Consider the following 55,887-nt stretch of genomic DNA (forward strand, 5'->3'; position numbering starts at 1 on the left):
GGGCGAGCCAGAGCGCGCAGAGGACGCCGAAGAAGATCAGCAGGCGAAGGACGGTGTAGCGCGCCATCACATACCCGAGTACGAGTGCTGACCGACGATGAACACGTTGACGATGCCGTAGTTGATCAGCACGCAGGCGAACCCGGCGAGCGCGACGTAGATCGACTTGCGGCCGCTCCAACCGGCGGTCATGCGGGCGTGCAGGTAGGCGGCGTAGAGCACCCAGATGATGAGCGTCCAGACCTCCTTGGGGTCCCAGGCCCAGTAGCGGCCCCAGGCCTCCTGCGCCCAGATCGCACCGGCGATGAGGGTGAACGTCCACAGCGGGAAGGCGATGATCAGGACGCCGTACGCCAGGCGGTCGAGCGTGTCCTTGCCGGGGACGGCGTCCATGAAGGCCAGTTTGCCCGGCTGACGTTCACGCCAGGACTGCATGAACCACAGCGCGTGCAGCACGAACGCGACGGTGAACAGCGCGACGGACAGGGTCGCCACGGAGACGTGGATCGAGAGCCAGTAGCTGCGCAGCGACGGCATCAACTGGCTGGCCTCGGTGAAGAACACCATCGCGGCGAGCATCTCGAACAGCACGACCGTGCCGGTGACGAATGCACCGAGCCAACGGACGTCGTGGCGCAGCGCCCACAGCAGGTAGCAGAGCATCACGAATGCCGAGCCGACGATCGCGAACTCGTACATGTTGCCCAGCGGCGGACGGTGCACCGAGAACGCACGTGCGGCGACGGACCCGACGAGCAGCAACGTGCCGAGCCAGGCCAGCGAGATGCCGATGCCGCCCCACTGGCGCTTCTCGGGCGCGCCAGGCGTGTCGACCTCGGTCAGGACGGCGGTGTCGCCGGCCTCCTCGATCTGCTCGTGGGTGCGCGCCGTGCGACGGGCCTGCGCCCGGGCGACGCGTCCGGGGTGCCCGGCGAGGTCGAGCGTGAAAGAGAGCATCGCGAGGGTCAGCACCAGCGCGGACGACCACAGCAGGTCGACGCCGATCTCAGCGAGGGACTCGTTCACCTCGCTCGCTACGAAGGACGTGATCATCGTGCACCTGCTTTCTTCACCTGTTCAGGGTACGTGGCGTCGGTGGCGCCACCTCGAAGCGTCTGCATCAGCTCGTCGACCGCGAGCTGCAGGCGTGGGTCGTCACCCTTGGCCAGGGCACCGACCTGGACGCGGTTGGTGCCCTCCCCGTCCGGTGTGACCCGCACGAAGATGCGGCGGCGGCGAAGCACCATCGACATGACCAGGCCGATGAGACCCAAGGTGGCGCCGATCAGCGCCGGCAGCTTGCCGGGGTCGGAGCGCACCGACAGTCCGGCCCAGCGCGGCACCGATTCCAGGGTGATCGAACCGCGGCCGCCGGGCAGCTGGATGGTCTCACCGGGGCGGATCATCATCCGCAGCGGTTCACCGTTCTGCGCCTTCACCTGGGTCATCTCGCGGGTGTCGAGCGAGAAGACCGACTGCGGGCGTCCGCCCGGGAAGAGATTGCCCTCGTAGAGACCAAGGACGAGCGCGGGCTTTCGCAGGTCGGGGAAGGTGGAGTACGGGCCCTGCTTGTCGTCGAAGTCGACCGACGGGAGGAAGAGCCCGAAGAAACCCAGCTGCTTGGGCGCGGAACCGGTCACCTTGATGGCGCCCACCGAGCGGTAGTTGTTGTCCTGCGGCAGGAACGGCGTGGCGTCCTCGTACAGGACGTTGCCTCGGGCGTCTCGCACGACGACCTTCGGTGCGTACCCGTTGCCGAGCAGGAAGACGTCCGAACCGCCGATGCTGAGCGGATGGTTGACCGAGATCTGCGACTTCTGCGGCGACCCGCCTTCGCCGTCCTGGGTGGTGACGGACGCGGTGAAGCTGCGCGGCTGCCCGAACTGCGGGGAGTCCTGCGGCACGTTCTCCTCGAACGCGACATCGAGTTTGTCCATAGTCAGCGACCACGGGGCCAGCTTCTCCAGGTCGACCCACGGGCCCGGGTCGATCGTGTCGTAACGGGTCATGGTCGAGGAGAACTCGCTCTTCTCCGGCACGATGATATCGCCGCGCCAACCGAGCAGCGAACCCATCGCGACCGCCACGATGACGATCACCAGCGACAGGTGGAACAGCAGGTTGCCGGTCTCGCGCATCCGGCCGCCCTCTGCCGCGAGTTCGTGGGTGTCCTGGGTGCGGGCGTCGTCGCCGGAGTCTTCCCTCAGGCGATAGTGCTTGCGCCCCAACACTTCTCGCGCGGTGGCGATGATCTTCGCAGGGTCACCCGCAACCCTTTCGTCGGCGCTCGCCTGCAGGCGTCCCAGACGCGCGGGCACCTGCGGAATGGGTGAGCGCAGCGAGTTGTAGTGGATGCGCATCCGTGGGATGACACAGCCGAGCAGCGAGATCACCAGCAGGATGTAGATGGCCGCGAACCAGGGGCTGGAGAAGACGTCGAAGAAGCCGAACCGGTCGAGCCAGGGCCCGGTGGTCTTGTGCTGGTCGAGGTACTCGGTCACCCGCTGGGCGTTGATCGAGCGCTGCGGGAAGATCGAGCCCGGCACCGCCGCCACCGACAGCATCAACAGCAGGAACAGCGCCGTGCGCATCGAGGTCAGCTGGCGCCACAACCAGCGCAGGGTGCCGACGAGACCGAGTTTGGGTTGTGCGGTCCGCGTGCTCGTACCCATCAGATCACCGTCCGGAATCCGTCGACGCCGACAAGGTTCGTCTGCATCCAGACAATGAACTGCTCCCAAACTCCGAGGACCATCAGGACTCCGACCAACAGCATCAGCCCGCCACCGACCCACTGGATCGGACGGTGGTGATCACGCAACCAGCGCGAGGCACGCTCGGCCCGCGCCCACCCGGCGGCGATGAGTACGAACGGGATCCCGAGCCCGATCGCGTAACAGATCGCGAGCACGACGCCGCGTCCGACGATGCCGCCGTCGCCGGCCAGCGGCGCGTTGACGGTCAGGATCGCCCCGTAGACCGGGCCGATGCACGGGACCATCCCTAGCCCGAACGCGACGCCGAGCAGGGGTGCTCCGGCCAGCCCCGCGGTCGGCCGCCAGTGCACCGGCAAGCCGCGTTGCCCGATGAAACCGAGGTAGACCAGCGCCAGCAGGATGACCACGACGCCGGCGACCCGGGTGATCGCGGCACGGTGCAATTGCGTTGCCTCCAGGGCGAATCCGAGCGCCACCGCAACCGACACGAGTACGGCGCCGAAACCGAGCACGAACAACAACGCGCCGGTGACCAGGCGGGTCCTTCGTTGCTCGTCGGTGAGGCCGGTGACGTAGGCGAGGAAGCCGGGCACGAGCGGTAACACGCACGGCGAGGCGAATGAGACGACGCCGGCGAGCAGGGCCAACGCGATCGCCGCCGGCAGACTGCCGGAGACGACCATCGAGCCGACGTCTGCGAGCACTAGGACGACTTCAGGACGTCGTCGACCAGACCGTTGAGCGTGCTCTCGGTGACCTGGCCGGAGACCCGCGCGGCGATGCGGTGCTGCTTGTCCAGGACGAGCGTGGTCGGGTAGGCGCGCACCATGCCCTGCAGCGACAACAGCGCCCGGCCGCCGTCCTCGGCGAGCGAGGGGTAGCTGATCGCGAACTTGTCGAGGGTGGCCTGCGCCCGCTGCACGGAGTCACGCTGGTTGATACCGAGCATCACCACCGGCTTGCCGGAGTCCTGCCAACCGGTCCACGCCTTCTGCAGGTGCGGAAGTTCCTCCTGGCACGGCGGGCACCAGGCTCCCCACACGTTGAGGACGACGACCTTGCCGGTCGCCTGGTCACTGCTCCACTGCGTGCCGTCGAGCAGCTTGCCGGACAGGCTCACCGGCTTGCCCCGCTCACCCGAACCGATCTGTTCGATGGTGCCGTCACCGGCGACGTACCCCTTGGAATCGCCCTTGTTCGCCTGCGCGCCGATCGAATTGGGGTCGTCCGAACAGGCAGCCAACGACCCGGCCAACAGAACGGCAACAGCACCTGCGGTCAGACGACGAAACACTCGGGTCATGCTCCGGGCACCTTGGACGCGCGCGCCAGCAACTCACCGGCCGGCTCGGAGTACTGGATGCTCAACAGTTCGTCACCGGCGAACGTGAGGCTGGTGACGGACGCGAGCGCACACTCGCGCTGACGCGGGTCGTGCCACAGGCGGCGTCCCTCGAAGGACAACCGCGCCGTCCAGACCGGCAACTGGTGACTGACGATCACGGCTTCGTGACCGGAGGCGGCCACCCGGGCGTCATGGATCGCAGCGCGCATCCGGGTCGCGATCTGCTCGTAGGGCTCGCCCCAGGACGGCTGGATGGGGTTGACCAGTTTGGGCCACAGGCGCGGGTTGAGCAGCTGTTTGGGGTTCGAACCGACGGTCATGCCCTCGAAGTCGTTGGCCGCCTCGACGACGCGATCGTCGAGGGTGACCTCCTGGCGCAGCGTCTCGGCCAGCGGCTCCATCGTCTCCTGGGCGCGCTCCAGTGGAGAGCTCACCAGGTGGGTCACGTCGTGCGACTGGAGGTACTCCCCCACCCGTACGGCCATCTCGCGACCGAGCTGCGAGAGATGGAAGTCGGGCATCCGTCCGTACAGCAGCGCCTCGGGGTTCTCGACCTCGCCGTGACGGACCAGGTGAACGACGGTACGAGCAGCCATCAGCGGCTTCCTTCCGTGACGGCGCGGACCGCGCCCGGCAACGCCTCGATCACCTTGGACACTGCGGCGTCGTCGTGGGACGCGCTGACGAACCAGGCCTCGTACGCGCTCGGCGGCAGGTGGACGCCCTGGTCGAGCATCCCGTGGAAGAACCGTCCGAACGCCTCGGTGTCCTGGGCCTTGGCGTCGTCATAGTTGCGCACCGGGCGGTCGCGGAAGAAGACGCTGAACATCGACCCGGCCCACTGCACGACGTGCGGCACTCCGGCCTTGTCGAGTTCCTCGCTCGCGGCTGCGGCGATCGCGCGGGCGGCCACCTCCAGACGTCCGTAGACGTCGGGGGTGCAGCCCTGCAAAGTAGCCAGTCCGGCCGCCGTGGCAACAGGGTTACCCGACAAGGTGCCGGCCTGGTAGACGGGGCCGTCGGGAGCCAGGCGGCTCATGATGTCGGCGCGACCACCGAACGCGGCGGCCGGGAAGCCACCGCCCATCACCTTGCCGAACGTGAACAGGTCGGGCACGCCGTCGCCCTGCGGACCTTCCAGGCCGAACCAGCCCGCCTGCGAACAACGGAAACCGGTCATGACCTCGTCGCTGATCAGCAGCGCCCCGTGGTCGCGGGTGACGCGACGCAGCGCGGCGGTGAAGCCCTCGGCCGGCGGGACGAGGCCCATGTTTCCCGGGCTCGCCTCGGTGATGACGCAGGCGATCTCGTCACCGTGCTCGACGAACGCAGCCTGGAGCGCAGGAATGTCGTTGTAGGGCAACACGATCGTGTCGTGCGCATTCGATTCGGGGACACCCGCGGAGTCGGGCAGCGCGAACGTCGCGACACCGGAACCGGCCTGGGCGAGCAGAGCGTCGACGTGTCCGTGGTAGCAACCGGCGAACTTCACGACCTTCGTCCGGCCGGTGAATCCGCGCGCCAGCCGCAGTGCGCTCATCGTCGCCTCGGTGCCGCTGCTGACCAGGCGCACCTGCTCGACGGGCTCGACCCGGCGGACGATCTCCTCGGCGAGCGCGACCTCGTTCTCGCTCGGCGTGCCGAAGGAGAAGCCCTTCGCCGCAGCCTCGCTCACCGCACGCTCTACGTCGGGGTGGGCGTGGCCGAGGATCATCGGGCCCCAGGAGCAGATGAGATCGACGTATTCGTTGCCGTCGACATCGGTCAGCCACGGACCCTTCGCCGAGGCGATGAAGCGGGGCGTGCCACCGACGCCGCGGAACGCGCGGACCGGGGAGTTCACACCACCGGGCGTGACCCGGCGGGCTCGGTCGAGCAGGGCAGCGGAAGCCGACGTCGAAGCGGTGGACATGAGGCCAGTGTCCCACGTGGGAGCGGTCAACCGAAATCCGCGCCCACGACGTCAGCCCGGGTTCACAGTCGATTCACAGTGACGCGCGAACCTTCATCATCGCGGCACCGAGCTCCACCAACTCCAGGCGCTCCAGCACGTCGACCAGATGCCGGCGAACACTCATCACGTGCACCTGGGCGGCGACCACGACGGCCTCCATCCCGGCTTCGGTGAGGACCAGCTCGACGCCGCGGCCGTCGTCGGCGGCAGCACGCCGTTCGACCCAGCCCCGGCGTGCCAGACGGTTGGCGGTGTGCGTGACCCGGCTGCGTGATTGGACGATGAGTTCGGCGAGGGTGCTCATCCGCAGCACCCGGTCAGGTGCCTCCGACAGCATCGAAAGCAATTCGAACTCCGACAGCGACATGCCTGCCTCGGTCTGTACCTCGTTGTCGAGCACAGTCTCCAGCGCGCGTGAACCGCGGATGTAGTGCCGCCACGCGAGCTGTTGTTCGTCATCAAGCCACTCGACCCCAGAGCCACTCATGCAGATAACTTACGCGCAGGCCGGCCCTCAACGGTCTCGGTCGTACAACGATCAACTGGCCATCGGTGCAGGTCAGGCCACGGGTCGGGGGTAGTCGGCTGCATCGTCGAGGTCGAACGCTTCCTCGAGGGTGGCGGTGTCGGAGTCCTGCAGGTAGGTCGCCAACCAGCGTCCGACGTAGCGCAGGTGCCACGGTTCGTACCGGTAGCCGGTGACCTCGTCGCTGCCACGGGTGTACCGGACGATGAAACCGTGCTCGGCCGCGTACTTGGAGGCCCAGCGTCCGGCCGCGGTCTCGGCGAAACAGCGTTCGAGATTGCAGACGCCGTTCGCGATATCGATCACCAGGCCGGTCTGGTGCTCGCTGTGGCCAGGACGGGCCGAGTAGGTATCCGCCTTCTCGGCGCCGTCGCGCCGGACGTAACCCTCGTACAGCTGCTTCTGTCGCTCCGCGGAGCGGTAGCTGCTCGCCACCCAGAAACCGGATCCGTCCTTGTCGGCGGCCTTCGCCATCGGCCGATAGGCATCGAGAGCACGAACCTCGAGACGCCCACCCTCGAACTCCTTCAGCTTCTTGGGCACGTACCTGGCGGCGCCGTGTCGCTTGTTGACCACGAACCACGGGCTGCGCTTCAGGTCGTCGGTGTCGAGGTCGATCGTGACGGTCCTGCGGTGGTCGCCGACCACGACGGCGATCGAGCGGGGCGCGGATTCTGCTCGAAGCGTGTGCTGGATCGGCACAACGGCCTTCCCCTTCGCGACTTCGCCGGTGCCGACCAACCGTCCGCGGTCGTACGCCTTCACCGCCGTGTCATCGGCGGCGTGCTTCACCTCCACACCGAGCGCGACGCGATCAGCGGTGACGGGCACAGGGACGACGCGGGTCAGCTTCGGCGCCGCCTCAGGAGCAGCCACGGCGGAGCCGGCAACTGTGAGCATGCTTGCTGCCGCGGTGGCACCGGCGGCGATGGAGAGCAGTCTCATCGGGTGGCCTCCCAATCGAAGGTTCGAGCGGACTCTTCCAGGTCGAGGGTACGCGGGTCAGCCCAGACGGCGCGCGACCTCGGCGGCGTAGTAGGTCAGGATGATCTGCGCACCCGCACGCTTGATCGCGGTCAACTGCTCGGTCACCATCCGGTCGCGGTCGATCCACCCGTTCGCGGCAGCGGCCTCGATCATCGCCATCTCGCCACTGACGTGGTACGCGGCGACCGGCACGTCGGACGTCTGCTTCACCGCGGCGATGACGTCGAGGTAGAGAGTCGCCGGCTTCACCATCACGATATCGGCGCCCTGTTCGATGTCGAGGCGCACTTCGCGCAACGACTCGGTGAGATTGCCCGGGTCCTGCTGGTAGGTCGCACGGTCACCCTGCAGCGCGGAGTCGACGGCCTCGCGGAAGGGTCCGTAGGCGGCGGACGCGTACTTGGCGGCGTACGCCAGCACAATCACGTCGGTGAAGCCCGCGTCGTCGAGTGCGGCCCGCACGACCTCGACCTGGCCGTCCATCATGCCGCTCGGGCCGACGACGTGAGCGCCGGCTCGTGCCTGCGCCACCGCCATCCGTCCGTAGATCTCCAGCGTCGCGTCGTTGTCGACGGCACCGGTCTCGGTGAGCACACCGCAGTGTCCGTGCGAGGTGAACTCGTCCAGGCACAGGTCGGCCATGAGCACCGTCGACGCACCGAATTCGTCCCGCAAGCGACGCAGCGCGACATTGAGAATGCCGTCCGGATCCGTTGCGCCCGAACCGATCTCGTCACGCTCGGCCGGAACGCCGAACACCATCAGGCCACCGACGCCGGCGTCGATCGCCTCGCGTGCGGCCTCCACCAGCGAGTCGAGCGTGTGCTGCACGACTCCCGGCATCGACGAGATCGGCGCCGGCTCGCTGATGCCCTCCTTCACGAAGAGCGGGAGCACCAGGTCAGCCGGGTGCAGACGCGTCTGCGACACCCACCGGCGCACAGCCGGACTCTGCCGCAGACGGCGCGGACGGACGATCGGGTTCACGGCTTCTCCTTGCTCTGTCGGACAAACGCCGAGTGGCCGGGCTATGAACGGGTGGCCGGGCCATAGCTCGGCCACTGGTTCATAGCCCGGCCACTCGGTGAAGGTTTCGGATCAGGCCTTGGCCTTGCGGCGCGAGGTGGTGCGCCGCTCGCTCGGGCGACGGACCGCCTCACCGGCCTCGGCGGCCGACAGGGCGAGGCTTCGACCGAAGTCGGCCAGCGCGTCCACCAGTGCTTCGGCGGACGGCTCCGGCGACATGACGTCGACGCGCAGGCCGTGCTCCTCGGCGGTCTTGGCGGTGGCCGGACCGATGCACGCGACGATGGTCGTGGCGTGCGGCTTGCCCGCGATGCCGACCAGGTTGCGCACGGTCGAGGACGAGGTGAAGCAGACCGCATCGAACTTGCCGGTCTTGATCGCCTCACGCACCTCGGGGGCCGGCGGCGCGGCGCGCACGGTGCGGTACGCGGTCACGTCGTCGACCTCCCAGCCGATCTCCTGCAGACCGGCCACAAGGGTGTCGGTCGCGATGTCGGCGCGCGGCAGGAAGACCCGGTTGATCGGGTCGAGCAACTCGTCGAACTCCGGCCATTCCTCCAGCAGGCCCTTGGCCGACTGCTCACCGGACGGGACCAGGTCGGGCTGAAGGCCCCACTCGCGCAACGCTTCTGCGGTCACGCCACCGACAGCGGCGATCTTCAGACCGGCGAACGCCCGGGCGTCGAGACCGAACTCATCGAACTTCTCGCGCACAGCCCGAACCGCGTTCTGGGAGGTGAAGCCGATCCACTCGTAGCGACCGGTCACCAAACCCTTGATCGCGCGCTCCATCTGCTGCGGGGTGCGCGGCGGCTCGACGCTGATCGTCGGAACGACGTCACTGGACGCCCCGAAGTCGCCGAGGCGCTCGGTCATCGAACCGGCCTGGTCCTTGGTGCGCGGCACCAGGACGTTCCATCCGAACAGCGGCTTGTTCTCCCACCACGACAACGTCTCGCGGTAGTCGACCGGTGAACCGACGACGGCGACCAGTTGGGCATCGTCGGCGAGCAACTTCAGGCCGGCGTCGACGGTGTCGAGGGTGAAGGTGTGCGTCTTCTGGTGGATGGTCGTGCCGTCGACGGTCACCGCGACCGCGGTCTCGGCGTCCCGTCCGGCTTCGAGGAGTCGGGCGAAGCTGGTGCGCAGGGTGTCCACGGTGCCGAACAGCACGACGGTCGTGTCAGCTGCGACCGACTTGGCGTAGTCGACCTTGGAGTCGCCCGGTGAGAGCAGGTGCACCGCGCGAGAACCGTTGTGTGTCAGCGGAATACCGGCGTATGTCGGCACTGCGGACGCAGCGCTGACACCGGGGACGATCTCGAACGGCACCGCAGCCTTGTGCAGCGCGGTCGCCTCCTCGGCGAGACCGTTGAAGGTGGCGGGGTCGCCGTCCATGAGGCGGACGACGAGAGCGTCCTTGCCCAGCTTGGCCGCGGCCTTGGCCGTCTTCACGACGAGCTTGGCCCGCGAGGCGGTGGTGAGAGCCTGGCCGGCCTCACCGTGGCCGGCGTCGACGATCTCGGTGTCCTCGCGGACGAACTTCGCGACGAAGTCCTCGCGAGCCACCCGGTCTAGGACGACGACGTCGGCGCGGCGCAGCAGGCTGGCGGCTCGCACGGTCAGCAGACCCGGGTCGCCGGGGCCGGAGCCCACGAAGGCGACTGCTGCAGGCGTCTTGGCGGTGGTGGTCACTTGTCACGCTCCATGGCGTCGGTGTTTGTTGTTCGGACTTTCGGGGCCGCCGGCCGAGCCGGCGTTGGTTGGTCGCCCGGGAGGGGGTTCGCACGCGTCGGCGACGATTTCGTACGCCCCGTGATGCTGCGCCTGTGCTTTCTGCCGGTGCTCCTCCTCGGTGCCGGCTCGCACGCTCCCCGCCACCGCATCGTCACCACCGGCGTCGGCGATGATCCGGTCCGCCCCGTCCTCCAGCAGCATCTGTGCCAGGTCGAGGCCCAGTTGTTCGGCCTTGTCGAACGGGCCGGTGATCGAGCGGCGCAGGTCATCGCTGCCGTCGGGTGCTCCGACGAACGCCCGAAGCGAGATCTCCAGGCTGCCGTCGACGTCCTCGACGACTTCGGCGAGCGCACCGACGGGTGCCGAGCACCCTGCCTTGAGTCCGAGCAGAACGGCTCGTTCGGCGGTCACGGCGGCGCGGGTGTCGGCGTCGTCGAGTGCGCCGACGATGTCGATCATCCGCCGGTCGTCCGCGCGCACCTCGATGGCGAGTGCACCCTGCCCCGGGGCCGGCAGCATCTGCAGCGGGTCGATCGCCTCGGTGATGCGGTCCTGCCGTCCGATCCGGCGAAGCCCGGAGCAGGCCAGGATGATCGCGTCCAGTTCGCCGTCGCTGACCCGCGCCAAGCGGGAGTCGACATTGCCGCGCAGCGGCCGCACCTCGAAGCCGAGGCCGAGCGCGTTCAACGCTGCGACGCGGCGCGGCGAGCCGGTGCCGATGCTCGAGCCGGGAGGAAGTTCGCCGAGGGTCAGTCCGTCGCGGGCTACCAAGGCGTCACGCGGGTCCTCTCGTCGCGGGATACCGGCGACCGTAAGGCCGGGGTGCCCCGCAGCAGGGAGGTCCTTGAGCGAGTGCACCGCGAGGTCGACCTCGCCCTGCAGCAGCGCTTCGCGCAGGGCGGCTGCGAAGACTCCCGTGCCACCGATCTGGGTCAGCGGGGCGCGGTTGGTGTCGCCCTCGGTGACGATCTCGACCAGTTCGACCTCGTGACCGAGCGCACGCAGCGCGTCGGCGACATGGCCGGACTGGGTCATCGCCAGGTGGGACCGGCGGGTGCCGAGCCGAAGTGCGCTCATGAGTCGCCTCCTACCTGTCGCGGGATGGACGACACCTTCGAGACGAAGGGGTCGATGTCGAAGAGCGTGCGCAGCAGGGAGGTGTACTCACTGCCGTCCTCGGAGCCCGCGAGTTGTTTCATCCGCACGGTCGGGGTGTGCAACAACTTCTCCACGATGCGGTGGACGCTGAGCTGCACCTGCGCGCGTTGGCGGTCGTCCAGTTCGACGCGGGAGTCCAGGCGTTCCAGTTCGGTCGCGACCACGTCGGCGGCGTACCGGCGGATCGCGGCGACGGTCGGGCCGACGGATGCGGCGCGCCGATTGAGCACGAACTCGGCGACCTCGGCGGTGACCATCTCCTCGACGGCGTGCACCTGCGAGCGCGAACCCTCGGACTCGGTGACCTCGCGCAGGTCCTCGAGCCAGAGCACGGTGACTGCGTCGAGGACGGCGACCGCGGGGTCGACGTCGCGGGGCAGGGCGAGGTCGAGGAAGACCTTCGGACGGTCGCCGCCGGTGACGTGCTCGATCTCGACGACATGTCCTACGGCTCCGGTGCAGGACACGACGAAGTCGGACTCGGCGATCGCGTCGGCACGCTCGTCCCACTCTCGCGCGGTGGCGCCGGTGGCCGCAGCCAGGCGGCGCGCGTTCTCCAGCGTCCGGCTGACGATCGTGATGTTCTCCACGCCCATCCGGCTGAGGGTGTGGGTGGCGAGCGCACTCATCGCACCCGAACCGATGACCGTCGCACGGGCCCGCTGGATCGGGCCGATCCGGTGTTCGGCGAGCGCAACTCCACGCTCGATCAGGCCCTTGCTGACCCGGTCGATCTCGGTCTCGGCGTGCACCTTCTTGCCGACGCGCAGCGCCTGCTGGGCGACGTTCTCCAGCGCACTCCCGAGGTGCCCGTGTTCGCGGCCGTCCTGCAGGGAACTGCGCAACTGACCGAGGATCTGGCTCTCGCCGATCGCGAGCGAGTCGAGCCCGGCGGCCACGGAGAACAAGTGCGCGATCGCCCGCTCCTCGTAGTGGGCGTACAGACTGTCGCCGAGCTCTTCGAGGCTGAGTCCCGTTACCGCGCAGAGCGATTCGCTGATCTGGGTGACGGCACCGTGGAAGGTGCCGACCTCGCCGTAGATCTCCACCCGGTTGCAGGTGGACACGATCATCCATTCCTCGACGTGGTCGCCGCCGCGCAGCACGGCGTCCAGCCGCGCGCCGCGCTCACCGGACAGGGCGGCGCGCTCGAGCAACTCGACGGGCGCCGAACGGTGCGACAACCCAACGACCAGGAGACTCACGAAGGAACCTCCACAAGGGGAGCAGGTTCGGGACGGGTGCGCTGATCGTGGAAGGCCAGGATCTGCAGTTCGGTGGCGAGGTCGACCTTGCGCACGGCGACCGATTCCGGCAGATCGAGCGGCTCGGAGGCGAAGTTCAGGATGGAGCGGACGCCGCGGGCCACGAGATCATCGGCGGCGGCCTGCGCAGCGTGCGGCGGCGTGGCGATCACCCCGATGACCGACTCGTCGGCGGCAGGGCGGAAGCCGTCGAAGTCGACGATCGCCAGAGCACCCACATGCATGCCGGTCAAGGCCGGGTCGTTGTCGATGAGCCAGCGCACCTCGAAGCCGCGAGTGGCGAATCCGCGGTAGTCGGCCAACGCGCGGCCGAGGTTGCCCATGCCGACGATGGCGACGGCGAAGTCGCTCTGTAGGCCCAGTTCGCGGGTGATCTCCTCCGACAGGCGCTCGACGTCGTAACCGACACCACGCACGCCGTAGGAGCCGAGGTAGGAGAGGTCCTTGCGCAGACCGGCGGAGCGAACGCCTGCGGCGTCAGCCAGTTCGTCCGAGGACACGACGTCGATCCCACGGCCGCTGAGGGCACGGAGCACCCGCAGGTACACCGGCAGCCGAGCGACGGTCGCATCCGGGATGTCCCGGCGCGACGCGGACGTGTTGGTCACAGGGAACGAATCTCCTCCCGATGAGATGGCGGCGTATACCAAACGCTCGTCATCCCTGGCACATGACCCCCCGAGAGTAAGTCCTCGTGAACGCAGGCACAAAGTCGCATGAACGCGCGAAACGTGCTACAAGGCCTCTGTGGTATAGCCACCCTCGGCCTTCGCGAACAGTTTCAGGCGGTGAGGGCAGTACGCAGTCGGGACTCGCTGACCCGCCAGTAGTCGTGCTGCTTGCCGTCGATGAGCGTGACCGGGATCAGTTCGCCGTACGTGTGCATCAGGTCGGCGTCGCCCTCGATCGAGAACTCCTCGTACTGCTCCCCCAGATCGGCGCAGACCCGCTGGATCACCGTGCGGGCGTCGTCGCACAGGTGGCAGCCGGGCTTGCCGTACAGGGTGATGCGCGCCATCAGAAGAAGACCGAACGTCGTTCCAGCAGTAGGGAGTACAGCGTCTGCTGGATGGTCTCGCGCACCTGGTCGGTGACGTCGAACAACACCATCGGGTCATCGGCGGCGGCAGAGCCGTGGTGCTCGGTCTCGATCGGCGTGCCGAACTCGATGATCCACTTGCTCGGCAACGGGATCGCACCGAGCAGGCCGAACAACGGGAACGTCGGGGTGATCGGGAAGTAGGGGAAACCGAGCAGCCTGGCCACGCTCTTGGCGTTGCCGATCATCGGGAAGATCTCCTCTGCTCCGACGATCGAACACGGGATGATCGGGGCGCCGGCACGGACGGCTGCGGACACGAAGCCACCGCGACCGAAGCGCTGCAGACGGTAGCGGTCGCTGAACGGCTTGCCGACGCCCTTGAACCCCTCGGGGAAGACGGCGACCAGTTCGTCCGATTCGAGCAAGCGCTCGGCGTCGGGGTTGGCCGCCAGCGTGGTGCCGGACTTACGGGACAACTCTCCGATGAACGGCGACTGGAAGACCAGGTCGGCTCCGAGCATCCGCACGAAACGGTGGTTCGGGTGCTCGTCATGGATCGCGACCTGGGTCATCAGTCCGTCGACCGGAACGGTGCCGGAGTGGTTCGCGACCACCAGGCCCCTGCCCTCGGCCGGGATGTTCTCGATGCCACGCACCTCGACCCGGAACCAACGCTTGTACAGCGGCCGCAGCAACGGGATCCAGATCTCGCGGGTGAACTCCTCGTCGAAACCGAAATCGTCGATCGCGTAGTCACCGTTGAGCCGTCGCCGCAGGAAGGCCAGCGCGGACGCGACCCGGCGTTCGAGGTCATCACCCGACAACCCGGCGGCAGTGCCTGCCGCGCGCAGCACCGAGATCAGCGTCTGGACGAAGATGGCCGGGTCGACCGGCAGTCCGAAGGGCAGCTTGTTCTCGAACGGATTGCCGGTGGCGGCGAACCCCTCGTCCTGATCGGGCGCCGGGTCGGGCACGACGTGCAGCGCCGGACGCGGCGACTTCGCCTTCGCCTGTACTGACGACCGGGTGGGCCGACGGGTCGTCTTCGAGCCGAGCGAGTCATCGGTTCGCGCGGCAGCACGCAGTGGCTTGGCCGCGGTCTTGCGCGGCGTCGACGCCTTGGTGGCGCGCTTGGACGCCGGTTTGGCCGATGGCGCCTGGTTCGCAGCGGATTTGGCAGCCGGCTTGCGGCCCTTGGGCTCAGCCATGCGCAGCTCCGACCAAGGCCGCGCGTCGTGATGGTGAAGCGAACACGTCGGCGAACGCCTCACGTGTGGTCAGTGCGGGCTCGAACCGGAGCTCAGTGCGCATTCGGCTGGTGTCCATTCCTCGCCCGTAACACAGGAAGTCCATCTGGGACGCCGCGAAGCCCTTGAGTCCGACCCGGCGAGTGAGCTGCTCGACCAGACCGCTTGTCTGAGGCACGACCGGGACGATCGGCTTGCCTGCGATCCGCGCAGCCTGACGGACAGTGAGCAGTCCGTCGGCCGCAATGTTGATCGTGCCGTCGAGATCGGACAATGTCGCGGCGCGCAACGCCTGCAGCGCGTCGTCGAAGTGCAGTAGTTGCATCCGTCCGTCGAACCCCATCGGTACCGGCATGATCGGCATCGAGAAGTAATCGGACAGCTGGCTACTGAAACCGCGTCCGACGACATTGGCCATGCGCAGGGTGGCGACCTGGACGTCGGGACGACGGCGCGCGAAGCCTCGCACGTAGTTCTCGACCTCCGCCGAGTCCTTGCCGAATCCACCGGCGGGCATCCGCCTGGCCTGGAGTTCTTCGGTGAACATCGCGGGGTCGCGCGGCGAGGAGCCGTAGACCGCGGACGACGACTTCACGACCAGCCGCTGCAGGGAGGACGCGCGCTGGCAGGCGGCCAACAACTGCATCGTCCCGATGACATTGATCTCCTTCTGGGAGGTGCGTCCACCGGCCTGTTTGGGGGTGAGGATCACGCCGAGGTGCAGCACTGTGTCGACGCCCTCATGGGCGATCACCTTGCCGACCATCGGGTTGCGGATGTCGGCGCGCACGAACTGGGCACGGCCCAGGCTGTGCGAGGGCGGTACCGCGTCGACCGCGATGACCTTCTCGATCTCGGGGTCACGGGACAGCAGTTCGGCGGTGCGACCACCGATCCGGCGCGAAACACCCGTGACGAGGACGATCCGTCCCATGCTCACCCCTTTCGACGCCCCGATCCTATGCGTTCGGGACCCTACGCAAGAGGCTCCGTCCGAATCGGACGGAGCCATCTTGTGGCGAAGAAGCCTTACTTCTTGTTACGGCGCTGGTGACGCGTCTTGCGCAACAACTTGCGGTGCTTCTTCTTGGCCATGCGCTTACGGCGCTTCTTGATCACGGAACCCATGCGTCAGCGGTGTCCTAACTGGTTATCGAGGAACAGAAAAGTCAGTGGGCGCGAGCCCTTCGGGCTACTTTACGCCATCGACGGCGAGGCCGGAAAATCAGGCGGTGCCCATGTAGGACTGCTTGAGGTAGTGGTGCACCGCGTCCTCGGGTACCCGGAACGACCGACCGACACGGACGGCCGGCAGTTCACCGGCGTGCACGAGGCGGTAGACCGTCATCTTGGAGACCCGCATGATCGCGGCCACCTCGGCGACCGTCATGAATGTGGTCTCGCCGATCTGACGCTCTTGCTCCATTTAGGATCCCAGCCCTCTCGTGGCGATGGAAGCCATGGCCCAGGGCGGTCTGCGCTGAACTCATGTGGTTGATGTTGCCTTGGAGCACCTTAGGGGCAGATGTGCTCCCTTGGAAAGTTCTGGGGGACTTTGTCCATCCGACACGCCGACAGTGGCCGAAACCGCTCGAAATACTGCCCGGCCGCTCCGCATCGGTGCCCTGTGGGGTGCGATCTCAATCGAACCAGATGTCCAGGCCATGGTGCGGGAAGACCGCTTCACGGGTGGCCATCACGGCGCGGTCGACCGGGTTGTCGGGGTCGCTGCCGGTGGCCCAGGAACGGAACCAGACATGCCCTCCCTCGGCCACGCCGTCGCCCATCCGCGGCGGGCCCGGGCGCCCGACGCGCTCTGTGACGTGGTCGCGCCACTCCTGCGGGACGGGCGTCTCAAGATCGATCGGCTTGTGCGCGGCGATCGCGGTGAGGTGCGTCCACGAGCGCGGGACGACGTCGACCAGTTCGTAGCCTCCTCCGCCGAGCGCGACCCAGCGTCCGTCACAGACCTCGTGAGCCAGGTCGTGGATGGTCTCGAACGCGGTGCGCTGAGCGTCGATGCTGATCGCCATGTGCGCGAGCGGGTCGGAGTAGTGGGAGTCGCAGCCCTGCTGGGTCACCAGGATCTGCGGCTTGAACGCGCGCACCAGCGACGGCACCACCGCGTGGATCGCCCGCAGCCAGGCAGCGTCCCCGGTGCCCGCCGGGAGTTCGAGGTTCGCAGCCGAGCCCTCGGCTTCCGGACCACCGATGTCACCGGGAAAACCGGTGCCGGGGAACAGGATTCGTCCGGTTTCGTGCACCGAGATGGTCAGCACTCGCGGGTCGTTCCAGAAGATCTGCTCGACGCCGTCGCCGTGGTGCACGTCGACGTCGATGTAGGCGACACGTTCGACGCCGTTGTCGAGCAGCCACCTGATGCCGAGAGCGGCATCGTTGTAGATGCAGAAGCCGGCGGCGCGGTCAGCCATCGCGTGGTGCATGCCGCCGCAGTAGTTGACGCCGTGGTCGATCTCGCCCTGCCAGACGGCCTTGCACAGGTCGCGGGTCGCGACGGCGATGCGGGCGGAGGTCTCATGGATGCCGACGAAAGCCGGGTCGTCCTCGGTGCCCAGCCCGAAGCGCTCGTCGGCATTCGCCGGATCCAGGGAGGCGGCCTTGACCGCATCGACGAAGTCGGGGCTGTGCACTCCCGTGAGAAAGGCGTCGAGATCGGGTTCGTCGTCGACACCGACCACTTCGACGCCGGGCAGGTCGAGCACGCCGAGCGCGCGTGCCAGCCGGGTGGTGAGGTCCAACCGGACCGGGTTCATCGGGTGCGTTTCCCCGAAGTCGTACTGGGTGAGTCGGTCATCCCAGACGACTCGGACCGACGGCGTTGTCGATGCCATGGGCGCCTGCGGCTTCTACGAGTAGGTGGTGTTCCTGCGCCGGCGACGAAGGATCAGTCGAGGACCGACGACGGCACCGAGGACGGGTCGTCGCCGAGGGGGTAGACCATCGCCATCTCATCGTCGTCCTGGGTGTCTTCAGTGGCACCCTTCATCGGACGACGCGAATCGGTGGGACGGAATCCGAAGCTGCTCGCGAAGGCGACGGCCCGACCGTTGTCGGTGCCGACCCAATAGAGCAGGAACTTGTAGCTCTCCTGTTTGGCCTTCTCGACGCCGGCCTCGACCAACTTCCAGGCCACACCCTGGCCACGCAGGCGCGGGGTGACCCATAGTCCGAACAGTTCGCCCACACGCGCCTCGTCGGTGCTGCGGTCTCCGACGGAGACCACTCCGACGATGTCGTCACCGTCCTGCGCGATCAACCGACGGGAGCGCTCCAGGCGAGTACGCCAGAAGTCCTCGTCGTAGTCCTTCTCCTGGGCTGCGGATGCGGCGAAGGCCTCGGGCGACTCCTCCAGCGAGCTCAGGCGAACGGAACGGTAGGTCTCCCACTCGTCCGTACCAAGCGCGCGAATCGTGATTTCGCTCATGCACTCCACCTTTCCATGCCAAGCATTTCCTCCCGGCTCCGGGCCGGAAGTCGCGGCTGCAGCCTATCCGGCACGACCGACGACACGCCCGGCCAGGTGGGCACGGTCAGCCCTGGGCCAGTTCGGCGGAGCGATGTGCGGCGGCTTCCATCGCGGTCAGGAAAGCCGCGCGCACCTTGTGGTCGTCCAGTTGCCGCAACGCCGCCATCGTCGTTCCCCCGGGTGAGGACACCTGCTCGCGCAGCACGGTCGGGTGCTCACCTGTCTCTTTGAGCATGGTGGCCGCGCCGACGACGGTCTGGACGACGAGCTCGGTCGAGGTGTTGCGCGGCAGCCCGAGCAGCACGCCGGCCTCGATCATCGCCTCGACCACGTAGAACAGGTACGCGGGGCCGCTGCCGCTGATCGCGGTGATCGCGTCCATGTGGTGCTCGGCGACCGTGACGACCTTGCCGCAGCCCTCGAGCAGACGGGTCGCCTCGGCGAGATCGTCGGCGCCGCAATGGGTTCCGGGGCTGACCGCGGCCATGCCCTGATCAACGAGCGCCGGGGTGTTGGGCATCGCGCGGGCGACCGGGGTCCCTTCGGGCAACCGCGCCTCCAGGTACGCCGTGGCGATTCCGGCGGCGATCGAAACCACCAGCGCTCCCGGTTCGAGCCGGTCGCGGATCTCGTCCAGCAGCGCACTCATGTCCTGTGGTTTCACCGCGAGCACCACTGTGTCGGCGCCTACGACGGCGTCCGCCGGGGACGCGGCCCGGACACCGTGCGTGGCGAGGATCTGATGCGCGCGGGCCTCGTGCCGGTCACCGACCACGACGTGATCAGCGGGCTGACCGCTGCGCAACAGACCGGCGAGCAGGGCCTCCCCCATCACGCCGACGCCGAGTACGGCCAGGCGACGCGGGGTGCCCGCGGGTGCCGAGGATTCTGACACTGGTACCTCCGGGATGGAACGGACGGGGTTCAGCTGCGGCTGCTCAGCGCACGCAGGAAGAACGCCGTGTTCGACGGTCGTTCGGCCATTCGACGCACCAGGTAGCCGTACCACTCGTCGCCGTACGGGACGTACACGCGCACCTGGTTTCCGGCGTCCGCGAGACGCTGCTGCTCGTTCGGGCGGATGCCATAGAGCATCTGGTACTCGAACGAGTCGGGGGCGCGGAGGTTTTTGGTCGCGAGCGAACCGGCGATCTCGACGATGCGCGGGTCGTGGCTGGCGATCATCGGGTAGCCCTCGCCCTCCATCAACACCCGCATGCACTTCACGTAGTTCATGTCGATCTCGCCCTTGTCGGCGAAGGCGACGGACGCCGGCTCGGCGTACGCACCCTTGCACAGGCGGACGCGGCTGCCTTCGTACGCGAGGTCGCTGCAGTCACCCTCGGTGCGGCGCAGGTAGGCCTGCAGCACGGCACCGGTGTCGGGGAAGTCCTTGCGCAGCTCGGCGAGGGTCTCCAGCGTCGCGTCGGTGGTGGTGTGATCCTCCATGTCGAGAGTCACCGTGGTGCCGGCGATTGCCGCGGCCTCGCAGATCGAGCGAGCGTGCTCCAGGGAGATCTTGCGACCGTCCTTGGGCAGGGCCTGGCCGAGTGCGCTGAGCTTCACGCTGACCTCGACACGTCCGCCGTCGGTGAGGCAGGCGTCGGCGAGCTCGGCGAGCAGATCGAGGTAGGCGTCGCGGGTGTGGATCGCCTGCGCACGGTCGAGGGTGTCCTCGCCGAGGAAGTCGATGGTGGCGAGCTTGCCCTCCACGTCGAGCTCACGGCTGACCCGCACGGCGTCCTCGGTGGAGGTGCCTGCGACGAACCGCTTGACGACGTCCTTGCTGACCGGCGCCTTCTCGACGACGTCACGCACCTTGGTGTTGCGGCTCAGGCCCATCAGTCCGCTGCGCAGCACAGCACTCGGGTCGACCATGACTCTCCTTCAGCTCGTTCGATGGTCAGGCCAGTCGGCTGATTTCCACCGTGACGGACATCTTGCTGCCGGGCGTCCCGGTGAAGATGCCCCGCAGTGGCGCGACGTCGGTGTGGTCGCGTCCGTGTGCGACCTCAATGTAGAAGTCGTCCGGCTCCCGCTGCATCGCAGGGTCGTACGCCATCCATGTGCCGTCCCACCATTCGATCCATGAGTGACCGTGACCGGTGATCACTTCGCCGATCGGCACCTCGCTGTCACGCAGCAGGTAACCAACGACGAAACGGGCCGGGATCCCGGCGGACCGAAGCGCGGTGATCATCATGTGCGCGAAATCGGTGGAGCCACCCTCCCCCGCGTCCCAGACCTTCGCGGCCTGGGGTGCGTGCGAGAAGCGCTCCGGGCGGTAGGTCACCTTCTCGTGCAGCGCGGCAACCACGGACTCGACGAACGTCGCCGGGGTGTCGGCGTCGTTCCGGATCCGCTGAATGGCCGCAGCGAACTCGCCGACCGCGCCGCAGTGGCCCGAACACTCCAACAACTCGCCGTACTCGTCGCTGACCGACTTCTCCTGCATCTGGTCCCAGCCGAGGTGCTCGCCCTCCTGCCGGGTGCGGTGGACGGTGACCGTGCTGATGGCGACGACCTTGAGTTCACCGTGCGGTTCGTGCAGCTCGAAGGTGGTGACATTACTGCCCCAGTAGTCGACCCAGGAGTCCTGCCACGGCGTCGGGGTGATCTCCATCCTGGTGTGCGAAACCGTTTGTGCCAGAGTCGATCTGGGCACCATGCGCGCCTCGTTGTACGACGCGACGGCGGGTCCGGAGTAGGTATAGCCGGCCCGGTGGACCAGGCGCAGGGTCACGCTCACGATTCACCTCGGATCCACTCGGGAGGGAGAGCTCCCTCGAAGTAACGCTTGGACACTGCCTCGGTCGCCTGTGCGCACACCCGCTGCAGCGACTCCATCTCCCTGGCGACGTCGCCGAGCAGGTCGCTGATCGAGCGGTACTCCAGCTGGGCGAGGGCCTGCCCCACGATGCGGCGCGCATCGCCGGAGAAGCCGGTGCGGTGCTGCTTGGGATTGAGTTCCTCGAGGCAGGTGGCCGCCTCGTTGAGTGAGTACCTGACAGATCGCGGGAACAACCGGTCCTGCAGCAGGAATTCGGCTGCGGAGCGGGGAGATTCGGACGCCCGGTAGATACGGGTGAACGCGTGTGCGGCACCGCAGGCGCGCAGGGTGACCTGCCAGGACGCTGCCGAACCGGTGCCGTACGTCGTCATCAGGATGACCCGGGCGGTCATGTCGACCCGCTCGATCATCCGGCCGAGGCGGATGAACTGCCACCCGTCGTCGTGGCTCTGGGTGTTGTCGGCGAGCGCTGCGATCATGTTCGCTCGCTCACGAACCAGACGGAACGCGTCCGCCGGGCGCATCGAGGCGAGCTGGCCGTCGGCGACCTGCAGGTGGGTGGTGTTGAGCGCCTCCCACAGTTCGGTCGAGACGATCTCGCGCGACCGACGCGCGTTGTCGCGGGCCATGGTGAGCGCGTACGCGATCGCGGACGGCTGCTGGGAATCGGTCAGCAGGGAGCGCAGCACCTCGTCCACGTCGGCCGGACCGTCGTGCCCGACGGCCATGGCCGCGAGCAGCGACTGGCAGGTGGCGTCACGGTCGAGCACCGGGTCCTCGACGAGCAACTGCAGGTGCACGTCGAGGATGCGGGCGGTGGCCTCGGCGCGCTCGATGTAGCGACCGATCCAGAAGAGGGATTCAGCGATTCGACTCAGCATGATCTAGAGCGCCCCCTCGTCCTCGACGTCCGGATCGAGTTCGATCTGGGGTTGCTCCTGGGGTCCGGCTTCGGCCGGCTCTTCCGACTGTGACGATTGCGACTGGGACTGGCTCTGCGAGCCACCACCGCTTTGCGACTGGCTCTGGGCCTGTCTCTGCATCCCGCCGTCCAGACCGGGGTGAGCCGGCTGCCGCGCCGAGCCCTGGGACTGGGACTGTGACTGGGCCTGTGACTGCGAGAAGCCAGGAGTGACGACCTCCGCCGTCTCTGCGGCTTCCTCCGCCGCCTCGCGTTCAGCGGCAGCGCGCGCCGTCCGCTGTGCGGGGTGCAGGACCGCCGACTCGTCGGCGGGCTCGGGGGTGACGATCGGGTCGCCGGGCTCGGGAGCCAGCACCCAGGTGTCCTTCGAGCCGCCACCCTGACTGGAGTTGACGATCAGCTCGCCCTCGGGCAGCGCGACGCGGGTCAGGCCGCCGGGCAGCACCCAGACCTTCTCCCCGTCGTTGATCGCGAACGGACGCAGGTCGACGTGACGCGGCGCCAACTCGCTGCCGATCAACGTCGGCACGGTGCTCAGCTGGACGACGGGCTGGGCGATCCAGCCGCGAGGGTCCTCCAGGAGGCGGGCGCGCAGTTCGTCGAGTTCTTGCATGGTGGCCCGCGGGCCGATCACGATGCCCTTGCCGCCGGCCCCGTCGACGGGCTTGACGACGAGTTCGTGCAGTCGGTCGAGCACCTCTTCGCGGTGGTCCTCGTCCTCCATCCGCCAGGTGTCGACGTTGGGCAGGATCGGCTCCTGCGCCAGGTAATAACGGATGAGATCGGGCATGTAGGTGTAGACGAGCTTGTCGTCGGCGACGCCGTTGCCGACCGCGTTGGCGATGGCGACATTGCCGCGACGGGCCGCGTTCAGCAGGCCGGGCACGCCGAGTACCGAATCCCGTTTGAAATGAACCGGATCGATGAAATCGTCGTCGACCCGGCGGTAGATCACGTGCACCGGTAGGAGGCCGTTGGTGGTGCGCACGCTGACCCGTCCGGCCTGTGCGACGAGGTCGCGCCCTTCGACGAGGCGGACCCCCATCAGACGAGCGAGCAAGGCGTGCTCGAAGTAGGCCGGGTTGTAGGAGCCAGGAGAAAGCACGACCACGCTCGGATCGCCGATACCGGACGGAGCACTGGCGCGCAGGGCGGCGAGCAACTTGCCGGGGTACTGCGTGACCGGGCGAATGCGGTGGTGCGCGAAGGCTTCCGGCAGACCGGCGGACATTGCGCGCCGGTTCGTCATGACGTAGGAGACACCGGAGGGAATGCGGACGTTGTCCTCCAGCACCCGGAAATCGCCCTTCGCGTCCCGGATGAGGTCGATGCCGGCGACGTGCACGCGCACGCCGGCAGGAGGGTTGATGCCCTTCGCGGCGCGCAGGAAGTGCGGGCTGCTGGTGACGACGCGACGCGGGATCACGCCGTCGTTGAAGACCTGGCCCTCTCCGTAGATGTCACCAAGGAATGCCTCGAGTGCGCGAACCCGTTGCGCCACACCGGCTTCGACGTGCGACCAGGCCTTGTTGTCGATCAGACGGGGAATGATGTCGACCGGGAACGGCCGCTCCTCGCCACCGATGTCGAACGTGACGCCCTGGTCGAGATACGTGTGCGAGAGGTAGTCGGCTCGCGTACGCATGTCGTCCGGGGTCAGCCGTTCGACCTGACGCCTGAGCTCGACATACGCCGGACGCGTGGTGGCGTCCTCGGCGTACATCTCGTCGTAGGTGTCGGCGCGGTTCCGGTACGCCTCGAAGATCCCTTTCACGCATGCGAACCTAGCGCGGTTTGGTTACCGCCATGTTTCTGCGCGACATTCGTCTTGCCACAGTGGCGCAGGGCCCGGCGGGGGTTCAGCCCGCAGGCGCCGCCAGGTGCAATCGGGCGAAGGCGAGCGCCTCGGCGAGGTCGAGTTCGCGATCGTCGTCGGTGCGCTTGCGAGTGCCGACCTCCACCACGACGTCGCCGGAGAATCCTTGGGCGGCAATGAGTTCCAGCACTTCCGCGCAGGGCTGGCCACCGCGTCCGGGCACGAGGTGTTCGTCCTTGAAGGACCCGAGGCCGTCAGCGAGATGGATGTGGCGCAGCCGCTCGTCGAGGTCGTGCACCATCTGCACGGCGTCCGACCCGGCAGTCGCGGTGTGCGACAGGTCGAGTGTCACATGGCGGTAGGACTCGCCGACCGGATCCCAGTGCGGCAGGTAGGCCTGCATCTCACGCCCACGGGCCCGCCAGGGGAACATGTTCTCCACCGCGATCGCGATGCCGGTCTCGTCCTCCCGCTGCGCGATGCCCTCGACGAACTCCGCGGCGTACTCCTTCTGCCACCGGAACGGCGGGTGCACGACGACCACCTCGGCGCCGACCTCCTGGGCCAGCTTCACCGAGTTGTCGACCTTGCCCCAGGGATCGGTGCCCCACACCCGCTGGGTGAGCAGCAACGTCGGAGCATGGATCGAGACGACCGGTAGTCCGTAGTGGTCGATGAGGCGCTTCAGTGCACCCGACTCCTGGCTGATCGGGTCGGTCCAGACCATGATCTCGATGCCGTCGTACCCGAGCCGGTCGGCGAGATCGAACGCACCGACGACCCCCAGCGGGTAGACCGACGAGGTCGACAACGCCACGCGAGAGTCCGGCACGTCAACGACCCCCACTCAGTCGTCCAACCAGTCCAGCCGACGCAGGATCACGCCCTCGCGCATCGCCCACGGGCACAACTCGAGTTCGGCGATGTCGAGCAGGTCCATCACGGCCTCGATGACCATGGCACCGGCAAGCACCTGGTGGGAGCGGCTCTCGGAGACACCGGGCAGCGAAGTTCGCTGTGCCGCAGTCATCGTCGACAACTTGGGCACCATCGTGCGCAGGTCATCGCGCGAGAGCGTGCGGCGGACGTACGGCCCCTCGTCCGAGGGCGCGGCGCCACACATGCGAGCCAGCGAGCGAATCGTCTTGCTGGTGCCGATGACCCGGTCGGGCAGACCGGCCTTGGTCAGCGGACGGATCTCGCGGGCGATGTCGGACCGGATCTGCTTGCGCAGCACCTTGAGTTCGGCGGCCGAGGGCGGGTCGCCGTGCATCGTGCGGGTCAGGCGTCCGGCGCCGAGCAGCAGACTCATGGCGACGTCGGGCTCCTCGTCCGTACCGGTGACCAGTTCGAGTGAGCCGCCGCCGATGTCGACCACGAGCAGGCGCCCGGCCGACCAGCCGAACCAGCGACGTACCGCCAGGAAGGTCAGGCGGGCTTCGTCCTCACCCGGCATCACCTGGATGTCGAGACCCGAACGCGAGCGCACCTGCTCGATCACGTAATCGCCGTTCGGCGCCTCACGGATCGCGCTCGTGGCGAACGGGAGGAGTTCCTCGATGCCGTGGTCGTCGGCGATCGCCTGGCACTCCCCGATGAACGTGACCAGTTCATCGATGCCCGCGTCGGCGATGTGTCCGCTGTCGTCGGTGTACTCCGACAGCCGCAGTTCGCGCTTGTGGGAGAACGCCGGCAACGGACGTGCGCCCTGGTGAGCGTCGACCACGAGAAGGTGCACGGTGTTCGATCCGACGTCGATCACACCCAGGCGCATGAGGCGAGGTTATCGGTAAGGGAGAATGCGCCGGTGACCGAGACACCCCTTCGTGCCCCGCGGGTCTGGGCCGAGTTCGACAACCCGGACGACGCGACCGAACGGTTCCGGGTCGACCTGACCTGGCTCACCTCGTCCTACATGTGCATCTTCGGCCAGGGCTGCCAGGGCATCTACGAGGACCGCCCGGACGACGGGTGCTGCACGCTCGGCGCCCACTTCAGCGACAAGGACGACCTGAAGAACGTCAAGCAGGCCGCGAAGAACCTCGGTCCGGACGAATGGCAGTACTACGACGAGGGCCGCTCCAAGAAGGGCTGGACGCAGAAGGAGGACGGCGCCACCAAGACCCGCGTGGTCGACGGCGCATGCATCTTCCTCAACCGGCCGGGCTTCCCCGCCGGCGCCGGATGCGCGCTCCATCAGCACGCGATGGCCGAAGGTATCGAGCCGCACACGATCAAGCCGGACGTCTGCTGGCAGCTGCCGATTCGGCGCGACTTCCGCACCGTCACGCACAACGACGAGTCGACGTACACCGAGGTGACGATCACCGAGTACGACCGTCGCGGCTGGGGTCCGGGTGGACACGACCTCGACTGGTACTGCTCGGCCAACCCCGAGGCGCACGTCGGCAAGAACCCGTTGTACGTCTCGAATGCCGGAGAGCTGAAACATCTGATGGGCGAGGCCGGGTATGCAGAACTGGTTCGGCGATGCGAGGCCCACCTGGCCGCGGTTGCGGTCGCGCGTCGTCCGGGCAACCGCAAGATGCTGCCCCTGCTCGTCCATCCTGCAACTCTCGCCGCGGAGAAGCAGAATCGTCGGAAGATCTGAACTTGCCTGATTATCAAGCGATTCCGTCACCGAACATCTGGGACCACCCCGACATCTACGAGATCGAGAACCGCGGGGTCGATCCCGACGGGCTGATCTGGGACGCGATGCGTTCGGTGCGTTCCTTCGACGGTGCCCGGGTGCTCGACGTCGGCTGCGGCACCGGCTTCCACCTGCCCGAGCTGGCCCGCACGGCAGAGTCCGTGATCGGGGTCGAGCCGCACGAACCGTTGGTGCGCACCGCGCAGGCACGGGTGCGCGGCATCCGGAATGTCGACGTCCGGCTCGGTGGGGCGGAGATGCTGCCGGTCGAGGAGCACTCGGTCGACGTGATGCACAACCGGTGGGCGTACTTCTTCGGCGGCGGCTGCGAGCCGGGGCTGGAAGAGCTCGACCGCGTCATGGCGCCGGACGGTGTCGCGTTCGTCGTCGACAACGACGCGTCCCGCTCGACCTTCGGGCGGTGGTTCCGCGAGGCGTGGCCGACCTACGACCTGGTGTCGGTCGAGCGGTTCTGGGAGCGTCAGGGTTGGTCGAACATCCCGGTGATGATGCGCTGGAAGTTCGAGACCCGCGCGGATTTCGAGGCGGTCGTAGGCATCGAGTTCGACAGGCACCACGCCGAGCAGATCCTTGCCTCGCACGAAGGCGCCGAGGTCGACTACGCGGTCTGGGTGCGCTGGAAAAGGTACTGACCGGCGTCAAGAACGCCGGCTGCGCAGGGCCCGCCAGACCCAGGTGGAGGGCACCTGGTTGCCGGTGACGATGTACTCCAGGGCAGCGGTGTGGAACAGGGTCTCCCGGATGTCTGCTATCCCGCGCCCGGTGCCGGCCAGCAGCACTTGATCATCCAGTTCCAACTGCGTGTCCGAAGCGGGAGCGATGATCTGACGTCCGCCGCGGACGATCATCAGCACCACCAGTTGGAGCGGGTCCTCCCGCGCCTGCGGGTGACGCAGCAGATCCCCGACGGTCAGTTGGCCGTCATGGAGCCAGGCGACGACCGCAGGCGCGTGCGCCCGGTCGAGGACGATGACGTCCCGTTCCGGAGCACGGCGTCCGCACCGTTCCACCAGTTCATCGCGCACCGACCGGGCGAACGCGTCGTCCTGCTGCAGCACCTGTTCGACGTACTGCCAGAAGACCGGGGTGAGTACGCGCGCAAGCACCTCCCGGGCGACGAGCTCGGTGGAGATGTAGACCGAGTCGATCTGCATGGCACTCATCAACGGGCGGTAGGCGTTGGTGCGCTGCCGCACGCACAGATAGACATCGGAGTTGGCGCCGAGCACCTGCTCGGCGAGCGCGAGGTTGGTCAGGTCGTTCGCGGAGGCGGCGACGAACCCGGCGACGTCGTCCAGGTCGGGCAGCGGATCGCTCTCACCGATGTGCTCCACCTCCAGCCCTGCACCACGCAGATCCTTGGTGACCATCTCCCCGAAGGAACAGTCGCCCGCCACTACCCACGTCCCGAGGTCAAGGTCGCGGGTCGGCTCGGGCAGGTTCTCCTCGTCGTTGTCCATCAACCACTGGATCAGCTGGTGGGTCACCGGCTGATGCAATTGCAGCGCCAGGTAGCCGCCGTAGCGGTCGTCGGGGTTGATGACGGCCGTCGGGGCGAACTCCTCGATGCGTGCCTGAATAGTCTTGTCGACACACCGGGCGATGACCGGCAGATCCGGACGCAGCAGCGATCCGCTCATCACGACCGCGAGGTTGGATTCGTCGTCGTCGGTCAGCGCGAGCACCGCGTCGCACAATCGGTGCCCTAGCCCGGCCAGGCCGAGCACGGACGGTTCCTTGCCGTCGCCGTTGAAGGCGGGGACGTCGGCGTGCAACTCGTCGGTCCAGACACGCTCCACCCGATCCTGGTCCTGCTCCACGACGACGAACCGGCGCCGCCGCTTGTCGAGTTCGTGCCCGACCGCCTGACCGGCCGCCCCGTAACCGACCACTACGGCGAACGGCTCACGCATTCCTTGCACCTTGCGCCGGAAGCGCTGCGTGCCGAGGGCTTGTTGGAACGCGCTGTCCTGCATGATCGAGAAGATGACGCCGATCGTGTAGGCCCAGCACAGCACCAACATGAAGATGCATGCGGTCATCCACATCCGCTGCGCATAGGTGAACGGGTGCGGCGCCTCCGTAAATCCGACAGTGGTGACGGTCATCGTCATCTGATAGAAGGCGTCGAACATCGTGAAGTGGTAGGGCTTGCCGTCCGCGGTACGACCGGGGATGAGAGTCATCCCGATCATCGCGACGGTGAACGTGAAAATCAGGACCACGAACGGCGCCCGCATCCGCCGCAGCAGCAGGAAGACTGCGTCCGTGCGCGGTACGCCGGTCGGGATCGGCACGACCTTGCGCCGGCCCATGGGCACCGTGCGGGTGCGCAGATTCAGCAGATGCAGCAGGTTGACCAAGGTGAACTCGTGCCTGCTCGGTCAGTGGCGACGGTAGGAGACGGTCTCTGCCACCAGCAACGTGACCGACACGATGTTGGCCAGCAGCGCACCACCGGACAGCGACACCATGCTGGAGGTCGCGTGCGCGTCGAGTCCGTTGGCGGAGACCTGGGTCGCCCACACCCAGACCGTCGCTGCCCCGATGAGCTGCAGCAGCGCCACCAGACTGGTGGCCAGGTGGACGGCACCGACCTGGGTGCGGTCACCGAACTTCAGCACGGTCGCGACGAGGTTCACGGCGATCGCCAAGAACAACTCGTAGACGTTGTGCACGTTCGGGTCGGCGATGTCGCCGAGGAAGAAGCCGAAATTGAGTGTGGCCGCCAACAGGACGAAGAATCCGAAGACCACCTTTTCGAGGTTCACCCAAGCAGCGTAGGCCCCACACCAGGTGAGGTCGGCCACTTAGGACGTCCGAAGTTGCTGTCGTACCCGTCTCGTACGGTTACCAACATGGCAGCGAAGAAGGGCTCGGCACCGGCGTACAGGTGCACCGAATGCGGGTGGACGGCGATCAAGTGGGTGGGCCGGTGCGGTGAATGTCAGGCCTGGGGCACGGTCGTCGAGGCGGGCACGGTCAAGCCGCGGACGGCTCCGGCGCGCACCGTCGAGCGGCCGGCTCTGCCGATCGCCGACGTCGATGCGAGCCTGGCCGAGGCTGCCCCGACCGGCGTGGGTGAGTTCGACCGGGTGCTCGGTGGCGGGCTCGTTCCGGGTGCTGTGGTTCTCGTCGCCGGCGAGCCGGGCATCGGCAAGTCCACGCTGCTGCTCGACGTCGCGGGGCGGGCGGCGCGCGGCGGTCGTGAGGTGTTGTACGTCAGCGGGGAAGAGTCCGCGGCTCAGGTGCGACTGCGCGGCGAGCGCATCGAGGCCATGGCCGACACCCTCTACCTCGCATCCGAGACCGACCTGTCCACCGTGCTCGCGCAGATCGAGCAGGTACAGCCGACCTTCCTGATCATCGACTCGGTGCAGACCATCGCGTCCGCCGACATCGAGGGCGCGCCCGGCAATGTCAGCCAGATACGTGAGGTCGCGACCAGCATCATCCAGGTGGCGAAGGAGAGAAACATCGCCACGCTGCTGGTCGGCCACGTCACCAAGGACGGTTCGATCGCCGGTCCGCGGATGCTCGAACACCTCGTCGACGTCGTCGTTCAGTTCGAGGGCGAGCGCCACTCGCGCCTGCGCATGGTGCGGGCTGTGAAGAACCGCTACGGCCCCACGGACGAGGTGGGTTGCTTCGATCTGTCCGATGTCGGAATTGTCGGCCTGCCCGACCCGTCCGGGTTGTTCCTGACCCGCACCGCGAATCCCGCACCGGGCACCTGCATCACGGTGACGCTCGAAGGACGCCGCCCCTTGGTCACCGAGGTGCAGGCGCTGCTGGCGAAGTCGGAGCAGGGTGGCTCGCCGCGGCGCACCACCAGCGGGGTCGATTCCTCGCGCGTGGCGATGATCCTCGCCGTCCTCGACCGGCACTGCCAGGTGCCCACCCGCAACTCCGAGTGTTATGTCTCGACCGTCGGCGGCGTGCGCCTGGCCGAGCCGGCCGCCGATCTTGCGCTTGCTCTCGCGATGGCCAGTTCGCTGGCCGACGCGCCGTTCACCAAGGGCACGGTCGCGCTCGGAGAGGTCGGACTGGCGGGCGATGTGCGCGCGGTCCAGGGGGTGCCGCGCCGGTTGGCCGAAGCGGCGCGCATCGGTTTCCAGCGGGCGATCATCCCCAAGGGCTCCCTCGGCGAGGAGAAAGCACCCAACGGGATGGACGTGCGCGAGGTGGCCGATCTGGCGTCCGCAGTTCGCCTGCTCAACCTGGCGACCGTCACCGAACTGCGCCCCCGCGAAGCAGCACCCGGACGGTCGCGGGCCACCTGAGCCGTCTGAGGCAGAAACTGACCGCCAATGAGGTAGTTGCCCGATGTGGGGCATTACCTCAGACGAAGGAGACGCTCGCGTTCGAGTTGTCCACCCGGGCCGGCGACGCCGCGATGGGAGCCCGTGGTCCGGCCGACGCTGCACGCCACTACGAGGACGCGCTCGCCCACCTGGCCGAACATCCGGAGCCTGTCGACCGACCCGTTCGGCATCGAGAGGCCGCAGCGATCGCTCGGCGAGACGGGTTGGTCTGACCGCTCAGGTCGGCCGGAACCGGCGTGCATCCGCGAGATCCCACCTGTGTCACCTAGTCTGTGCGGGTGGAGCGCACACCCGAAGAGATCCTGCACGACACCCTCGCGCTCGTCGCCCCGGGCACCGTTCTGCGTGAAGCGTTGGAGCGCATCCTGCGCGGGCGCACGGGCGCGCTGATCGTGCTCGGCAACGACCCGGTCGTGGAGCAGATCAGCACCGGCGGATTCCCGATGGACATCGAACTCACCGCCACCCGACTGCGTGAACTGGCCAAAATGGACGGCGCGATCGTCGTCGACGGCGATGTCAGCCGAATCGTCCGCGCAGCAACGCAATTGGTGCCGGACGCCTCCATCGAGACGTCGGAGTCGGGCACCCGTCACCGTACCGCCGAGCGCGTGGCCAAGCAGACCGGTTACCCGGTCGTCTCGGTCAGCCAGTCGATGCACATCTGCGCCTTGTACGTCGGCAACCTGCGTCACGTCATCGAGGACTCCACTGCGATCCTGTCCCGCGCCAACCAGGCATTGCAGACCCTGGAGCGTTACAAGGAGCGGCTGGACGAGGTCGCCGGCACCCTCAGCGCCCTGGAGATCGAAGACCTGGTCACCATCCGCGATGTCGCGAGCGTCGTGCAGCGGATGGAGATGGTCCGCCGCATCAGCGAGGAGATCGCCGAGTACGTGATCGAACTCGGCGTCGACGGGCGCCTCATGGCACTCCAGTTGGATGAACTCGTCACCGGCCTCGGCGACGACCGCACGCTCGTCGTGCGCGACTACGTCGAGTCGGCCAAGGAACCGCTGTCCGTCGACCAGGCTCTCGACCGCCTCGGCGCGCTGTCCTCGTCAGACCTGCTCGACCTGTCGGCGGGCGCACGGGCGATGGGCTTCTCTGTCAGCGGAGACTCCCTCGACAGCGCGGTCAGCCCCCGCGGATACCGCCTGCTCAGCCGCATCCCACGCCTGCCCGGTGCGATCGTGGAGCGCCTCATCGACCACTTCGGTTCGCTGCAGGCCCTGCTCGCCGCCGACTTCGACGATCTGATGGCCGTCGACGGCGTCGGTGAGAGCCGGGCCCGCGCAGTGCGCGAGGGGATGTCGCGTCTCGCCGAGAGCAGCATCCTCGAGCGTTACGTCTGACCCAACCGAAACCGTTGAGCATCGACGATCTCGGCGAGATCCACTGTCGGATCATCGAGTGGTACCGCCGCGAGCAACGTGAGCTGCCCTGGCGCAACGCCGACTGCTCGGCCTGGGGCGTGCTGCTGTCGGAAGTGATGTCGCAGCAGACTCCGGTCGCCCGTGTCGCTCCGATTTGGCTCGAGTGGATGGAGCGCTGGCCGACCCCCGCCGATCTCGCCACGGCACCTCCAGGCGAGGCCGTCCGGCACTGGGGACGCCTGGGCTACCCACGACGCGCGCTGCGCCTGCACGAAGCAGCCACCGCCATCGCGCGCGATCATGACAATGTCGTGCCGTCCGATCCCGTTGTGCTGCAATCACTTCCGGGTATCGGCACCTACACGGCGGCAGCCGTGGCCGCGTTCGCCTACGGCGTCCGAACCGTTGTCGTCGACACGAACATCCGCCGGGTCGAAGCGCGTCTGTTCACCGGAGACGCCCTTGCCGCACCGACCCTGACCGCCGCCGAGTCCCGGTTGGCCGCAGCGGTCCTGCCGGCCGACGACGAGGACGCCGCCGTCTGGAACGTCGCGTCGATGGAACTCGGTGCCGTCGTCTGTACCGCCAAGAATCCGACCTGTGGTTCGTGCCCGGTGCTCGACCTGTGTGCCTGGCAACGGGCGGGCGCGCCACCGTACGACGGCCCGGCACGCAAGGGTCAGAAGTGGGCGGGCACCGACCGCCAGGTGCGCGGCAAGTTGCTGCAGACCCTGCGCGATGCGCACGGTCCGGTTTCCCGCGGCACGCTCGACCTGGTGTGGAGCGATGCAGCACAACGGGATCGCTGCCTCGCTGGGCTCATCGAGGACGGCCTGATCGAACCGCTCGACGGAGAGCAGTTCGCGCTACCGACCTGACAAGCGAACCAGGGACGCGTAGGGTCTTGCATTTGTGTCTTCCCTCCCCTGGCTGCCGTACTGGCGCCTGTTCGTGGCAGGGATCAGACAGCAGGCAACCTACCGGCTGGCCATGGTCGGTGGACTCATCGCAAACGCCACCTTCGGCTTCCTGAAGACCGCCATCCTGTCGGCGACGGTCGTCGCCGGCGGCGGGACGGTCGGCGGTTACGACGGCGCCATGATGGCGACCTACGTCTGGGTCGGCCAAGGGATGCTGGGCTCGTTGAACCTCAACGGACGACTGGACCTGGCCGATCGGATCAATACCGGCGACATCACCACCGACTTCCTGCGTCCGCTCGACGTGCAGACGGCGACGATCGCGACCGAGGTCGGCAAGGCGGTCTATGCGCTGCTTCCGCGCGGCGTTCCCAGCCTTCTTATCGGAGCGCTGTTCGTAGGCCTCGGCACACCCGAGTCGCCGTGGAGCTGGGTGCTGGGGCTCGTCAGCCTCGCACTCGGCATGGTCGTGTCGCAGACCACCGTCTACGTCCTCACGACCGCCGGCTTCTGGCTGGTCGAACTACGCGGACTGCAGACGATGTACATGATGCTCTCGGGCTTCCTCGCCGGACTCTTCGTGCCGGTCACGCTCTTCCCCGACTGGTTGGCGACGATCGCGCACGCGACCCCGTTCCCGTCGATGATGCAGTACCCGATCGACGTGTTCACCGAGCACAGCGGCATGACCGGCAGCATGGAACGCGTTGCCGCACAGTGCTTCTGGCTGGCCCTCACTTGGCTGGCCGGTTGGTGGCTCACACGTCTTGGTCGGCAGCGCCTGGAGGTGCAAGGTGGCTGACCAACTTGCGACGCCCAAGATTCTCCCGTCAAGAACCGCGCCGTACCGAGCCGTGCTCGCCTCCCGCGTCCGCAGCCAGCGCTCGTACCGCTCGAACTTCGCACTCGACCTCGCCTCGTCCGCACTGATCGGAGTCATCGAACTCGCCGAGATCTGGGTGCTCTTCCACGCGGTCGTGGTGCTCGGTGGTTACTCGTTCACCGAGATTCTGCTCGTCTACGGCATCGGCGACCTGGCCTTCTCGATCGCCGATCTGGTCTTCGGTCACTGCGACAACCTGCCGACCTACCTGCGCGCCGGCACGCTCGACGTGTTCTACCTGCGTCCGCAGCCGATCCTGCTGCAGCTGATCACCAGCGACATCTCGCTCAGACGGATGGCCCGAGCGGGCGTCGCGATCACCTGCATCGTCGCCGCTGTATGGGCCGGCGATATCCACTGGACTCCGGCGAAAGTCGTGCTGCTCGGCCTCAGCATCGTGTGTGGCACGGCGATCTTCGCCGGACAGTTCATCGTCGCGGCAGGCCTGCAGTTCTTCCTGATCAACGGGGCCGAGGCCACCAACGCGTTCGTCTACGGCGGCCGGTACGCGTCCACCCAGGTGGCGTCCGTTTGGTCCCAGCCGCTCAAGGTGTTGTTCGGGTTCTTCTTCCCGATGGCGTTCGCCGCGTTCATCCCGTCGCTCTGGATCCTGGACAAGGTCGGCCCGACGATGTTCCCGTCGTGGTTGGCGTGGTGCACACCGATCGCGGCACTGTGGACCTGGCTGGCCGCGATGGTCACCTGGCGTTGGGGACTTCGGCACTACCAAGGAGGCGGCGGATGACCGCGATCATCGAGACCCGCGGGCTCACCCGAGAGTTCAAACGGCGCGCGAAAGGTCTGAAGCACACGAGCCTCACCGCGGTCGACCACCTCGACCTGCAGATCGACGCCGGTGAGTCGGTCGGCTACATCGGCGCGAACGGGGCCGGGAAGTCGACCACGATCAAGATGCTCGTCGGCATTCTCGTGCCCACCTCCGGCACGGTGCGTACCTGCGGCCTCGACCCGCTCGCGCAGCGGCGTGATCTGGCCCGCCGGGTGGGCGTCGTCTTCGGGCAGCGGTCCCAGTTGTGGTGGGACCTGCCGGTGAAGGAGTCGTTCTCGATCCTCGCGGCGATCCACCGGCTGTCGGACGCCGCGGCGAAAGCACGACGAGACGAGCTGATCGACCACCTCGACATGAGCGAGTTCCTCGACACCCCTGTCCGCCAACTCTCCCTCGGCCAACGGATGCGTGCCGAGGTCGCGGCGGCGCTGCTGCACTCCCCCGAGTTGGTGATCCTGGACGAGCCGACGATCGGTCTCGACGTGCTGTCCAAGCAGCGGCTGCGCGACTTCCTGATCGCCGAGCGCGCCCAGAACGGCACCACGCTGCTGCTCACAACCCACGACATGGGCGACATTGAGCGACTGTGCGACCGCGTCCTTGTCGTCGACCACGGAAAGCTGGCGTACGACGGCACCCTGCCGGGACTGTCGGCGCGGGTGGGTGCGCAACGCGTCCTCGTGCTCGACCTGGCGGACGCCGGTCCGGACCTCCTCGACATCCCGAACACCCAACACATGGGCAGTGAGGCGGACGGCATGCGCCAGCGACTCGCGTTCGACCCCGCCGCCACGACCGCGGCCGCCCTGCTGGCCGCCGTCGGTGAACGGGCGCAGGTGCGCGACCTGACCATCGAGGAACCCGACATCGAGGACGTGGTGCGGCGTATCTACCTGGCGCAGCGGACATGAACGAGCAGCTACGGGAGCAGGTGTACGCCGTCGTCCGTCTCGTTCCACCCGGACGCGTGATCAGCTATGGCGACATCGCAGAACTCTTCGGCATCAATCCGCGACTGGTCGGACGCCTCATGTCGATCAGTGAGCCGGCCGACGAGTTGCCGTGGTGGCGCGTGACCAACTCCTACGGTGACCCGCCCAAGCGCCTGCTGGACGAAGTGGTCCCGCGCTGGGCGGAAGAGGGAATCACCTTCAAACCCAATGGCATCGGATGCCGTATCAAGGAGTACCGCGCCGACCTGCCAGCACTCGCGGACGATGCCGAGCGTCTCCTCGGTCCGATGCCCGGACTCCGGGACGACTGACCGATCAGCTCGCTCGGGAGCACACGGCGTCGGTTATGCGAATGCTCAGGGCAAGGCCAGGAAGTCGCGCAGCCAGCCGTCGACCTCTCGCATCGTGGCGGAGTCGACCACTCCGATCCGGGCGACCAGTCGATCCCGAGTCACTGTGCGGGGCTGTTCGGTCATCGCGAAGGTCGGCTTCGACAGACCGACCTTCGCACCGCGGAGCAAGATGTGGTTGGGCCAGCCGCGATCTACGGTCGTCGCAGGAACGATGATCGCGAGCGTGTCGGCTTGCTCGAGGTACAGATCGCCCGCGATCACCAGCGCCGGGCGGCGGACGGACTGCTCGCGCCCGCGCACCGGGTCGAGTTCAGCCCACACGACGGATCCGCGATGCAGATCATTCACCGGGCCGCCCGTCCGGCAGCGTCATGTCCCAAGACCTGAAGTCATCCCAGTAGGACGCGTCGGCGCCACGGACAGCGCGGCCGAAGGCCTCCATGCGCTGACGCCGTTCGTACCCGTCGAGCAACCCCTCGATCAATCCGGCTGCGGTCACTCCACGTTCGCGCGCATCACGATTGATCCGATCGCGAAGTTCGGCACTCACCTTGATCGTCGTGCTCATACGCCGATCATACGGCGGCGGATACCAATCGGTATACCTCGAAGAGGACTCAGAAGGTGAGCAGCATTCTGGTGTTTCCCAGGGTGTTCGGCTTCACCCGGTCGAGGTCGAGGAACTCGGCCACACCCTCGTCGTAGGACTGCAGCAATTCGGCATACACAGCCGGCTCCACCGGCGCGCCCTCGATCTCCACGAACCCGTGCCGCCCGAAGAACTCGGTCTCGAAGGTCAGACAGAAGACCCGCTCGACTTCCAACTGCCTCGCCCGGTCGAGGAGTTCGCGGACGATGCGGCTGCCGACCCCGTGCCCCTTCGCGCTGCGGTCGACCGCGAGCGTGCGGATCTCGGCGACGTCGTCCCACATCACGTGCAGCGCACCGCAGCCCACGATGACCCCGTCGATCTCCGCGACCAGGAACTCCTGCAGCGACTCGTAGTACGACACCGCCGGCTTGGGGACGATCGCGCGGGAATCGACGTACGGCGACGTGACCTCCCGGATGCGGCGGACGTCCGTCGCGCGGGCCGGCCGGACGAGAACCTGCGTTTCACTCACCCGCCCAACGCTAATACCCACACCGGACTCACGCGGACGCGTCCGCGCACAAGACATGCGAAGGGGCGCCCACCCGAAACCGGATGAGCGCCCCCTCGAAACGAACCGACCTTATTCGCCCTTGCCCAGGTCGATGCCGTCGGCGATAGCCGCTGTCTCGGCCTCGAGGGTGTCGGGTGCGGTGGCCCGCGGCGAACCCTTGAAGGTGAACGTGTCGTCCTTGCCCTCGCCGGTGGCGTCGACCAGGACGATCTGGCCCGCGCCGAGGTCGCCGTAGAGCAACTTCTCGGACAGCTGGTCCTCGATCTCGCGCTGGATCGTGCGACGCAGCGGACGGGCACCGAGCGCCGGGTCGTAGCCCCGCTTGGCCAGCAGCGCCTTGGCGACGGGGGTGAGCTCGATCGCCATGTCCTTGTCCTTCAGACGCTCGTCCAGACGAGCGACCATCAGGTCGACGATCTCGACGATCTCGTCCTGCGACAACTGCGGGAAGACGATGGTGTCGTCCACACGGTTGAGGAACTCGGGGCGGAAGTGCTGCTTGAGTTCCTCGTTGACCTTCGCGCGCATCTTGTCGTAGCCGGTGGCGGTGTCGTTGCCGGACGCGAAGCCCAGCGAGACGCCCTTGGCGATGTCACGCGTACCCAGGTTGGTGGTCATGATGATGATCGTGTTCTTGAAGTCGACGACCCTGCCCTGGGAGTCGGTCAGGCGACCGTCCTCCAGGATCTGCAACAGCGAGTTGAAGATGTCGGGGTGGGCCTTCTCGACCTCGTCGAAGAGCACAACCGAGAACGGCTTGCGGCGCACCTTCTCGGTGAGCTGACCGCCCTCTTCGTAACCGACGTAACCGGGAGGCGAACCGAACAGGCGCGACACGGTGTGCTTCTCGGAGAACTCCGACATGTCGAGCGTGATCAGCGCGTCCTCGTCGCCGAACAGGAACTCGGCGAGGGCCTTGGCCAGCTCGGTCTTACCCACGCCGGTCGGGCCGGCGAAGATGAACGAACCGCCCGGACGACGCGGGTCCTTCAGGCCGGCACGGGTGCGGCGGATGGCCTGGGAGAGCGCCTTGACCGCGTCGTTGTTACCGACGATGCGCTTGTGCAGCTCCTCCTCCATCCGCAACAGACGAGCCGACTCCTCCTCGGTGAGCTGGAACACCGGGATACCGGTGGACGCAGCGAGCACCTCGGCGATCAGTTCCTCGTCGACCTCGGCCACGAGGTCCTGGTCGCCGGACTTCCAGGCCTTCTCACGCTCGGTCTTGGCGTCGATGAGCTTCTTCTCGTCGTCGCGCAGGGACGCGGCCTTCTCGAAGTCCTGGCCGTCGATGGCCGACTCCTTCTCGCGGCGCACGTGCGCGATCTTCTCGTCGAACTCGCGCAGGTCGGCCGGGGCCGTCATGCGACGGATCCGCAGGCGCGCGCCCGCCTCGTCGATGAGGTCGATCGCCTTGTCCGGCAGGTGCCGGTCGTTGACGTATCGGTCGGCCAGGTTGACCGCCGACACCAGCGCGGCGTCGATGATCGTGACGCGGTGGTGCGCCTCGTACCGGTCGCGCAGACCCTTGAGGATCTCGATCGCGTGCGGGATGGACGGTTCCTGCACCTGGATCGGCTGGAAGCGGCGCTCCAGCGCGGCGTCCTTCTCGATGTGCTTGCGGTACTCGTCGAGCGTCGTCGCGCCGATCGTCTGCAGCTCACCGCGAGCCAGCATCGGCTTCAGGATGGATGCGGCATCGATCGCGCCCTCGGCGGCACCCGCACCGACGAGGGTGTGGATCTCGTCGATGAACAGGATGATGTCGCCGCGGGTGCGGATCTCCTTGAGCACCTTCTTCAGGCGCTCCTCGAAGTCGCCGCGGTAGCGCGAACCGGCCACCAGCGAACCGAGGTCGAGGGTGTACAGCTGCTTGTCCTTCAGCGTCTCGGGGACGTCGCCGCGGACGATGTCTGCGGCGAGGCCCTCGACGACGGCGGTCTTGCCGACGCCGGGCTCACCGATGAGCACCGGGTTGTTCTTGGTACGGCGGGACAGCACCTGCATGACCCGCTCGATCTCCTTCTCGCGCCCGATGACCGGGTCGAGCTTGCCCTCGTGGGCAGCCTGCGTGAGGTTACGACCGAACTGGTCGAGCACCAGCGAACCGGCCGGCTGACCGGCCTCGGGGCCGCCCTGGCCGACGCCTGCGCCGGCCTTCTCGCCCTTCTCACCGTTGTTGAAACCGGAGACGAGCTGGATGACCTGCTGGCGCACGCGCGGCAGGTCGGCACCCATCTTCACCAGCACCTGGGCGGCAACACCCTCGCCCTCGCGGATGAGGCCGAGCAGGATGTGCTCGGTGCCGATGTAGGAGTGGTTCAGCTGCAGACCCTCACGCAACGACAGCTCCAGCACCTTCTTGGCGCGCGGAGTGAACGGGATGTGTCCCGACTGCGGCTGGTTGGAGGGGCCGATGATCTCCTGGACCTGTTCGCGCACGGCCTCCAGGGAGATACCGAGCTGCTCCAGGGCCTTGGCGGCGACTCCTTCGCCCTCGTGGATGAGGCCGAGCAGGATGTGCTCGGTCCCGATGTAGTTGTGGTTGAGCATGCGCGCCTCTTCTTGCGCAAGCACGACAACCCGGCGGGCACGGTCGGTGAACCGTTCAAACATCGTCTTCTCCCTCGGCTGCTTCTTCGCTCGATGCTAGTCGTCACCCCGGACGCCGGTGGAGCCCCTGCGGACACCGGTGGAGATTCGGGGTGGCGAACTCTGCCGGTGACAACGCGAGCCCCGCCGCCTCTGTTCCGAGATCCGTCCACCGAATGCCGATCACGCGTTACGCCCAGGGCTCAATCGTCGCGCAATCGGTGCGCCCGTGACCTGCCCATAGGATCGGGGACATGGCCAGCTTCGTCGTCGATGCGTTCGGCACGGCGGTGTCCGTGAAGTGCCATGCCAGTGATCTCGATCGCCTTCGGCAGCAGTGGTCACGCTGCCTCACCGAACCGGTCGACAAGCCGAAGCAGATCGAGCGAGTCGAACACAGCGGCGGCGAGCTCGTCGATACGGCCGACTACGCGCTGTCTTCCGCCGTCACACTCGCCGCGATCAACGCACAAGCCGGGGAACGCCTCATGTTTCACGCCTGCGGCCTGGCCGATCCAGAGTCCCGCGACGTCGCGGTCCTCGTGGCCGCGTCCGGCACCGGGAAGACGACGGCCTCCGTACGGCTGAGCCAGGTCGGACTCGGCTACGTCAGCGACGAGACGATCGCGGTCGACGACGACCTGAGTGTTCGCGCCTATCCCAAGCCGGTGTCGGTGGTCATCGATCCGGCGCACCCCACGCAGAAGTCGCAACACGGTCCGGACGAGTTGGGCATGGCTCCGGCGCCGGAAGGACACCTCGGGCTGGGTGCCGTCGTGCTGCTGACGCGGCGCCGTGACGAACATGTCGCCCCGACGCTGACCCGAATCGACCTGATCGACGGCTTGGTCGACCTGCTCCCCCAGACCTCCGCCCTGCCGCGCATCACGCACCCACTGCGCACTCTCGCCTCCGCCGTCGCGCGAGTCGGCGGACCGCTGCGGCTGGAGTACTCGGAGATCGAGGAGTCCGTCGAACTGTTGCGTGAAGCGCTCGGCTCGACCGCACCCGAGGTCGAGTTCGTGCATCTGCCACCGACCGCGGAGTTGTTCACCGACGAGACGGTGGCCGCGCAACCGGTGACCGACCCACGGGTCGTCCAGCGCAGCCCGTATCTGGACGCCGTCGAAGCGGACGGGCGCGTCATGTTGTTGCTGGGCACTCAGAGTGTGGTGCTTGACGGCGTCGGTGCGCTGCTGTGGCAGCACGCCGAACAGCCGACCCGGATCGAGGATCTTCTGCAGCGATGCCGCGAGGAGTTCGGACCGCACCCGGACGACACACAGATCGTCAACTCGTCGGTCGAACAGTTGATCAGCCATTCGGTGCTGCGCGAATGCGACGAAGTCACCCCTCCAGGGCGATGACCACCTGCCGGACGTGCTGAGCGAGGACCTCGGCCGCCAGTGCCGCGGCTTCGTCACCTTGGCGATACGGGTCGGCGATGTCCTTGACTCCCCGCGGAATCGGCTGTGCCAGAGCCGCTTTGACGATCTGGTCACCGCGCAGCGCCGGCTGCTCCGCAGCAACCGCGGTGAAGTGGGTGAGAAGGGTCGTACGACGCAGGGCAACCGGTGCCTCGTCCACGACCCACAGCCGGTGCCGAGACTCCATGCACAGCAGCAGATCAGCCTCGCGCACCATGGCAGCGGTGAGTTGGCGTCCGGCGAAACCTTCCGACGTCCCTCCCCGGGCCGACAGTTGGTCGGCCATCGGTCGATCCATCGGCTCGCCGTGGAGCGCCTGGATGCCGGCGGACGCGTACTCGACCGAGCCGTCGGACAGCAATCGGGCCAGTCGTTCGGCGAAAGAGGAACGACAGACGTTCCCGGTGCACACGAAAAGCACCTTGGGCACTGGGCAGGCTCCGTTCAGCTGGCCTCGCCGCGCGATTTCTTGGCGCGATCCACGCTCTGCTGCAACGCGGCAAGAAGGTCGATGACTTCGCCCTCGGATTCTGCCGCAGCGGCCGGCTTCTTAACCTCACCGCCCTTGAGCTTCGCCTTCACGACCTCCTTGACCGCCTGCTCGTAGTCGTCGGAATACTCGTCGGGCTCGTAATCGCCAGCGAGTGACTCGACCAGCATGTGAGCCATCTCGAGCTCAGGCTTCTTGATCTTCGTGTCGTCGTCGTCGAGCACCCCGAACTCGGGCTTGCGCACCTCGTCCGGCCACAACATCGTCTGTAGCACGATCACGTCGTCGCGGACCCGCAACAGCGCCACGGTGGAACGGGTACGCAGCGAAACCGTCACCAGGGCAACGCGATCGGTCTGTTCGAGTGCCTCACGCAGCAGCACGTACGGCTTCACCGCGCTCTTGTCGGGCTCCAGGTAGTACGACTTGTCGAGCACCAGCGGGTCGATCTGCTCGGCAGGAACGAACTTGTCGACCGCGATCTCCTTGCTGGTGCTGATCGGCAGGTCGGCGAGATCGTCGTCGTCGAGCACCACCATCTCGCCGGAGTCGGTCTCGTAGCCCTTGGCGATGTCGTCGTACGAGACCTGCTCGCCGTCGATCGAACACACCCGCTGGTACTTGATCCGGCCGCCGTCGGTGCGGTGCACCTGACGGAACTGGACATCATGGTTCTCGGTGGCCGAGTACAACCGCACCGGCACATTGACAAGGCCGAAGGAGACCGCGCCCTTCCAGATCGCTCGCATCCGTCAAGATTGCCCCATGCGCCCCATGCTCGCCACCCCCGCCGAGGTCCTTCCTCGCGGCGACGAGTGGCGACATGAGATCAAGTGGGACGGGATGCGCGCCCTGATCGACGTACGTGATCACCGCGTCCGCGTCTTCAGCCGCACCGAACGGGACGTCACGATCGCCTTTCCCGAGTTGGCATCGCCCGCCTCGGGGCTCGCTGACTTCGAGGATCTGCTTCTCGACGCCGAGATCGTCGTCATGCGAGCGGGCCGGCCCTCGTTCGCGGCGCTCGCCGAGCGGTTCAATGTCGTCGACCCGAACACCGCCGACGAATTGGCCTCGACCGCGCCCGTCACCGCCATGGTCTTCGACGTGCTGCGCGTGATGAGGAGCCCGGTCACGGGCCGAACCTGGCGGGAACGACGCGACCTGCTCGACTCCATCGCCCCGACGTCGAAGTGGGTGTCGGTGCCGCCCGAGTTCGCCGACGGCGAGGCCCTGTTGGACGCCACCGCCGACCAGGACATGGAGGGCATCGTCTCCAAACGGGTCGGCTCGAAATACTCCCCCGGCCTGCGCAGCGACGACTGGCGCAAGACGGTGCACCGGCGCACCGGTAGTTACGTGATCGTCGGGTGGCGGCGTCAACAGGCCGGGTCTGTTCTCGGATCGGTGCTGCTCGCCGAGCCCACCGAGGTCGGGCTCGCCTATCGCGGACGCGTCGGCTCCGGCCTGGCCGGTCGCAAGGGGGTGACGCTCGCCCACGACCTGCTCCCGCTGCGTCGCGGGACTCCGCCGGTGGTCACCGGTGTGCCGGACGTCGACGCGCGCGATGCGATCTGGGTCGAGCCGCACCTTGTTGCGGATGTCGAGTTCCACGGCCTTTCCGACGCCGGCCGCTTGCGGCAGCCCGCCTGGCGCGGCTTGCGCTCGGATCTGACCGTGGCCGACCTGCAGCTTCGTGCGGCTTCCCCGAACGGAGACGAATGATGGCACCGGAGAAACAGACCGTCACGGTCGAGGTGGACGGCCGCAAACTCGGCCTGTCGAATCTGGACAAAGTGCTGTTTCCGGCGACCGAAACGACAAAAGGTGAGGTGTTGCACTATTACGCCACCGTCGCCCCGGTGTTGTTGCCGCAACTCGAGCACCGGCCGTTGACCCGGATCAGATTTCCCGAGGGCGTGGGTGGGATCAGCTTTTTCGAAAAGAATCTGCCCCAAGGTGCACCGGACTGGCTGGGGCGGGTGACCATCGACTCGCGTGGTTCGCGCGGCGGAGATCAGGTGACTTACCCGCTGGTGGAAGATGTGGCCGGGCTCACTTATCTGGCCAATCTGGCCTCCATCGAGTTGCACGTGCCGCAGTGGCGGGTCGACGAAAACCTCACCCCCAAGAATCCGGACCGCCTGGTCATCGATCTCGACCCCGGCGCGCCGGCCGGTCTGCACGAATGCGCCGTTCTCGCCCTGGCTGTCCGCGAACGACTGACCGACCTCGGACATGACACCAGTGTTCCGGTCACCTCGGGCAGCAAAGGCCTGCAGTTGTACGCGCCTTTGGATGGTTCCCGTTCGAGCGACGAGGTGCGCGATTCGATGCGCGAGGTGGCGCAGGCGCTCACCAAGGACATGCCCGATCTCGTGGTGTGGAAGATGACGACCAATCTGCGCAAGGGCAAGATCCTGCTGGACTGGTCGCAGAATGTCGCCGCCAAGACGACGGTCTGCCCGTACTCGATGCGCGCGAAGGAGCGTCCCACGGTGGCCGCGCCACGCACGTGGGACGAACTGGAACGAGAAACGCAGCACCCGGGGGTGCTGCGTCAACTCGATTTCGAGGATGTGCTCGAGCGCCTCGACCGCGACGGCGATCTGATGGATGCGATCGAACACTGACCATTCAGTTGTTGGCGGCTGCGTAAGCTTCCTGCACCTCGCGCGAAACACGACCGCGCTCGCTGACCTGGAAACCGTTCGCACGACCCCATTCACGAACCTTGTTCAGGTCGTCCTTCACACCGGCAGGGCGTGCACTGCGCGAGGCGCGACCCTTGACCCGACGTGCATTTCCGACCCATTTCGCGAGGTCATCGCGCAACTGGGCCGCATTCGACTGCGAAAGGTCGATCTCGTAGACGACTCCGTCGAGTCCGAACGACACGGTCTCGTCGGCGTCCGCGCCATCGAGGTCGTCGATGAGTTTGATCTGAACCCGCTGCGCCATCATTTCCTCCATCTGATCGGTCTTCCAGAATTACGGAGGCCAATTTAGTCACGAATCACCGCAGAAAGAAACTCCGGCCAAAAAATGGGATGCGGTGGTTCTCAGGAATGATCCGACGGCGGCGGACCGACCTGCTGATCGCGCTCCCACTGAGCCTGCGCAATTCGCTCGCGGCGATCGCCCTCGAGGATGTGCTTCATGATGACGTAGAACAGATAGAGCAGCCCGATGGACGGCAGGAGGGTTGCGATGTAGGGCCACACGATCACCAAGGATAGAACGCCGTTCGGCGCACCCCTTCACGCGGCATGACCGACACCCTCACCGAGCGGCCGGTCAGTCGGCGTATTCGACCACCGGGCGCGCACCGCCGCCGGGGCCGACGACCAGGGGCAGATTGTCGATCAGCCGGGTCGTGCCGACCTTCGCCGCGACCGCGAGCAGGGCGGGACCGCGGTACCACTCGGGCACCTCTTCCAGCGTCGTCGGGTGCACCAGCACCAAGTAGTCGACGATCGCCAGCGGTTCGCGCACCAGCACGTCGCGGGCCGCGCGACGGATCGCGGCCGGTCCGGTCTGCGCCATGTCGGCACCGGCCTTCAACGCAGCAGAAAGGCTGAGAGCCACCTCTCGATCGGACGGTGACAGATAGGTGTTGCGGCTGCTGAGTGCGAGACCGTCGTCCTCCCGCACCGTCTCGACGGGAACGATCTCGACCGGGAAGTCGAGATCGCGCACCATGCGCCGGATCAGCAGCAGCTGCTGCGCGTCCTTCTGGCCGAAGAACGCCTTGTCCGGCCGCACCAGGTGCAGCAGTTTCGCCACGACGGTCAGCACTCCGTCGAAGTGCCCCGGACGCGACGCACCTTCCAGCACAGAACCCAGTGGTCCGGCCGAGACCCGGATTCCCGGCTCCCCCTCGGGGTAGACGACGTCCGGACTCGGAGCGAAGACGATCGCCGCACCGTGTTCACGGCAGATCTCCACGTCGGACTCGAACGTGCGCGGGTACCGCGACAGGTCCTCCCCCTGAGCGAACTGCAGCGGGTTGAGGAAGATCGTGACGATCACATGATCCACCCTGGAGCGCGCCTGCTCGATGAGTTCGGCGTGACCGCTGTGCAGCGCACCCATGGTCATCGTCACCCCGACGGTGCCGGTCAGCTCGCGGCGAGCGTTCGCCAGCTCCTCGCGGGTGCGCGCGATCGTCAGGGTCATCGGTTCTCCTTGGAAAGCAGGTCGGTCATCGGGTCTACTTTTTCGGCCGGCAGGACGCGTCGCGTCGCCGCCCGCTGCGTCGTTGCCAGAGCCATCGCACGATAGGCCATCAGCGCGTCGTCCGTCAGTACGCCGAGATGGGCACGCACTGTTTGAAGGTCACCGCGGGCCACCGGCCCGGTGAGTGCCTTGTCGCCCCGCTCCAGCGCGTTGTCCAGGCTCGCCTCGAGCAACGGGCGCAGGATGCGCGACGGATCGTCGATACCCACCTCCCGCAAGACCTGCTGAGCCTGGGCGACGAGCGTGACCAAGTGGTTCGAGCCGTGGGCGAGGGCCGCGTGATAGCGCGGCCGATCGACCTCGGCGAGATAGAACGGATCGCCCCCGATGTCGACGACCAGTGCCTCGCCGATCAACTGCGCCCCCGGCGATGCCGTGACCGCGAAGGGCGTGCCGGCCAGGCGGGGCAGGTCCTTCGGCCCACCGGTGAACGTCATCGCGGGGTGCATCGCGACGACGTCCCCGCCGGCGTCGAGCACCGCCTGCAGAACCGAGGGGCCGTGAAATCCACTGGTGTGGACGACCAGTTTCCCACCGGCCCAGGCATTTTCGGCTCCCAATCCGTCCGCGAGTGGGCCGAGCGCGTCGTCCGGAACAGTCATCAGGATCACGTCCGCGCAGGCGACCACCTCGGGGATCGGGACGATCGGCACGCCGGGAAGCATGGCCCCAGCCCGTTCGAGGGAGGCCTCACTGACCGCCGAGGCAGCGACGATCCGGTGGCCGGATGCGGCGAGCGCAGCCCCGAGAACAGCACCGACCTTGCCGACGCCGACGAGTCCGATGCGCAGGGCAGGGGGCGAATTCATCACCTGCACGACGTTACCTGTGGGCCGACCCGACCCACCTCGTACGCTGCGCTGGTGCCGAATCCACCGACCACGCGCCCGCTGCGCCAGGCGTGGCACGAGGCGCTGTACGGGGCTGACGGGTTCTACCGGCAACCCGGCGGACCGGCGGCCCACTTCAGCACCTCGGCGCAGGGCCTGCCCGGGGTGGATGAACTCCTCGCCGAGTGCATCATCGCGATCGCCGAAGAGCACCGGCTGGATCACGTGGTCGAAATCGGCTGTGGCAGAGGTGAACTGCTGGCTTTGATTGCTCAGCGGTCGCAGCGCCTTCAGCTGACGGGTGTGGACGTCGTCGATCGTCCGGCCGGACTGCCTGCGTCCGTGGAGTGGGTCCGTTCGCCCGGCGGCGAAGGCCTCCCGGACGAACTGACCGATCTGAGGTCGACATTGGTGCTGGCGCACGAATGGCTGGACGTCGTGCCATGCGAGATCGCCGTGACCACGTGCGACGGCCTTCGCGTTCTGGAGGTCGCGCCCGACGGTGGGTCGCGTCCGGGCCGAGAACTCAGCGACCGGGAGCGTGAGTGGTGCGAACAGCACTGGCCCGACGCGCAAGCAGCCGAGATCGGCACCACGCGCGACGACGCCTACTGCGAACTGCGATCACGGATCGCCGACGGACTGCTGATCTGCGTCGACTACGGGCACACGATCGAGGACCGGCCGACGGACTCGACCTTCATCGGCTACCGGGCCGGCGCCATCTGCGAGCCCCGCTTCGACGGGTCCACCGACCTCACCGCGCACGTGTCGATGGACTCGCTCGGTGTACCGGAACTGTTGCAGCAGAAGGACATCGCCGCGCGATACCTCGTCACTCCCGATCGTCCCGATCATGAGCTCGCGCGCATCGATCCGACGAAGTACCTGTTGATGCTGCGCCGACGCTCCGCCTACGCGTCGTTCACCGAGCCTGCAGGACTGGGCGCGTTCTACTGGTCGCTGGAGCGGGTCACTTCTTCGGACGCAACGAGTTGATGATGTCGAGGATGTCCTGGTCGGACATCTTCTCCTTGGTGTCCATGTCACGTGAGATCAACAGCATCACCGATACCCCGCTACCGGAGAAGGCGACGACCCGGGCCTCGGCCTTCTTCCCCTCGCACCTCTTCGCTTCGGGGTTCGCGACGTCCATCGTCATCAGCGACTCGATCGCAGGCGTCTTCCCGCCGTTCACGGTGATCTGACGCGTTCGGGCCGGGCTGTACTTCAGGTACTTCTTCGTCTTCTTGTCGTACGTGATTAGCTTCGCGACGTTCTCGATGACGGACGGGGCGGCTTCCGCCGGGTCGCGGGTGCCGATGTTCACGAAGCCGATGAATCCGGTGGTGGCGGCCTTCGCCGTCGGACAGTGACCCTTGCCGTACTCGGACGGCGCGCTGGCGACCACGCCCTTGTCCTCCTTGTTGTCGGCGAGCCAGCCCTGCAGGTCACCGGGGTGCTGCGGTGGTTCCCACTCGTCGTTGTCCGGAACGTCATAGGCGGCGTTCGACTTCGAGGTGCCGGCGACGATCTTCCAACCCGGCTTCAGTGCCGGTCCGTACTGCTCGGCGCGAACCTGCTGCAGATCGACAGTCGGCGAACTCGACGTGGTGGTGCTCGTCGTCGACGCCGATGTGGTCGTGGTCTGTGTCGTCGTGGTGGCGGTGGTCGTCGGCGAAGCCCCGCCCTGGACCTGCTCGTCGTCACCGCCGGTCAACGCCCAGATGCCGACTCCACCGAGCGCGAGCGCAGCGATGACGCCTGCGGCGATGAGCGCGTTGCGCCCACCGGTGCCTGCTCCACCCGAACTCCGAAGCGTCGGGTCGGTGTCCTGCAGGTACCGCTGGTAGTAGCGGTCCTGCGACGGCGGCGGCGTGTGCGGCCCCTGGTCCCCCATCTGATCGTTCACGCCGCCCACGGTACCTTCCGCCACCCTCAGCGAGGCGGCTTGCACGCCGCGCCCGGGTGGGATGAACTGGCCCCATGCCCTCCCGCTCCGACGACGAACGCTTTGCGGGCAACCGGTCGGACACAGGACCACAAAATTCTCCGTCGGTGACCGCGACGGTGGGCGGCACCGGTTTCTCCACCACCGACATGGTGCTCAATATCGGTCCGCAGCACCCCGCGACGCACGGCGTCCTTCGTCTGCGACTCACCCTCGACGGCGAGCTGATCAAGCACGCCGAACCGGTCATCGGCTACATGCACCGCGGCGCGGAGAAGTTGTTCGAGGTGCGCGACTACCGGCAGATCATGGTGCTGGCGAATCGACACGACTGGCTGTCGGCGTTCAGCAACGAGATCGGTGTCGCCCTCACGGTCGAGCGGATGCTGGGCATGGACGTGCCCCAACGGGCCACCTGGACGCGCACTCTGCTGGCCGAACTCAATCGCGTACTGAATCACCTGATGTTCGCCGGCTCCTACCCACTCGAGCTCGGTGCGATCACCCCGATCTTCTACAGCTTCCGCGAGCGCGAGGAGTTGCAGGCCGTCATGGAGGAGATCTCCGGCGGACGGATGCACTACATGTTCTCCCGCGTCGGTGGCCTGCGCGACGACCTGCCGGCCGGCTGGTTGCAGCGGGTGGACGCGGCGCTCGAGGCCGTCCGTCGTCGCCTGCCCGAACTCGAATCGCTGCTGATCGGCAACGAGATCCTGCGCGCCCGCACGCGTGGGGTCGGCGTGCTGTCGACTCGCACCGCGAAGGCGTACGGAGTCAGCGGACCGATCGCACGAGCCAGCGGGCTCGACGTCGATCTGCGTCGCGACCAGCCCTACCTTGCCTACGGCGAATTATTCGGGCCCGGCGGCCCCGGACGCGTGGTGACCCGCACCGCCGGCGACTGCGAGGCACGCCTGGAAGTGCTCCTGGAGCAGATCCATGTCAGCCTCGACCTGGCCGAAGCCTGCGTGGACCGGTTGCGCTCGATGCCGGCCGGACCGGTCAACGTCAAGCTGCCGAAGGTGCTGAAGGTGCCCGAGGGCACCGACTACTTCGCGACCGAGAACCCGTTGGGGTTCAACGGCTACTACCTCGTCTCCCGCGGTGACAAGACGCCATGGCGCCTGAAGCTCCGGTCGGCATCGTTCAACAATGTGGCCGTCCTGAGTGAAGTGCTCGAGGAGACCCTGGTCGCCGACATGGTCGCGATCCTGGGGTCGATGTTCTTCGTCGTCGGCGACATCGACCGCTGACACCGATCTCATTGCCGCGCAACCCATCTCCCCCGCACGGGGGAACGAAGATCGCTCCGACGGGGATGGCCGCCACGAGTCGCCGTCCCGAGGATGAACCCATGACGTACGAATCGCCTGCCCGATCGGCCGCGCAAGTCCCGGGACGCTTCTGGATCGCCGCCTGCGTGTGGGCAATCGGCGCAATGTCGCTCAGTTTCCCCGCCTACCGACTGCCGTACGACAACCGATTCGAGGACTTCCTCGGCTCGCTCGTCGTCCTGGCCGCTCTCCCGTCCATCGCGGCTGCGTTCGTGACGTTCGTCCGGCCGTACCTGGCGATGGTGCTGGCGGCCCTGCCGTTGCTCTTGGCTCCTCTGCTCGGCGTGCCGTTCCACATGCAGTTCGGGACGTTCCTTGCCATGCTCGGAGTCGCTTTCGGGGCCATGTGGCGCAAGCCGACACGGGGGTGGCTCTTCGGCGCCCTCGCGCTGACGATCCCGCTGATCTACTGCTTCTGGGGATCGAGCATCCTGCACATCGGCACGGTCGAGGTTCAGAGCCAGTACCACGGCGTGGCGCAGCGACTGGTCTCCGCCGCGATGTACCTGGCCGCAGTGACGATCACGCTCTGGGTGGCGCACATGATGCGACGCGACGTCGGCCTCGACGCGCGCACGGCCGAGGTCGACGAACGCACCCGCCTCGCCTGCGACCTGCACGACGTCGTCGCGCACCGCATCTCCCTGGTCGCCGTTCGGGCCGAGACGGCGCCGTACTCAGATCCTGATCTGTCGCCCGAAGCACGGACGGTACTCGCTGACATCGCGTCCGATGCCCGCCTGGCGATGGAGGAGATGCGCGAGGTGCTCGGGGTGCTGCACCGCAGTGGGGGCTCACCCGACACCTCACCGCAGCCGCGTGCGGACGACGTCAGCACTCTCGTCGCAGAAGCGCGGGCCGGCGGCACGGACGTCCAGATGGAGGGCGAGATTCCCGAGTTGGGTGACCTCGCCGGCACCACCGCCTACCGGATCGTGCAGGAGGCACTGACCAACGTCCGCCGTCACGCGGCCGGTCAGGAAGCTCTGCTGCAGTTCGAGCAGATCAGCGGCTCGACGGTCATCCGGGTCATCAACCCGGCTGCGCCCGGACAGTTCACGCCCGGACGGGGCCTGAGCGGGATGCGCGAACGCCTGCGGTTGGTGGGCGGAGAGTTGCAGACGCAACTGGTGGACGGGCAGTTCGTCCTGGAAGCCGTCCTACCAGGGCCGCATCATGACTGAGCCGATCACGGTCGTCGTCGCCGACGACCAGCCGATCATTCGCGACGGATTCGCAGCGGTCCTCGACTCCGCACCCGACCTCAGCGTGGTCGGACGGGTGGCGAACGGTCAGGAACTGGTCGATCTCGTCCTGGACGGTCCGGCTCCCGACGTGGCGGTGGTCGACATCCGGATGCCGTTGGTGGACGGCATCACCGCAGCTGCTCGGATCAGCGACCGGACGAAGGTGCTCATCCTGACCACGTTCGACCTGCACGACTACGTCCTGGCCGCCCTCGCCGCCGGCGCACACGGATTCCTGTTGAAGGACGTCACCGCAACTCACCTGATTGAAGGCGTTCGCGCTGTCGCTGCCGGGTCGATGTTGCTCGGGCCCACCGTGACGCGGGGGCTGGTGGACGAACTGACCCGAGCAGGCACCAGCGTCCAGCGATCGACACCCGCACAGCACGGCCTCACCGGCCGCGAGGGTCAGGTGCTGAGGCTGCTGGCCCGAGGCATGTCGAACGCGGAAATAGCCGCCACCCTCGTCGTGGGCCAGGAGACGGTCAAGAGTCACGTCTCGGAGATCCTGCGCAAACTGTCGCTACGGGATCGCGTGCAGGCGGTCGTTTACGCCTATCGCAACGGACTGGCCGATCCCTGCGGCGACTGAGCCGGGCCCAGCGGGCGAACTCACGCGGGAGTGGCGTCGCCCTTCGGCTTCTTGTCGTCGTCGTCCTCGTCAATGCGGCACCACTGCTGCACCACGAAGCCGATGATCGCCAGACCGACGGACGCGAGAGCCGAGGCCGCCGCGACGATCGCGATGCCGCGCAGACGGTCGGAGTCGAGGTTGTGCAATGCCGCCGCTGCATGACCCGCATACCAACCGGCAAGCACGCCGCCGACGAGGGCGGACGCCTGTGCGGCGACCAACGTCCGACGGGCCACCTGGGGCGCAGGCATCCGGCGCGCGGTGTGCCGGCGGTACGAGCGGATCTGCCAACCGCCGGCGACGACCAGCCCGCCCATCAGCGCAATGACCGCGACAGTGAACCAACTGATCTGCGGGATCGTGTTGCCCTGCGTGCTCCAGAAGCGCAGGAAACCGTAGGACAGCACGAAAGCGATGACGCCGGCGATCACCGGGTGTCGCACCTGGACACCGTCCTGCATCAGTCGTTCACCGCCCGGACTCCGGTGGTGTCGACCTCGGCGGCGAGATCGCTGACCGCGCGGACGCCGTCCGCGGTGCGCAACCGGGCACCCGGGTCGAGGTTCGCCCAGGGCACCAACACGAAACCGCGCTCGCAGGCTCGCGGGTGCGGCAGGGTCAGCTCGTCGGTGTCACTGCTCAGATCGGAGCCGTCGGACGGGTCGCCGACCTGAATCAGATCGAGGTCGAGCGTCCTTGCCCCCCAACGGACTTCGCGGGTGCGGTGGTGCCAGCGCTCGATCTGGTGCAGCCGGTCGAGCAGCGTCTGCGGCGCCAGACGCGAGCGGCCCAGGATGACGGTGTTGAGGTAGTCGGGCTGGTCAGGTCCGCCGACCGGGTCGGTCTCGACGAGGGGCGCGACCGCAACGACGGTGAGTCCGTCGGTCTCGTCGAGCGCGCGGATCGCGGCCTCCAGCGTCGCCTGCCGGTCGCCGAGGTTTGCACCCGCTGCGATGACGACAGGACGGTCGTGCTCGCGGTGCACGGTGACCGCGGGCCCACCCAACCGGGCGTCGTGGAACGGGACGCCGGCAGGAGCCTGCGGCTTGCGAATGGTCACGGTGGCGGACTCGACCCCGGGAAAGGAAAGCGTGGACGCGGCGATGCGCTCGGCCAGAGTCTCGATGAGATCGACCGGTTCGCCGCGCAGGACGGCCTCGGCCGCCTGGGCGACGTCGGCGTAGCTGACCGACCTGGTGAGGTCGTCGGACTCGCCGGCCCGGCGGACGTCGATGCCGAACGTGATGTCGGCGAGGAAGCGCTGCGGCTCGACCTTCTCGCTCGCAAGGACTCCGTGGCAGGTGGTGACCTCGAGGCCGGTGATCGTGATCGTGTCGCTCATCGCGCCGCCCGCAGCGAGCCGACGACGTCGCAGGCCGCCCTGGTGGAGCGCACCTCATGCACGCGGATCGCCCAGACCCCGGACTGGGCCAGCACCACGCTGACCGCAGCCGTCGCGGCATCACGCCGGTCGGCGGGCAACGGCGAACCGTCCACCGATCCGACCGGACCGAGGAAGGACTTACGGGAGGCCCCGACCAACAATTCGTGACCGAGTTCCATGAAGCGCGGCGTGGCACGCAACACCGCCCAGTTCTGAGCGGCTGTCTTGGCGAAACCCAGGCCCGGGTCGAGCACCAACAGCTGGGGACGGATCCCGCTGTCCAACAGTGCGTCCCGGCGCTCGCTCAGCTCACGCAGGACGTCCTCCACCACATCGTCGTACTGCGTGCGGGTCTGCATGTCGTGGCTGTGACCGCGCCAGTGCATGGCGACGTACGGCGCCCCGACCTCGGCGACCATGGTTGCCATTTCCGGATCGGCCAGGCCCCCGCTGACATCATTCACGATCGCTGCTCCGGCCTCGACGCACGCGTGCGCCACGGATGCGCGCATCGTGTCGACCGAGATCGGCACGTCGCCAGCAAGAGCCTCGACCACCGGCAGCACGCGGGCCTGTTCATCCTGGGCGGACGGTCGTTCGGCACCTGGACGGGTCGACTCGCCACCGACGTCCAGGATGTCGGCACCCTGGGCGATGAGGTCGCGACCGTGCGCGATCGCGGCTTCGTGGTCGAACCAGCGTCCGCCGTCGGAGAACGAATCGGGGGTCACGTTGACCACGCCCACGACCAACGGGCGGTCGGCGGGCCGCTTCGGCAACGACCGGGCGGTCATCGGGGCGAGGAAGCCTTCATCAGGCTCATCGCCTCGGACCGGGTCGCCGGGTCACGCAGCACGCCTCGCACCGCGGAGGTGATCGTCGTCGCGCCGGGCTTACGCACGCCGCGCATCGACATGCACAGGTGCTCGCATTCCACGACCACCAGCACGCCCTGGGCATCCAGGTGGGTGATGATCGCGTCGGCGATCTGCGTGGTCAGCCGCTCCTGCACCTGCGGACGCTTGGCGAACACATCGACCAAGCGGGCGATCTTCGACAGCCCGGTCACTCGTCCGTCCTTGGCCGGGATGTATCCGACGTGTGCGACGCCGTGGAAGGGCACCAGGTGGTGCTCGCAGGTGCTGTAGAGCTCAATGTCCTTGACGATGATCAGCTCGTCGTGATCGATCTCGAAGGTGCGCGAGAGCACCTCGGCAGGATCCTGCTCCAGGCCGGAGAACACTTCCTCGAACGACTTGGCGACCCGCATCGGGGTGTCGACCAGGCCGTCGCGGTCGGGGTCCTCCCCGACCGCGATCAGCAGCTCACGCACCGCCGCGGCGGCGCGATCACGATCAAATGCCCGGCGGGTCAATGCGTCCACCGTCCGGCACCTCGACGATCGCCTCCACCGGACGTTCCTCGTCCTTGTCGAGGTCGACGCCCTGGGCCAGCGCACGCTTCTCGGCCTCGGTCATGACCGGCGGGCGGTCGCTGACGAACCGGCGGTCGCTGGACAGCCACACCTGACGCTTCGGACGCTTGTGCACGTCCTTGAAGATCTCGGCGAGCTGCTCGGCGTTCAGCGTCTCCTTCTCCAGGAGTTCGAGCACGAGGGCGTCGAGGATGTCGCGGTTGTCGTTGATCGCGTGCCACGCCTCGTCGTGCGCGGCCTCGATGAAGCGGCGCACCTCGTCGTCGACGACGCTCGCGAGCTCCTCGGAGTAGTCGCGCTCGTGGCCCATGTCGCGCCCGAGGAAGACCTCGGAGTTGCCGGAGCCGAGCTTGACCGCGCCGACGCGCTCGCTCATGCCGAACTGCGTGACCATCTGGCGCGCCATACCGGTCGCCTTCTCGATGTCGTTGGACGCACCCGTGGACGGGTCGTGGAACACGACCTCCTCGGCCACACGTCCGCCGAGCGCGTACGCCAGCTGGTCGAGCAACTCGTTACGGGTGGTGGAGTACTTGTCGTCGATCGGCAGCACCATCGTGTACCCGAGAGCGCGGCCGCGCGGCAGGATCGTGATCTTGCTGACCGGCGCGGTGTGGTTCATCGCCGCGGCGACGAGCGCGTGACCGCCCTCGTGGTACGCGGTGATCTTGCGTTCCTTGGCACTCATCGCGCGGGTCTTCTTCTGCGGGCCTGCCATGACGCGGTCGATGGCCTCGTCGAGCGCACGGTTGTCGATGATCTGCGCGTTGCTGCGGGCGGTCAGCAGGGCCGCCTCGTTCAGCACGTTGGCGAGGTCGGCACCGGAGAAGCCCGGGGTGCGACGGGCGACGGCGAGCAGGTCGA

General features: G+C 67.4%; 62 protein-coding genes (2 of these 62 only partly in view). 16 read left to right on the forward strand and 46 right to left on the reverse strand.

What is annotated here, in order from left to right:
• The 28 genes from ACYU8W_RS14070 to ACYU8W_RS14205 all read right to left on the reverse strand — a co-directional run.
• On the reverse strand, window positions 1–67 hold the 5' portion of the coding sequence (locus ACYU8W_RS14070) for a DUF4229 domain-containing protein (RefSeq protein ID WP_499470023.1). It extends 197 nt beyond the left edge of the window; only the first 67 of its 264 coding nucleotides appear in the window; the start codon lies at window positions 65–67; the stop codon falls past the left edge of the window.
• A complete protein-coding gene (ccsB, locus tag ACYU8W_RS14075; protein ID WP_499470025.1) occupies window positions 67–1,053 on the reverse strand; it encodes a c-type cytochrome biogenesis protein CcsB in 987 nt (328 codons plus the stop codon). Before ccsB ends, ACYU8W_RS14070 begins: the two co-directional genes overlap by 1 nt.
• Complete coding sequence (gene resB / locus ACYU8W_RS14080; RefSeq protein WP_499470027.1) at window positions 1,050–2,672, reverse strand: cytochrome c biogenesis protein ResB; 1,623 nt, start codon at window positions 2,670–2,672, stop codon at window positions 1,050–1,052. Before resB ends, ccsB begins: the two co-directional genes overlap by 4 nt.
• Window positions 2,672–3,421, reverse strand: coding sequence for a cytochrome c biogenesis CcdA family protein (locus ACYU8W_RS14085; protein WP_499470029.1), 750 nt, complete (start codon window positions 3,419–3,421; stop codon window positions 2,672–2,674). Before ACYU8W_RS14085 ends, resB begins: the two co-directional genes overlap by 1 nt.
• A complete protein-coding gene (locus ACYU8W_RS14090; protein ID WP_499470031.1) occupies window positions 3,421–4,020 on the reverse strand; it encodes a TlpA family protein disulfide reductase in 600 nt (199 codons plus the stop codon). Before ACYU8W_RS14090 ends, ACYU8W_RS14085 begins: the two co-directional genes overlap by 1 nt.
• A complete protein-coding gene (locus ACYU8W_RS14095; RefSeq protein WP_499470033.1) occupies window positions 4,017–4,658 on the reverse strand; it encodes a histidine phosphatase family protein in 642 nt (213 codons plus the stop codon). Before ACYU8W_RS14095 ends, ACYU8W_RS14090 begins: the two co-directional genes overlap by 4 nt.
• A complete protein-coding gene (gene hemL, locus ACYU8W_RS14100) occupies window positions 4,658–5,974 on the reverse strand; it encodes a glutamate-1-semialdehyde 2,1-aminomutase (RefSeq protein WP_499470035.1) in 1,317 nt (438 codons plus the stop codon). The genes ACYU8W_RS14095 and hemL overlap by 1 nt, the downstream gene beginning before the upstream one ends.
• 73 nt (window positions 5,975–6,047) lie before the next feature.
• Window positions 6,048–6,503: a MarR family winged helix-turn-helix transcriptional regulator gene (locus tag ACYU8W_RS14105; protein ID WP_239702458.1), complete on the reverse strand. Its 456-nt coding sequence runs from the start codon at window positions 6,501–6,503 to the stop codon at window positions 6,048–6,050.
• A gap of 72 nt (window positions 6,504–6,575) precedes the next feature.
• Window positions 6,576–7,487: a M15 family metallopeptidase gene (locus tag ACYU8W_RS14110; RefSeq protein WP_499470037.1), complete on the reverse strand. Its 912-nt coding sequence runs from the start codon at window positions 7,485–7,487 to the stop codon at window positions 6,576–6,578.
• Window positions 7,488–7,544: 57 nt separating this feature from the next.
• A complete protein-coding gene (gene hemB / locus ACYU8W_RS14115; RefSeq protein ID WP_141927550.1) occupies window positions 7,545–8,516 on the reverse strand; it encodes a porphobilinogen synthase in 972 nt (323 codons plus the stop codon).
• 111 nt (window positions 8,517–8,627) lie between these two features.
• On the reverse strand, window positions 8,628–10,250 hold the full coding sequence (locus tag ACYU8W_RS14120) for a bifunctional uroporphyrinogen-III C-methyltransferase/uroporphyrinogen-III synthase (protein WP_499470040.1): 1,623 nt from the start codon (window positions 10,248–10,250) through the stop codon (window positions 8,628–8,630).
• 3 nt (window positions 10,251–10,253) lie between these two features.
• Window positions 10,254–11,369: a hydroxymethylbilane synthase gene (gene hemC, locus ACYU8W_RS14125; protein WP_129625207.1), complete on the reverse strand. Its 1,116-nt coding sequence runs from the start codon at window positions 11,367–11,369 to the stop codon at window positions 10,254–10,256.
• Window positions 11,366–12,655, reverse strand: coding sequence for a glutamyl-tRNA reductase (locus ACYU8W_RS14130; RefSeq protein WP_499470042.1), 1,290 nt, complete (start codon window positions 12,653–12,655; stop codon window positions 11,366–11,368). Before ACYU8W_RS14130 ends, hemC begins: the two co-directional genes overlap by 4 nt.
• Window positions 12,652–13,323: a redox-sensing transcriptional repressor Rex gene (locus ACYU8W_RS14135; RefSeq protein WP_129625205.1), complete on the reverse strand. Its 672-nt coding sequence runs from the start codon at window positions 13,321–13,323 to the stop codon at window positions 12,652–12,654. Before ACYU8W_RS14135 ends, ACYU8W_RS14130 begins: the two co-directional genes overlap by 4 nt.
• A gap of 173 nt (window positions 13,324–13,496) precedes the next feature.
• Window positions 13,497–13,733, reverse strand: coding sequence for a glutaredoxin family protein (locus ACYU8W_RS14140; protein ID WP_129625204.1), 237 nt, complete (start codon window positions 13,731–13,733; stop codon window positions 13,497–13,499).
• Entirely contained in the window at window positions 13,733–14,965 is a 1,233-nt protein-coding gene (locus ACYU8W_RS14145) for a lysophospholipid acyltransferase family protein (protein ID WP_499470045.1), read from the reverse strand. The genes ACYU8W_RS14140 and ACYU8W_RS14145 overlap by 1 nt, the downstream gene beginning before the upstream one ends.
• Entirely contained in the window at window positions 14,958–15,938 is a 981-nt protein-coding gene (locus tag ACYU8W_RS14150; RefSeq protein ID WP_499470047.1) for an NAD-dependent epimerase/dehydratase family protein, read from the reverse strand. The genes ACYU8W_RS14145 and ACYU8W_RS14150 overlap by 8 nt, the downstream gene beginning before the upstream one ends.
• Before the next feature lie 95 nt (window positions 15,939–16,033).
• Window positions 16,034–16,132, reverse strand: a complete 99-nt coding sequence (locus ACYU8W_RS14155; protein WP_003792170.1) for a 30S ribosomal protein bS22 — start codon at window positions 16,130–16,132, stop codon at window positions 16,034–16,036.
• A 97-nt stretch (window positions 16,133–16,229) separates the two neighbouring features.
• A complete protein-coding gene (locus ACYU8W_RS14160; RefSeq protein ID WP_141927542.1) occupies window positions 16,230–16,430 on the reverse strand; it encodes a helix-turn-helix domain-containing protein in 201 nt (66 codons plus the stop codon).
• A gap of 214 nt (window positions 16,431–16,644) precedes the next feature.
• Window positions 16,645–17,856: an acetoin utilization protein AcuC gene (locus ACYU8W_RS14165; RefSeq protein WP_499470051.1), complete on the reverse strand. Its 1,212-nt coding sequence runs from the start codon at window positions 17,854–17,856 to the stop codon at window positions 16,645–16,647.
• A 53-nt stretch (window positions 17,857–17,909) separates the two neighbouring features.
• Window positions 17,910–18,449, reverse strand: a complete 540-nt coding sequence (locus tag ACYU8W_RS14170; protein WP_239702464.1) for a GNAT family N-acetyltransferase — start codon at window positions 18,447–18,449, stop codon at window positions 17,910–17,912.
• Between the two features lie 106 nt (window positions 18,450–18,555).
• On the reverse strand, window positions 18,556–19,386 hold the full coding sequence (proC, locus tag ACYU8W_RS14175) for a pyrroline-5-carboxylate reductase (protein WP_345770865.1): 831 nt from the start codon (window positions 19,384–19,386) through the stop codon (window positions 18,556–18,558).
• Window positions 19,387–19,415: 29 nt separating this feature from the next.
• The gene (locus ACYU8W_RS14180; protein ID WP_499470054.1) at window positions 19,416–20,369 is read right to left on the reverse strand and encodes a proline dehydrogenase family protein; all 954 of its coding nucleotides are present in this window, start codon (window positions 20,367–20,369) and stop codon (window positions 19,416–19,418) included.
• Window positions 20,370–20,394: 25 nt separating this feature from the next.
• A complete protein-coding gene (locus ACYU8W_RS14185) occupies window positions 20,395–21,240 on the reverse strand; it encodes a transglutaminase family protein (protein ID WP_499470056.1) in 846 nt (281 codons plus the stop codon).
• Complete coding sequence (locus ACYU8W_RS14190) at window positions 21,237–22,163, reverse strand: alpha-E domain-containing protein (RefSeq protein WP_499470058.1); 927 nt, start codon at window positions 22,161–22,163, stop codon at window positions 21,237–21,239. The genes ACYU8W_RS14185 and ACYU8W_RS14190 overlap by 4 nt, the downstream gene beginning before the upstream one ends.
• 3 nt (window positions 22,164–22,166) lie before the next feature.
• A complete protein-coding gene (locus ACYU8W_RS14195) occupies window positions 22,167–23,927 on the reverse strand; it encodes a circularly permuted type 2 ATP-grasp protein (RefSeq protein ID WP_499470399.1) in 1,761 nt (586 codons plus the stop codon).
• Between the two features lie 136 nt (window positions 23,928–24,063).
• Window positions 24,064–24,852, reverse strand: a complete 789-nt coding sequence (locus ACYU8W_RS14200) for a sugar phosphate isomerase/epimerase family protein (RefSeq protein ID WP_239702467.1) — start codon at window positions 24,850–24,852, stop codon at window positions 24,064–24,066.
• 15 nt (window positions 24,853–24,867) lie between these two features.
• Window positions 24,868–25,794, reverse strand: a complete 927-nt coding sequence (locus ACYU8W_RS14205; RefSeq protein ID WP_239702468.1) for a Ppx/GppA family phosphatase — start codon at window positions 25,792–25,794, stop codon at window positions 24,868–24,870.
• A gap of 33 nt (window positions 25,795–25,827) precedes the next feature.
• Between ACYU8W_RS14205 and ACYU8W_RS14210 the strand changes: the two genes are divergently transcribed.
• The gene (locus ACYU8W_RS14210; protein WP_129625194.1) at window positions 25,828–26,631 is read left to right on the forward strand and encodes a DUF3109 family protein; all 804 of its coding nucleotides are present in this window, start codon (window positions 25,828–25,830) and stop codon (window positions 26,629–26,631) included.
• Between the two features lie 2 nt (window positions 26,632–26,633).
• Complete coding sequence (locus tag ACYU8W_RS14215; RefSeq protein ID WP_499470061.1) at window positions 26,634–27,326, forward strand: class I SAM-dependent methyltransferase; 693 nt, start codon at window positions 26,634–26,636, stop codon at window positions 27,324–27,326.
• Between the two features lie 6 nt (window positions 27,327–27,332).
• Here ACYU8W_RS14215 and ACYU8W_RS14220 read toward each other — a convergent pair whose 3' ends face one another.
• Both ACYU8W_RS14220 and ACYU8W_RS14225 read right to left on the reverse strand, forming a co-directional pair.
• On the reverse strand, window positions 27,333–29,057 hold the full coding sequence (locus tag ACYU8W_RS14220) for a potassium channel family protein (RefSeq protein ID WP_499470063.1): 1,725 nt from the start codon (window positions 29,055–29,057) through the stop codon (window positions 27,333–27,335).
• 21 nt (window positions 29,058–29,078) lie between these two features.
• Window positions 29,079–29,465: a DUF6394 family protein gene (locus tag ACYU8W_RS14225; RefSeq protein ID WP_499470065.1), complete on the reverse strand. Its 387-nt coding sequence runs from the start codon at window positions 29,463–29,465 to the stop codon at window positions 29,079–29,081.
• Window positions 29,466–29,552: 87 nt separating this feature from the next.
• Between ACYU8W_RS14225 and radA the strand changes: the two genes are divergently transcribed.
• From radA to ACYU8W_RS14260, 7 genes are all read left to right on the forward strand, one after another.
• Complete coding sequence (gene radA, locus ACYU8W_RS14230) at window positions 29,553–30,977, forward strand: DNA repair protein RadA (protein ID WP_499470067.1); 1,425 nt, start codon at window positions 29,553–29,555, stop codon at window positions 30,975–30,977.
• Between the two features lie 320 nt (window positions 30,978–31,297).
• Complete coding sequence (gene disA, locus ACYU8W_RS14235; RefSeq protein ID WP_129625189.1) at window positions 31,298–32,374, forward strand: DNA integrity scanning diadenylate cyclase DisA; 1,077 nt, start codon at window positions 31,298–31,300, stop codon at window positions 32,372–32,374.
• Window positions 32,375–32,388: 14 nt separating this feature from the next.
• Window positions 32,389–33,273 (forward strand): HhH-GPD family protein, encoded by an 885-nt coding sequence (locus ACYU8W_RS14240; protein ID WP_499470070.1) that lies wholly within the window; start codon window positions 32,389–32,391, stop codon window positions 33,271–33,273.
• Window positions 33,274–33,307: 34 nt separating this feature from the next.
• A complete protein-coding gene (locus ACYU8W_RS14245; protein ID WP_499470072.1) occupies window positions 33,308–34,117 on the forward strand; it encodes an ABC transporter permease in 810 nt (269 codons plus the stop codon).
• The gene (locus ACYU8W_RS14250) at window positions 34,110–34,943 is read left to right on the forward strand and encodes an ABC transporter permease (RefSeq protein WP_499470074.1); all 834 of its coding nucleotides are present in this window, start codon (window positions 34,110–34,112) and stop codon (window positions 34,941–34,943) included. The genes ACYU8W_RS14245 and ACYU8W_RS14250 overlap by 8 nt, the downstream gene beginning before the upstream one ends.
• Window positions 34,940–35,899, forward strand: coding sequence for an ABC transporter ATP-binding protein (locus tag ACYU8W_RS14255; protein ID WP_499470076.1), 960 nt, complete (start codon window positions 34,940–34,942; stop codon window positions 35,897–35,899). Before ACYU8W_RS14250 ends, ACYU8W_RS14255 begins: the two co-directional genes overlap by 4 nt.
• Window positions 35,896–36,252, forward strand: a complete 357-nt coding sequence (locus ACYU8W_RS14260; RefSeq protein ID WP_499470078.1) for an MGMT family protein — start codon at window positions 35,896–35,898, stop codon at window positions 36,250–36,252. The genes ACYU8W_RS14255 and ACYU8W_RS14260 overlap by 4 nt, the downstream gene beginning before the upstream one ends.
• Before the next feature lie 45 nt (window positions 36,253–36,297).
• On the opposite strand, the gene ACYU8W_RS14265 is transcribed toward ACYU8W_RS14260, so the two are convergent.
• From ACYU8W_RS14265 to ACYU8W_RS14280, 4 genes are all read right to left on the reverse strand, one after another.
• Entirely contained in the window at window positions 36,298–36,642 is a 345-nt protein-coding gene (locus ACYU8W_RS14265) for a type II toxin-antitoxin system PemK/MazF family toxin (protein WP_499470080.1), read from the reverse strand.
• Entirely contained in the window at window positions 36,635–36,862 is a 228-nt protein-coding gene (locus tag ACYU8W_RS14270; RefSeq protein ID WP_499470082.1) for a hypothetical protein, read from the reverse strand. The genes ACYU8W_RS14265 and ACYU8W_RS14270 overlap by 8 nt, the downstream gene beginning before the upstream one ends.
• A gap of 49 nt (window positions 36,863–36,911) precedes the next feature.
• Window positions 36,912–37,418 (reverse strand): amino-acid N-acetyltransferase, encoded by a 507-nt coding sequence (locus ACYU8W_RS14275; protein ID WP_239702477.1) that lies wholly within the window; start codon window positions 37,416–37,418, stop codon window positions 36,912–36,914.
• A 111-nt stretch (window positions 37,419–37,529) separates the two neighbouring features.
• Window positions 37,530–40,076, reverse strand: a complete 2,547-nt coding sequence (locus ACYU8W_RS14280; protein WP_499470084.1) for an ATP-dependent Clp protease ATP-binding subunit — start codon at window positions 40,074–40,076, stop codon at window positions 37,530–37,532.
• A gap of 230 nt (window positions 40,077–40,306) precedes the next feature.
• On the opposite strand from ACYU8W_RS14280, the gene ACYU8W_RS14285 reads away from it, so the two are divergent.
• Window positions 40,307–41,419: a hypothetical protein gene (locus ACYU8W_RS14285; protein ID WP_239702479.1), complete on the forward strand. Its 1,113-nt coding sequence runs from the start codon at window positions 40,307–40,309 to the stop codon at window positions 41,417–41,419.
• Here the strand turns inward: ACYU8W_RS14285 and ACYU8W_RS14290 are convergent.
• Together ACYU8W_RS14290 and ku are read right to left on the reverse strand one after the other, a co-directional pair.
• A complete protein-coding gene (locus tag ACYU8W_RS14290; protein ID WP_499470086.1) occupies window positions 41,400–41,909 on the reverse strand; it encodes an arsenate reductase/protein-tyrosine-phosphatase family protein in 510 nt (169 codons plus the stop codon). The genes ACYU8W_RS14285 and ACYU8W_RS14290 overlap by 20 nt on opposite strands.
• 14 nt (window positions 41,910–41,923) lie before the next feature.
• Window positions 41,924–42,718 carry a non-homologous end joining protein Ku gene (gene ku, locus ACYU8W_RS14295; RefSeq protein WP_499470088.1) on the reverse strand — a complete coding sequence of 265 codons (795 nt, stop codon included), beginning with the start codon at window positions 42,716–42,718 and terminating at the stop codon, window positions 41,924–41,926.
• Between the two features lie 16 nt (window positions 42,719–42,734).
• Between ku and ACYU8W_RS14300 the strand changes: the two genes are divergently transcribed.
• Both ACYU8W_RS14300 and ligD read left to right on the forward strand, forming a co-directional pair.
• Window positions 42,735–43,694 (forward strand): ATP-dependent DNA ligase, encoded by a 960-nt coding sequence (locus tag ACYU8W_RS14300; RefSeq protein WP_499470090.1) that lies wholly within the window; start codon window positions 42,735–42,737, stop codon window positions 43,692–43,694.
• On the forward strand, window positions 43,694–44,602 hold the full coding sequence (gene ligD / locus ACYU8W_RS14305; protein ID WP_239702482.1) for a non-homologous end-joining DNA ligase: 909 nt from the start codon (window positions 43,694–43,696) through the stop codon (window positions 44,600–44,602). Before ACYU8W_RS14300 ends, ligD begins: the two co-directional genes overlap by 1 nt.
• 4 nt (window positions 44,603–44,606) lie before the next feature.
• Here ligD and ACYU8W_RS14310 read toward each other — a convergent pair whose 3' ends face one another.
• The 4 genes from ACYU8W_RS14310 to ACYU8W_RS14325 form a co-directional block, all read right to left on the reverse strand.
• The gene (locus tag ACYU8W_RS14310; RefSeq protein ID WP_129625179.1) at window positions 44,607–44,930 is read right to left on the reverse strand and encodes a histone-like nucleoid-structuring protein Lsr2; all 324 of its coding nucleotides are present in this window, start codon (window positions 44,928–44,930) and stop codon (window positions 44,607–44,609) included.
• A gap of 101 nt (window positions 44,931–45,031) precedes the next feature.
• On the reverse strand, window positions 45,032–45,193 hold the full coding sequence (locus ACYU8W_RS14315; RefSeq protein ID WP_168990178.1) for a hypothetical protein: 162 nt from the start codon (window positions 45,191–45,193) through the stop codon (window positions 45,032–45,034).
• A gap of 73 nt (window positions 45,194–45,266) precedes the next feature.
• Window positions 45,267–46,148, reverse strand: a complete 882-nt coding sequence (panC, locus tag ACYU8W_RS14320) for a pantoate--beta-alanine ligase (RefSeq protein WP_499470093.1) — start codon at window positions 46,146–46,148, stop codon at window positions 45,267–45,269.
• On the reverse strand, window positions 46,145–47,017 hold the full coding sequence (locus ACYU8W_RS14325; protein WP_499470095.1) for a Rossmann-like and DUF2520 domain-containing protein: 873 nt from the start codon (window positions 47,015–47,017) through the stop codon (window positions 46,145–46,147). Before ACYU8W_RS14325 ends, panC begins: the two co-directional genes overlap by 4 nt.
• Window positions 47,018–47,071: 54 nt before the next feature.
• On the opposite strand from ACYU8W_RS14325, the gene ACYU8W_RS14330 reads away from it, so the two are divergent.
• Window positions 47,072–48,037: an SAM-dependent methyltransferase gene (locus ACYU8W_RS14330; protein ID WP_499470097.1), complete on the forward strand. Its 966-nt coding sequence runs from the start codon at window positions 47,072–47,074 to the stop codon at window positions 48,035–48,037.
• Here the strand turns inward: ACYU8W_RS14330 and ACYU8W_RS14335 are convergent.
• Window positions 48,012–48,950 (reverse strand): DUF8017 domain-containing protein, encoded by a 939-nt coding sequence (locus ACYU8W_RS14335; protein ID WP_499470099.1) that lies wholly within the window; start codon window positions 48,948–48,950, stop codon window positions 48,012–48,014. The genes ACYU8W_RS14330 and ACYU8W_RS14335 overlap by 26 nt on opposite strands.
• 188 nt (window positions 48,951–49,138) lie before the next feature.
• Between ACYU8W_RS14335 and ACYU8W_RS14340 the strand changes: the two genes are divergently transcribed.
• The 3 genes from ACYU8W_RS14340 (at window position 49,139) to ACYU8W_RS14350 (ending at window position 52,162) form a co-directional block, all read left to right on the forward strand.
• Window positions 49,139–50,242, forward strand: a complete 1,104-nt coding sequence (locus ACYU8W_RS14340; protein ID WP_499470401.1) for an NADH-quinone oxidoreductase subunit D — start codon at window positions 49,139–49,141, stop codon at window positions 50,240–50,242.
• 101 nt (window positions 50,243–50,343) lie between these two features.
• Window positions 50,344–51,507, forward strand: coding sequence for a sensor histidine kinase (locus tag ACYU8W_RS14345; protein ID WP_499470101.1), 1,164 nt, complete (start codon window positions 50,344–50,346; stop codon window positions 51,505–51,507).
• Window positions 51,500–52,162 carry a response regulator gene (locus ACYU8W_RS14350; RefSeq protein WP_499470103.1) on the forward strand — a complete coding sequence of 221 codons (663 nt, stop codon included), beginning with the start codon at window positions 51,500–51,502 and terminating at the stop codon, window positions 52,160–52,162. The genes ACYU8W_RS14345 and ACYU8W_RS14350 overlap by 8 nt, the downstream gene beginning before the upstream one ends.
• A gap of 20 nt (window positions 52,163–52,182) precedes the next feature.
• On the opposite strand, the gene ACYU8W_RS14355 is transcribed toward ACYU8W_RS14350, so the two are convergent.
• The 5 genes in view from ACYU8W_RS14355 to ftsH are tightly spaced (each overlapping or abutting the next) and all read right to left on the reverse strand, a layout consistent with a single transcriptional unit that may run on beyond the window.
• Window positions 52,183–52,665 (reverse strand): DUF3180 domain-containing protein, encoded by a 483-nt coding sequence (locus ACYU8W_RS14355; RefSeq protein WP_239702486.1) that lies wholly within the window; start codon window positions 52,663–52,665, stop codon window positions 52,183–52,185.
• Entirely contained in the window at window positions 52,665–53,546 is an 882-nt protein-coding gene (gene folK, locus ACYU8W_RS14360; protein ID WP_499470105.1) for a 2-amino-4-hydroxy-6-hydroxymethyldihydropteridine diphosphokinase, read from the reverse strand. Before folK ends, ACYU8W_RS14355 begins: the two co-directional genes overlap by 1 nt.
• Window positions 53,543–54,382 (reverse strand): dihydropteroate synthase, encoded by an 840-nt coding sequence (gene folP, locus ACYU8W_RS14365; RefSeq protein ID WP_499470107.1) that lies wholly within the window; start codon window positions 54,380–54,382, stop codon window positions 53,543–53,545. Before folP ends, folK begins: the two co-directional genes overlap by 4 nt.
• A complete protein-coding gene (folE, locus tag ACYU8W_RS14370) occupies window positions 54,379–54,972 on the reverse strand; it encodes a GTP cyclohydrolase I FolE (protein WP_499470109.1) in 594 nt (197 codons plus the stop codon). The genes folP and folE overlap by 4 nt, the downstream gene beginning before the upstream one ends.
• Window positions 54,944–55,887: the 3' end of an ATP-dependent zinc metalloprotease FtsH gene (ftsH, locus tag ACYU8W_RS14375; RefSeq protein ID WP_499470111.1), read on the reverse strand. Its footprint extends 1,072 nt past the window's final position; only the last 944 of its 2,016 coding nucleotides appear in the window; its start codon lies beyond the right edge, outside the window; the stop codon is at window positions 54,944–54,946. The genes folE and ftsH overlap by 29 nt, the downstream gene beginning before the upstream one ends.

It is taken from the genome of Yimella radicis (genome assembly GCF_054778255.1).

Bases quoted from the DNA above. Each gene is read 5' to 3' on its own strand.
- ACYU8W_RS14160 (WP_141927542.1), bottom strand. From the start codon at position 16,430: ATGGAGCAAGAGCGTCAGATCGGCGAGACCACATTCATGACGGTCGCC.
- ACYU8W_RS14350 (WP_499470103.1), top strand. From the start codon at position 51,500: ATGACTGAGCCGATCACGGTCGTCGTCGCCGACGACCAGCCGATCATT.
- ACYU8W_RS14150 (WP_499470047.1), bottom strand. From the start codon at position 15,938: ATGGGACGGATCGTCCTCGTCACGGGTGTTTCGCGCCGGATCGGTGGT.
- ACYU8W_RS14260 (WP_499470078.1), top strand. From the start codon at position 35,896: ATGAACGAGCAGCTACGGGAGCAGGTGTACGCCGTCGTCCGTCTCGTT.
- folP (WP_499470107.1), bottom strand. From the start codon at position 54,382: ATGACCGCCCGGTCGTTGCCGAAGCGGCCCGCCGACCGCCCGTTGGTC.
- ligD (WP_239702482.1), top strand. From the start codon at position 43,694: ATGGCACCGGAGAAACAGACCGTCACGGTCGAGGTGGACGGCCGCAAA.
- ACYU8W_RS14105 (WP_239702458.1), bottom strand. From the start codon at position 6,503: ATGAGTGGCTCTGGGGTCGAGTGGCTTGATGACGAACAACAGCTCGCG.
- ACYU8W_RS14355 (WP_239702486.1), bottom strand. From the start codon at position 52,665: ATGCAGGACGGTGTCCAGGTGCGACACCCGGTGATCGCCGGCGTCATC.
- ku (WP_499470088.1), bottom strand. From the start codon at position 42,718: ATGCGAGCGATCTGGAAGGGCGCGGTCTCCTTCGGCCTTGTCAATGTG.
- ACYU8W_RS14345 (WP_499470101.1), top strand. From the start codon at position 50,344: ATGACGTACGAATCGCCTGCCCGATCGGCCGCGCAAGTCCCGGGACGC.
- ACYU8W_RS14170 (WP_239702464.1), bottom strand. From the start codon at position 18,449: ATGAGCGAAATCACGATTCGCGCGCTTGGTACGGACGAGTGGGAGACC.
- ACYU8W_RS14195 (WP_499470399.1), bottom strand. From the start codon at position 23,927: ATGTACGCCGAGGACGCCACCACGCGTCCGGCGTATGTCGAGCTCAGG.
- ccsB (WP_499470025.1), bottom strand. From the start codon at position 1,053: ATGATCACGTCCTTCGTAGCGAGCGAGGTGAACGAGTCCCTCGCTGAG.
- folK (WP_499470105.1), bottom strand. From the start codon at position 53,546: ATGAGCGACACGATCACGATCACCGGCCTCGAGGTCACCACCTGCCAC.
- resB (WP_499470027.1), bottom strand. From the start codon at position 2,672: ATGGGTACGAGCACGCGGACCGCACAACCCAAACTCGGTCTCGTCGGC.
- ACYU8W_RS14140 (WP_129625204.1), bottom strand. From the start codon at position 13,733: ATGGCGCGCATCACCCTGTACGGCAAGCCCGGCTGCCACCTGTGCGAC.
- ACYU8W_RS14300 (WP_499470090.1), top strand. From the start codon at position 42,735: ATGCGCCCCATGCTCGCCACCCCCGCCGAGGTCCTTCCTCGCGGCGAC.
- ACYU8W_RS14280 (WP_499470084.1), bottom strand. From the start codon at position 40,076: ATGTTTGAACGGTTCACCGACCGTGCCCGCCGGGTTGTCGTGCTTGCG.
- ACYU8W_RS14205 (WP_239702468.1), bottom strand. From the start codon at position 25,794: ATGCGCCTGGGTGTGATCGACGTCGGATCGAACACCGTGCACCTTCTC.
- ACYU8W_RS14145 (WP_499470045.1), bottom strand. From the start codon at position 14,965: ATGGCTGAGCCCAAGGGCCGCAAGCCGGCTGCCAAATCCGCTGCGAAC.
- panC (WP_499470093.1), bottom strand. From the start codon at position 46,148: ATGACCCTGACGATCGCGCGCACCCGCGAGGAGCTGGCGAACGCTCGC.
- ACYU8W_RS14165 (WP_499470051.1), bottom strand. From the start codon at position 17,856: ATGGCATCGACAACGCCGTCGGTCCGAGTCGTCTGGGATGACCGACTC.
- hemC (WP_129625207.1), bottom strand. From the start codon at position 11,369: ATGAGCGCACTTCGGCTCGGCACCCGCCGGTCCCACCTGGCGATGACC.
- ACYU8W_RS14190 (WP_499470058.1), bottom strand. From the start codon at position 22,163: ATGCTGAGTCGAATCGCTGAATCCCTCTTCTGGATCGGTCGCTACATC.
- ACYU8W_RS14110 (WP_499470037.1), bottom strand. From the start codon at position 7,487: ATGAGACTGCTCTCCATCGCCGCCGGTGCCACCGCGGCAGCAAGCATG.
- radA (WP_499470067.1), top strand. From the start codon at position 29,553: ATGGCAGCGAAGAAGGGCTCGGCACCGGCGTACAGGTGCACCGAATGC.
- ACYU8W_RS14255 (WP_499470076.1), top strand. From the start codon at position 34,940: ATGACCGCGATCATCGAGACCCGCGGGCTCACCCGAGAGTTCAAACGG.
- ACYU8W_RS14270 (WP_499470082.1), bottom strand. From the start codon at position 36,862: ATGAGCACGACGATCAAGGTGAGTGCCGAACTTCGCGATCGGATCAAT.
- ACYU8W_RS14340 (WP_499470401.1), top strand. From the start codon at position 49,139: ATGGTGCTCAATATCGGTCCGCAGCACCCCGCGACGCACGGCGTCCTT.
- ACYU8W_RS14155 (WP_003792170.1), bottom strand. From the start codon at position 16,132: ATGGGTTCCGTGATCAAGAAGCGCCGTAAGCGCATGGCCAAGAAGAAG.
- ACYU8W_RS14180 (WP_499470054.1), bottom strand. From the start codon at position 20,369: ATGGTCGACCCGAGTGCTGTGCTGCGCAGCGGACTGATGGGCCTGAGC.
- ACYU8W_RS14310 (WP_129625179.1), bottom strand. From the start codon at position 44,930: ATGGCGCAGCGGGTTCAGATCAAACTCATCGACGACCTCGATGGCGCG.
- ACYU8W_RS14285 (WP_239702479.1), top strand. From the start codon at position 40,307: ATGGCCAGCTTCGTCGTCGATGCGTTCGGCACGGCGGTGTCCGTGAAG.
- ACYU8W_RS14090 (WP_499470031.1), bottom strand. From the start codon at position 4,020: ATGACCCGAGTGTTTCGTCGTCTGACCGCAGGTGCTGTTGCCGTTCTG.
- hemL (WP_499470035.1), bottom strand. From the start codon at position 5,974: ATGTCCACCGCTTCGACGTCGGCTTCCGCTGCCCTGCTCGACCGAGCC.
- ACYU8W_RS14325 (WP_499470095.1), bottom strand. From the start codon at position 47,017: ATGAATTCGCCCCCTGCCCTGCGCATCGGACTCGTCGGCGTCGGCAAG.
- ACYU8W_RS14095 (WP_499470033.1), bottom strand. From the start codon at position 4,658: ATGGCTGCTCGTACCGTCGTTCACCTGGTCCGTCACGGCGAGGTCGAG.